The following is a 55,401-nucleotide window of genomic DNA, read 5'->3' as shown; positions in this document are numbered from 1 at the left end:
TATAATACCCCCAGAAAGGAGTGTCCAACATGGCACAGTACAAACATTACAGTAAAGATTTCAAGTTACAGGCGGCAAAACTCGTCACAGAACAAGGCTATTCTCTAACCGAAGCAGGAAGAAAACTCGGCGTATCCGCATGGTCAGTCAGATACTGGATCAATAAATTCAGGCTCTCAAATGATCTGCCGCCGGAAAATCAGACCCAGCCTACAGCAGATGAACTTCAGCAGCTTCGCAAAGAAAACGCCAGGTTGAGGATGGAGAACGACATTTTAAAAAAAGCGGCGGCGTACTTTGCAAAGGAGTCGCAATGAAATTCCAATGGATAAAACAGCACGACAGCGAATTTCCAACTGCCATAATGTGCAAAGTACTGGATGTAAGCGACAGCGGTTATTACGGTCATTTAAAACATAAGCCTTCGACAGCACAGCAAAGGCGAGAAGCAATTTCGCAGGCCGCGGCGAAATCGTATTTTGAAAGTGAAAGGATTTACGGCTATCGAAAAGTATATAGTGATTTGCCGACAAAGATAAAATGCTGTCAAGAGACGCTTCGTCGTATAATGCGTCGGATTGGCCTGTTTTCATGTGTAAAACGCAGGTTCGTACATACTACAGATTCGAATCATACCATGGCGATAGCAGATAATCTTCTTGAACGAAACTTTAAAGCTGCTGCGATAAATACCAAATGGGCGGCTGATATAACGTATATTCCTACAGAACAAGGCTGGCTGTATTTTGCTGCGGTGATGGATTTATACTCACGCAGAATAATAGGTTGGTCGATGAGTGAGCGGATAGATTCAAAGCTTGTAATGGATGCATTAAGGATGGCGGTTGGGCAGCGAAGACCGGCATCAGGATTGATTCATCACAGTGATCGCGGCGTTCAATATGCCAGTGAAGATTTTCAGGATATGTTGCGAGGTAACGGAATAGTTTGCAGTATGAGTCGCAAAGGCGATTGCTGGGATAATGCGTGTATGGAAAGTTTTTTCGGGAGTTTGAAAACCGAGTGGATCAGAGATAAGAAATATATTAATTTTGCGGAAGCGAAAAAAGATATTTTCAAATACGTGGAGATATTTTATAATCGTCGGCGTCGTCATGCTTCGCTTGGGTATGTCAGCCCAGCGGAATATGAGGAAATAAGCGAAAAAGAACGGAAACAGGTAGCATAAATTCAATCACCGAGTGTCCGTCATTCGTTTAGCACCTCATTCTTGCCCCCTCCGATTTTTCTTTTGAGGTAGAAAAATCCTAAAAAATCGGGGGTCTTCGCTACGCTACGACGCATTATTACACGCAAAAAACCATTGAATTGCGCATATTTACACGCAAATTTCGCGTATTTTCACTCAAAAATACTCAACTTGCGTGAATTTAAACGAAAAAACTTAAGAAATCCGCGTTTTAAGTAATTTTAGTCAACTAAATGCAGGCAAATAATAGTAAATCGCAGCAAAACAACAGAAATTCACAGAAAAAAACAAAAAATGATAGCATTTAGTACGGAGCGCTGCACGAGAATGAAATTGGGCAGACACCCAGGTCCGCCCCTACAATTTAACCTTTAACCAATAATTTCATTCGCTATAATTCCTCTATGCCAAGATATATTCTTCATATCGATATGGATGCATTTTATGCCTCTGTTGAGCAGATGGACAATCCATCTCTAAAGGGCAAACCTCTAATCGTCGGCGGGACAGTTCAGCAGCGAGGCGTTGTCGCGGCGGCATCCTACGAGGCACGGAAATTCGGCGTTCACTCCGCCTTGCCAACATCGCAAGCCCTTAAACTTTGCCCAAATATTATTCTGCTGCCGGTTAGAATGGAACGGTACAGCGAAATATCAAAACAAATAATCAAAATCTTCAACGACTTCACGCCAGATGTCGAACAACTTTCACTCGATGAAGCATTTCTCGATGTTACCGGCTCTATCACACTTTTCGGCTCGGCTGAAAAAATCGGGCACACCATAAAAGACAGAATCAAAACCGAAATCGGCCTTACAGCGTCCGTCGGCATCGCGCCGAATAAATTCCTCGCAAAGCTCGCCAGCGATTTGCAAAAGCCGGACGGCTTTGTGATTATCACCGAAGAAAACAAGCAGCAGATTCTCGACCCGCTGAACATCTCGAAAATCTGGGGCGTTGGGAAAGTTACCGCCGCGGCTCTTAACAATATCGGAATCAATACCATTCAGCAACTTCGACAGACGTCTTTGAAAACATTGCAATCAATACTTGGCAATCAGGCCGAGGATTTGCTTCTGCTTACGCAGGGAATTGACGACAGGCCTGTTGAACCTGATAGAGACACAAAAGGAATGTCGGCTGAAGAGACGTTTCCAAAAGATGTTTCAGATAAAGCCGCCCTGCTCGAAGTTTTATTCAATCAGGTCGAGGAAGTTGCCGGCAGATTGCGTGAAGAAAACATCGAGGGCAAAACCATTACGCTCAAACTGCGTTATGGAAATTTCAAAACCGTAACGAGAAGTCATACGTTCGCCAATTCCACCAATGTCAGCAAAGTGCTATGGGATGAAGCAAAAAAAGTATTCGAAGAATGGCACGGTAAATCGGCCGGCGCACTGCGGCTTTTAGGCTTCGGCGTTTCCGGATTAACAGCAGAAGGCAGCGGACAAAAATTATTATTCTCGGAGCCAACCGACAACAAGCAGAAAAAAGTCGATCAAGTCTTCGACAAAATCAAGAAGAAATACGGAGGCGACAGTGTACAACGAAAGATTTAAGATTGAATATTGAAGAATGAAGATTTCATTTGGGAATTTTCTGTTTTAAATGATTTCTCCACTTCCATCCGTTTTCGCGGATGTCCGGTAGAAATAACGCGTTGCCGTCCCCTACGAGGATTAAAATACCGGCCACGGCTAAACAACTTTAACCGGTGCAGTGGAACCGCGAATAACCAGTTCACAATTCATCACAATGTTTTGAATAGCGTTTTGTGTATATTTTCCCATGATACGGTCGGTTAAAAGTTTGGCCGCTTTACGACCAATTTCATACCCATTTTGTTTTACAGATGTCAGTGCCGGCATCATATACGCCGCGAAATCCAAATCGGCAAACCCAACAACAGACAAATGTTCCGGAATTCTCAATTTAAGTTCCGCCGCGGCAAGATATACATATCGGGCAAGCGTATCGCTGGCGGCATAAACGGCTGTCGGACGCGGATTAGCTGTCAATATTTTCTTCGCGATTTCAATGCCGTCAGCGTTCTTCGGTTTCTCGACAGCAAAACACGAAGCCCCCTGTACCGTATCAATTCGCTTTTCAAAAAATCTTCTGCGTCGTTGCGCCCAACTGTACGTATCAATACCAATATCGCCAAAGTGCGCTATGTTACGATGCCCCAAATCCAATAAATGTTTCGCCACAAGTTCAGCGCCATGCTCTTCATTTGTCGTAACTGAATCCGCACCATATTTTACCGGAAGCTCATGGTCGATTGTAACAACAGGAACATTTCTTGACGCCAGCTCTTCATTGTGTTCGTAAAAATCCGGCGTTATCGGCGGCCACATTATCACGCCGTCAATACGCCTGTCTATAAGCCTGTGAATCTGTTCCAAATCATCCACCGGCCCGCTGCTGGCAAAATTATCGCCGTGGCGAACCCAAAGATTAATCGGAACGAAATCAACTGAAATCAACGTGTCGTGAATACCGTATAAAACCGACGACCAGTAAGAATCAAAAGGAGGAACCATTGCACCTATCGTATGCGTCAGGCCTGTTTGAAGCCCTTTGACCAGCATATTTGGACGATAACGGAGTTTTTCCGCAGCTGCCCATACCCTGCTGCACGTATCTTCAGAAAATCTCGCAATATCTACCCTGCGAAGAATACGCGAAGCCGTTGGAACGGACACGTTTGCCGCCTGCGCGACATCCCTCAAACTTGCTGCACCAGATGCCATTTTTTTCCCACCTTTAATGTAATATCAACTGCTATATTCTGTTTAGTTAGTATGGACTATCAGTAACATCAGCGATGCAGCAGCCGGAATTTTGAATTGCAAAAAAAACAACGCAAACGAAAGCTAATACTTTAGACATTGCATAAACTCCCAAACACAACTTAGCGTAACTTAAAAACCACGAATCTACCCATTCGCTCCGACACGAATAAACACTATATATTAAAATCCGAAATCCGAATTTCTAAACCCTAAACAATATCAAATTACCAAAATCACAATGCTCAAAACTTCCGCGTGGGCTAAAGCCCACCCTACAAATCTACGGATTTACGAACGCCTTTGCTTTATGCTATTTTATAAACCAAAAACACCTGTTTGGCAAATGCCATTTTGAATTTACGCCCCTACTTTGTATATCCGGAATTTACGAAAATTTAACTTGAAAATGTCCTCCTTTTGTGATAGTTAAGTAACAGGTGTGAGGAAAATGTCTATTTTCGAACCACAATCTGGTTTGACGTGCAGTGTGCTTGTGCTGAACAAACACTATATGCCGCTGCGCATCATAAACGTCAAAAGAGCCTTGTGCATGCTGTGCCGAGACCTCGCTGAAGTTATCTCCTATGAACAAGGTCAATATTACAACTACGATTTTGAGAGCTGGCGCGATATCAGCCAGATGAAACTCACCTTTGAACCCACACAACACGACTGGATAACCTCTGTCAATTTCCATATCGCGGTGCCGAGAATCGTCCGGCTGCTGTTTTATGACAGATTACCGAGAAATGATGTAAAGTTTAATCGACGCAACATCTTTGCCCGCGACAACAACCACTGTCAATACTGCGGTAAAAAATTCCCAACCTCTGAATTGTCTCTCGACCATGTTGTACCTAAAAGCTGCGGCGGAGCTGCAAACTGGGAGAATCTCGTTTGCGCCTGCACCAAATGCAACGCTAAAAAAGGCGGCAGAACACCAAAAGAAGCCAATATGAAGCTTACAAAACTGCCGGTAAAACCAAAACGCAATCCGACTGTGCATCTGCACCTTTCGCACGAAAGATACCATAGCTGGAAACAATTCCTCGACCACGCATACTGGTCTGTTGAGTTGACGTAAATCAAATATCAAATATCAAAAATCAAAATATATGAAAAATCTTCTTTACATAAAAGCGTCGCCAAGAGAACAACGAAGTCATTCGCACAGTATCGCAAGGGAATTTTTGACTGCATATCAGCAGACAAACCCAGAAGATAAAATCATAGTCAACGATCTGTTCGATATCCCGCTGCCTGAATTTGACAATTTCGCAGCGGAATCTAAATACGCAATCATACACGGCAAGGAAAAAACTCCTGAACAGGTGAAAAAATGGTCGCAGATTGAAAAAATCATTGCGCAATTCAAATCCGCTGACAAATATCTAATCTCAACGCCGATGTGGAACTTCAGCATCCCTTATAAACTCAAGCACTACCTCGATATCATACTCCAGCCGGGCTATACATTCAGCGCAGCGAACGGCGTTTATAAAGGACTTGCAGGCGGTAAGCCTATGTGCGTTATTTATGCCCGCGGAGGCAGTTTCGATGAAAGTTCGCCAATCGACTTTCAGAAAAAATATCTCGATTTCATTCTTGGCTTCATTGGTTTTACGGACATAAAATCAATTATCTGCCAGCCGACACTTCAGGATGAACAAACCGTCAACAAGGCACAAGATAAAGCCATAGCTGACGCGCAATCCATCGCAAAAACATTCTAAAATAAAAAACTTAACTATTTATTGATAATGACGAAAATAAAAAGTGGCCTTAGGAGCTGCAACTCGCTAAGACCACCGTTACCGCTTAGATTACCACTAAGCAGCTAAACTAAGCAAGGAATCGTCAGATTCGAGGATGTTTGTAGCTGATGCATACGTGTTCAACGCTAAATCTGTGAGACTGCTAATTTTATTTTCAGTCTCCATCTGCTGCTGCATCTTTGTGATGTCCTCGACGAGTTCATCCTCGGTCACCTGACCATCCCCGTTAGAGTCAGCATCGAGAATTTTCTCGGCTTTCTCTCCGCCGGCCATAATCTCATCAAGGCTCAAAACACCGTCTTTATTGGTGTCTAATTCATCGATGATATTGGTTGCCATATCTTCGGCGTCGTCTTCTGACGGCGGTGGCGGCGGCATGTTAGGCCTCATGCCTCCCTCAAACTTCGTGATGTCCGCGATTAGCTCTTCCAATGAAACACTGCCGTCTTCGTCTGAATCTGCGCCTGTGATTTTCTCGGCGAGATCACCTTCTGCATTGCTGATTTCATCGGCATTCAGAGAGCCATCGCTGTTGGTATCAAGTTTTTCCATGAGGGAATTTGCCATGCTTGTCGCATCAGGCTTCTTGCTATTGTTAGCCTGGTACATACTTGATAGCACACTCTGTCCAATTGCACTAATGTCCATAATCGTTCACCCCCTTTCGGTGCGTAAAAAAATAAATGTAGTGAACTAATGAGCAAAAAAAGTGCCAAACATACAATTCATATCTTTTTCTGATATTTATTTGTTTTTGCGGCAATAATGAGGGTTTGGAGAAATTGACGTGCTTTAGTTATCGGACGTAAACAGACTTTCTTTCCGATAATAACAGAAGTTTTTTCCTAAAATGCAGGATTCCTATGCGTCGCGGTCGATAGCTTTGGCGATTGCCTTAATCTGCGTCATCAACTGCGCGAGAACTTCCGGCGTAATCGACTGCGCACCATCGCTTAATGCGTGTTCAGGGTCGTGATGACATTCAATCAGCAGGCCATCTGCCCCTGCGGCGATCGCTGCACGACTCATCGCCGGAATCATGTGCGCATGGCCTGTTCCGTGCGATGGGTCAACAACCACAGGCAAATGCGTTCTGGCTTTCAGCTCCGGCACTATCGCCAGCGCAAGAGTGTTGCGGACATAATCCTCGAATGTTCTAATTCCTCTTTCGCAAAGTATGACCTGCGAATTGCCTGCGTTAATAATATATTCGGCGGCAAGTAAAAATTCATCGAGCTGCGCGCTCATTCCGCGTTTGAGCAGTACCGGCTTATTAACTTTGCCGAGTGCCTCGAGCAGCGGATAATGCTGCATATTTCTCGCTCCAACCTGCAACACATCAACATATTCAGCGACAACTTCAATCTGCTCAACAGCGACAACTTCGGTAACAATCGCAAGACCGGTGTTCTTTTTCGCCTTTGCCAAAAGTTTCAAACCTTCAACGCCAAGCCCCTGAAAGGCATAAGGACTCGTTCTGGGTTTGAACGCCCCTGCCCGCAGACCTATGCAGCCGGCAGCGGCGACCTTTTCAGCAGTGTATAATAATTGCTTTTCATTTTCAACCGAACATGGGCCGGCAATTACACCGACCTTTTTCCCACCCAGCGGAAAACCTTTTTCGCCGATTTTTATCTGCGTGTTTTCTTTTTTAACTTCGCGCGACGCGATTTTATACGGCGCAAGTATCGGAACTATGCGTTCGACGTTCGATGCGTTTTCAATCGCGCCTTTATCGACATTTCGTTTATCACCCAGACACGCAATTACCGTTCGGTTCGTGCCGACGATAACGTGTTCTTTCAAACCATATTCTTTGACAAGTTTAACTACGTGGCGAACATCTTTTTCAGATGCGCCTTCTTTCATAATTACAATCATTGCTTAACTCCGGATGCCGCGCAAAAAGCCGCGGGTAAATAGTCAATAATATCAGTCGCGATTAAGCTGACAAAGCCCTTATCCTTCGCAGCCAAATCGCCCGCAAGTCCGTGAATGTAAACGCCAAATACCGCAGCGTCAAAATCATTCATCTGCTGTCCGCAAAGCGAAGTGATAATTCCCGTCAGCACATCGCCGCTGCCGGCGGTTGCCATTCCCGAATTGCCCGTTGTGTTTACATATTTTTTTTCATTATCAGCGACAACTGTTTCGTGTCCTTTCAAAACGACTGTCGTATTGGTTTCTTTCGCAAATTCAGTTGCGATTTTTTGCCTGTCGTCAGGCATAGCCGCCCTAAACAAACCATCCCAAAGCCTTTTCATCTCGCCCGGATGCGGCGTAAGAATCAGGTTTGCTTTATTAATTTTCTGCCAGCCTTTTAGCGTCGCAATATTATTCAAACCGTCTGCATCTATCACAAGACGAAGGTTTTCAATGCGAAGAAGATTTTCGAGAATGCTTTTGATTCCGCCTGAAACACCGATACCCGGCCCGAAAGCGACAACGTCGTTTTCTTCGATTGCGTTTAGAATTACGTCGGCTGCCTTTGCGGAAATTTTGCCGGATGAATCTTCCGCCAGCGAAATCGTTGTATAACAAGGGTCGAATGAAGCTACTATCGGCAGAACGCTTTTTGGCACAGCGATTCTGACAAGGCCGGAGCCGCTGCGAAGTGCGCTTTTGCCCGCAAGTGCCGCTGCACCGCCAAAACCAGTGCTGCCGGCGATTATGCAGACTTTGCCGAAATCGCCTTTGTGGGCGTCGGTTAAACGTTTTTCCAATCGCGGTATTGCCTTTATTTCTTTCATATATACCTTATACTAACAAATACCACCGTATAAGGTCAATAAAAGAATTGACAGGCAAAACAGATACATTTATAATGGTTTCTCGTTCTGTTCGGAGATAAAGTAGCAAATGACAAGTGAAAAAACATCTGCAATTACACAGCAGTTCAAAAAAGTCATTGAACAAAAATACAATTTAATCGAGATGAAATTGTTCGGCTCCTGCGCTCGCGGCGATTCTTCGAAAACATCCGATATAGACTTGATGGTAAGACTGCCCGATGTGAACAGAACAATTGAAGAAGATTTATTCAATATCGCTTATGATTTGGAACTGGAGCACGACTGCGTAATCGACGTTATCGTTCTGCCGCAAAACTTCAACAATAACATTCCGATTTATCAGAACATCCTGCGAGAAGGTATAATAGTTTGACCAAAGAAGAAAAACAAACTTTAATAAAATATCGACTGGAACGTGCAAATGAATCCATAAAAGCGGCAGAATTATTGTTTGCAAATAAATTACTCATTCCCGCGATGAATAGAATTTATTATTCTATGTTCTATGCTGTTCAGGCGATACTGGTTCTTAATGAAAAAGCCTTTTCCAAACACGGACAAGTTAAGGCATATTTTAATATGGAATTCATAAAGACCGGCGTTTTCCCAAAAGAATTCGGCAAAATTTTCAACACAGTTTTCGAGTATCGGCAAAAATTTGATTATGTTGATATGCTCGTACCAGAAGAAAATCTGATTTCAGATTATATCGCCAAAGCACAAAATTTCATTGAGCAGTTATCTTCCTATCTTGGCAGCAAACTTGCAGATATGCAAGCTTGAGTTACGCAGAAGAAAGCTGTAATAATGAGGTGCAATATGGAAATTGCCAAACAATATTTATTACGTTATCATCACCGAATGGGATTTGTAGGAATTTCACTTCTGATGCTTCCTATTCTGATTTTGGTTTGGCTGGTTGCAAAAGAACCTTTTATTTCCGTGTTCAACGGCACTGTGCCGGGCTATATATTCAGCGGACGTATTTTTTCGGAGAGATTCAATATAATCCACGCAGGGACTGCACTTGACCAGCCCACAACAGGCAAATGGCTGTTTTGGTTTTCAGTTATGACATTATCATCACTATCATATATAAAGACCATCAAGTGGTTTAGTAATACAAAAAATTCAGCCGGATATATCACGATGTGTATTTTCAGCGGCATAATCTGTTTATTACTCTTATGTATATTGAGTTGGCCACTGATATGGCTGATTCAGTATATCCACTCAATGGGATTCACTTATAGACGTGTTTTCGGCCTGATTTGCGCAATTACCGGCGGAGTAATCGCAATCAGGTTTATGTATAAAACCATCAAAACAACGTAACGTCCGGCTATAAAAGAGTTGACAACGAAACAGCAAAGTTTATAATGGATAAAACTTTGAGCAGAGATTGATACTTATGAAAACTTCTAAAAACAAGAAAAATAAAATTGTCATTTCCGACGGATGCAGCGGCGCAACAGCAAAAGCAAAGAAAAAAACATCCTCTGCTTCCACTGAATTTTCCCGAAATGCCGCTATGAAAGAATTTATATTCGTAATCGAAAATTCCGATGAGGGCGGGTATGTCGCAAAAGCGCTCGGAACATCAATTTATACAGAAGGCGAAACATTAGACGAGTTAAAGAAAAATATCAAAGATGCGATAAAATGCCATTTTGAAAAATCAGAAATTCCTCAAATTATACGCTTGCACTTTGTAAAAGACGAAGTAATGGCAATATGAAACTTCCGCGGGAAATCAGTAGGCTGGAATTTGCAAAGCTTCTCAAGAAATATGGGTATGAAATAACCAGACAAACCGGCAGCCATATACGACTCACCACCGAATTTAACGGGCAGCATCACATTACAATCCCCGCACATAAGAATCTTAAAATCGGCACGCTGAACAGCATTCTAAACGACATTGCAAGTCATTTCAAAATCAATAAAAACGACTTAAGCAAAAAACTATTTTAGTACCCTTAGTCGTCACAGCCGGCTTTTGCTTCCAGCGACATATCCGCGAAAAGATTGGCTTTATATTTGTGGTAAGCAAGTGATGCAATCATAACGCCATTGTCGGTACAATATTTTTTCGGAGCAACCAATAATTTTCTGCCGGTTCGATTTGCCATATTCTCAAGCTCCGTTCGCAGCAGAGTATTAGCCGCCACGCCGCCACCGAGCAGAATCGACTTTGCGGAAAATTTATCGGCCGCCATTTCCGCTTTCCGCACAAGAACGTCTATAACAGCCGTCTGAAACGAAGCGGCAATATCGGCGATTTCCTGTTGGCTCATTTGCGGTACCCTGCTTTGGCCTTTCATATCCTGTCCGCAGCAATGATACAGCACGGCAGTTTTTAATCCGCTGAAAGAAAAATCGAGCGAATCTTTAGCAAGCATTGTTCTCGGAAAACGAATCGCCTTTGGATTTCCGTCTTTGGCAGCCTTTTCAATACTCGGCCCACCGGGATAAGACAAATTCAAAATCGACGCGACTTTATCAAACGCCTCACCTGCCGCATCGTCAATCGTAGAGCCGAGGAGGTGAAGGTCGAGAATATTTTCACATTCGTACAAACTCGAGTGTCCGCCGGAAACTACCATCGCAACAGCCGGAAGCTGCAAATCCTTCACGTCCATCATCGAAGACTGCAAATGCGCGTGAACGTGATTTATCGCAATCAGCGGTTTTCCCAGGGTCATCGCAAGTGTTTTAGCCGCGGTCAGCCCGACAATCAGCGCAACGGTAAGCCCCGGCTGATTTGCAACAGCGACAGCATTAATTTCGTTTTTACTAATGCCAGACTGCTCAATCGCCTGTTCGACAATGGGATAAATTTTTTCGATGTGAGCGCGAGACGCGATTTCTGGCACAACTCCGCCGTATTTCTGGTGCAGTGCGATTTGAGAAGATATAACGCTCGAAAGAACCTGTGAACCGTTGCGGACTACAGCCGCGGCTGTTTCATCGCAGCTTGTCTCTATGCCAAGTATATTGATTTGCTCCTGCATTATGGTTTGGTATGTAACTTTGAAGAAATTATTCAGTCGGCGGCTTAAACAAAAACGTCTTCTGACAGAAATCCGGAAAATGTTTTATAAGATACGCCTGTTCTTTGTTTACAAATTGCGGAGACAGTTCTTTGACAAATAAGCATACAAATGTCCTTTTGCCGAACTGGTCTTCAAGTTGCCTTACTATCACACCGGCGATGTCCTTTTGTTCGCCATTGTGGAATTTCAATTGCATATCAACTGTTTTGCCGACCGCCAGATTTGCCTTTTCCGCATCAGTGATGTTAAGTTCAAACCTTACAGCCTTGATTGATATATCAATCACCTTTGCGTTAAGATTTGTGATTTCCGGCGAAGCATCGATAGGATATATAACTCTGAAGTATTCACGCCGTTGAGATTTTCTCCGGTCTTGCGTCACACCCGGAGGCAATGAAACAGGTTCACCTTCTTTGGCCGGTTTTCTTCTGTCTTGCTGCTTGTCGTTAAACCAACTCATATCCATATCCTTTGTCGTGATTCTATAAAATTATTTGGATTTTACAAGTATAAAAATCTGTCGAATAATACTCTTAATTATTCTCAAAGGCGTAAACCTCAAAGGCACTAATTTAGCCTCTATCAGCTTCCTGCGCTCGTTATCGGACGGTATTTGCCCAACAACCTCAATGTTTGCCCTTTGAAAACAGCCAAAACGCAGGTTTTTCGCTGTTTCTATTATCGGCAATTTACCGGCGTCAATTCCGATTAAATCACTACAAATTATTTCCGCCGCGATAGGGTCTTTCGATGCCGCAATCCATCCCAAGCTCACAGGATTGCCGCTTATCGGCCCCGGCCCTTCCATCGCAATAACCGCGTCAATTATATTTATCACCGGATTCAATAATTTATAAATGCCAATCAGCATCGTACAGAAATCCTCGAAAGTCGCTCCTTTTTTATAGTGCCAAACGGCTTTGGCCTTTCCGCTGACGCAGCCGAACATATTTTTCACAGCTATCGTCGCGACAAGCTGCTGATGGGTTTTCAGCTTGGGAAGATTGATAATTTTGTCCGCTTCAAGAGCATACCTGCTGATACCAACTCGCGTTTGGCAAAATTCCAGTCTGCGTTTTACGGGCTCGTCAAGCTGGCGGACTTCGACTCCAAGCTTTGCCAAAGGCTCAATCAGTCCAAGTGCCTTTGCGCAGGTACGGGCATCCGCCCACGCCGGCGAATCGCCGACAAACGGTTTTGCGCCACAATCGACAAGCAATTTAGCCAATTCATAAATCACCGCAGGGTCGGTTTGCGTGCCGCATTCTTTGGGTTTTGGCGCGATTAAATTGGGTTTTATTAGGACATTGTCGCCTTTGCCTATCAGAGATTCCAGTCCGCCGTGCAGCTCAAAATGCTTCAACAGTGTCGTCCTCACGGACTGGCTTTCATAATCGGGGCATTTAATTATTGATACTTTTGCTTGATTCATAGCTAATACTTTATACAATCTTCAAAGTTTGTTCAATATGAAAGAATTACTAAAAAATCTGATTCGTGCCAAATCCACACAGGATGTTGGCGAAATAAAAACCGCGAAAGTTTTGGCTGACTATTTCAAAAAGGCAGGCTTGAAACCCCAAGTCGATGTCTGGGACAAAAATCGCGCTAATGTAACCGTCCGCCTGAAGTCAACAGGCGAAAGACCGGGACTGCTCTTTGTCGGTCATCTCGACGTTGTGCCCGCTGAAAACGCGGCAATGTTCAACCCTATCGAACGCGGCGGGAAAATTTTCGGCAGAGGAAGCTGCGATATGAAAGGCGGCCTGGCCTGCGCAGCGGCGGCAATCGTCGAAACCTGCAAATCCAATATCAAATTGAAAGGCGACATAATTTTCTCCGCGACCGCCGGTGAAGAAACGGACAGCGCCGGAATTGTCAAATTCATAAAAACATTCAAAGACAGAAATCTGTGCGGGATAATCGTGCCCGAACCGACAGACTTCGAACTCGTCGTGGCGCATCGCGGTTTATTATGGCTGCAAATTATTACAAAAGGCAAACCCGCGCACAGCTCAATGCCGCAGTTGGGAATCAACGCGATTGACGCTATGAGAAAATTCCTTAACAAACTGGAAAAATTTAAAATCCCCGGCATTAATAAACAGCTCGGCAAAGCGTCGTTAAGCGTAAACAAAATCGCAGGCGGAACAGCGTCGAATATCGTTCCAGATTTATGCTCGACGCAAATCGATATACGCACAGTACCCGGCCAGCAGATTAAAAACATAATCGCCGATTTAAACAAAATTATCACAAAACTGGCGGAAAAGAATCCGAACTTCAACGCGGAGATTAAAATTATCCGACAGGCCGGTTCGCTGCAAACCGATGAGAAAAGCCCGTTCGTAAAGGCAATAAAACACACATTAAACATTGAAGCAAAAGCTGTGGCGTTCACCACCGATGCGCCTTATTTGACAATATACAATAAACCAATCGTTGTTTTCGGCCCCGGTTTGCCCGGCCTTTGCCACAAGCCAAACGAACACATAAAAATTAAGGATATGGAAAACGGAATCAAATATTATAAAAATATTTTTGCGAATCTGCTGCAATAATTTGTTGGGCTTATTCGTCTGTATCGTTTTGAGGTAATATATGAAAAAAATCGCGATTTTATTAATATGCGTTATGTTTTTTGCAGGTTGCAGTACTTGGCGCGGGATTCCCAGCCACGGCGGCGGCAAACGTTTTGATGAAGAACAGCGGGTAGTCGCATCATCCATTCGGCAAGCGATAGCGGATATGAACGTCAGCGAACTGACCGGAATGAAAATTAACGTGGTTATCGACGCAATGGCACAAAACGGCGGCGGTCAGTTAAGTCTGCCGGGGCTTGATAATATTTCAGCCGGCTACAGTAATACCGAGACTGACGGCACAACCAATAATATATATAGCCGCAAAGGATGGGACGCAAGAGGGTCGATTTCAACACAAACAGACTTTAGGCCGACAGTTTTTGCCACTGACGGCGATTTAAAATATCTCGAGTCAGCGTTGAATATGAAACTGCTCCACTCCGGCATTATGTTCGCCGCAAAAAATCCGGATGCTGTTTTATATGTACTCGTCGATGTTCTCGGCACAAACCGCAGCAGAAACGATAGTTTTATTTGCTGGAAAGATAATCTTCGCGCAACGTGCGAACTTACATACTATGCTATTGAACCGAAGAGCAGCGGTATGTATTTTGCCGCAAGACGCGCCAGCGCAGAATCGACATACTTTGAAAAGAGTATTCTACTGTTTAATAATTACGCCAGCGGACGCTCCCTAAACACCATCACACCTACCTATATGCCTGTGGACGGCAATTATGTGAAGACACCTGTAAAAATCGTTTCGACCGCAGAACCCGGCCCTGTGGTTGAACCAAACAAACCGGAAAAAACGAAAGATACCGCAAGTCAGTTCGTAAAAATGAGAAAACGTCTTGAGCAAAAACTCGTCGAAGCAAACAGCTATATACAGGCTGGAAATCTCACCGCAGCGGAAAAAACAGTAAACGATATTCGCTCGGTTGACCCTGAATATCCGGGCTTGAACTCGGTTTATTCGAGATTAGAAGCGGCTAAAAACCAAGACCCAAACAGTAAATAAGACTTTATTGATCTTGTAATTGGTGCAATTTTAAAGTTGGACTTGAAATTTGCACGGTTATTATTATACTATATTGTATGATTACAAGAGCTATCACAAAAGAACTGTTGGTTTGCGCAAAAGAGTATCCAGCAGTAACAATTCTGGGACCAAGGCAGTCCGGCAAGACTACATTAGCCAGAATGACTTTCCCCGACTATAGTTACTGTTCTTTGGAAGACCCTGATACCCGTCAGCAGGCACAAGATGACCCGAGAGGATTGCTGGCAAATTTTAACAAAGGTGTGATTCTTGACGAAATCCAGAAAGTCCCACAGTTATTAAGCTATCTTCAGGGCATTATAGATGAAAAGCGAAAGCCGGGGCGTTTCATTTTAACAGGAAGCCATCAGCCGCAGGTACACAATATAATCAGTCAGTCTCTGGCGGGCAGAACGGCAATCCTTGAACTGTATCCACTTTCTTTTGACGAATTAAAACAATATAAAACAAAAATTGCCTCACCTTATGACTGGATAATCAAAGGCTGTTATCCCGGCCTGCACGAGAACAATTTACGACCGGGCAGATTTTTCAGCTCTTATGTTTCAACTTATGTGGAACGCGATATTCGCAGTTTAATCAACTTAACAGACCTTACACGTTTTGAAGAATTTTTGCGATTATTGGCCGGCCGAATCGGACAGCTTGTAAATTACAGCGCATTAGCCGCTGATGTCGGAGTGTCCTCAACAACGATAAAGAACTGGATATCCGTTCTTAAAGCATCATACATTCTTTTTGAATTACCGCCCTATTATGCAAATATCCGCAAACGAGTAACAAAATCATCTAAGATTTATTTCGTTGATGCCGGATTGGCCGCATGGCTGCTCGGTTTGAAAGAGGCAAATCAGGTGGAGCGAGACCCTCTCCGCGGCTCACTATATGAAAACCTGCTCATACTTGAAGTTGTCAAAAAGATACTTAATCAGGGACAGCAGCCAAATCTGCACTTTTTTAGAGATTCCAAAGGCAATGAGGTTGACCTTTTAATACAGGATACAAGGAGTTTTACCACCATCGAAATAAAATCAGGACAAACTTTTCAATCGGAATACATATCGGGCATTGAAAATTTCAAAAATACTATCTCGTCCAGTTTTAAGGTAAAATCACAGGTCTGGTACAATGGTCAAAAACAAACGATGTATAAAGACACCAAAATATGCAATCCCATACTCAACGGATTTAACTGGTAACTTTGAGGCTGCCATAAATAAAAAAAAATGGTTAGCCCGCAATCAAACGAGCTAACCATTTTTATCATAAATTTATTTTGCAAACCAATTTTTACGGCTTCAATTCCGGAAAAACGCTGTGCGGTTCAGTCTGATACCAGAACGCAACCGACGACAATTTATCTTCCAACGCCTGGTATAATCCTTTTTGTTTCCAGCCCAATGCCTGAATCGTAACTTTCAATTCTTTTTCAAATCTAATCGGGTCTGTGATGTGCCAGCGATACATACCAAATTTTACACCGGCGATTTCGCCATCGGCAAGAGATTTACCTTCCGGATAAATAATCTGATTCACACCGGCATAAGGCGTATTGAAAACTTTGTATTCTTTTTTCGTTGGGTCATCGACTCGCGGCCCTTCAAAATTATATGAGCCGCAGAAATAATCCTCTGTTCCTGTTCCGCAGATTGTCGGGAAATCCTTATCGCCGTCGAAATAAAATTTTATTTCGCCCTCGCCCCACCATCCGTTTCTCTTGGTTTCCCACGTCATATATGTTCCGACATACTGGCCTTTGCCTTTTACTCCGTCAACAATCGTGTAAACTTCCTTGAATGGCACAGCGTCCATTTTGCGGTACTGTGCGTGCAGATATGCTGCATCTTTAGATACTTTGCCCAATGCGTAATCAATCTGATAATACAGAGTCATTCTTTTTGGGCCGGTGTTTGTCATCGTAATTTTCGCGCTTTTGCGAAACAGCATCGACCAGTAACAATTAAAACCGCTGCCGGGATTTACGCAAACCGGTAATGATGAAAACGTCATATACTGCCCCAAACCAGTCGCAAAGAAATCGCCGACCGGACATTCGATAGAAGGTTTTTCTTCGCCGTCCCAGTAAAAGCGGATTATATTAAGATGATTGTCCCCTGTCGGCGTCATCCATATATGCTGAATCGCGCCAGAACCTTTAATATCTGCCATAACAAAAGTATTATTCGGCTCAATCCCGACATACGGATTAACTTTCCAGCCGGTGCCAAGTTCGCTTGAAGCATGAGCGGCAGTTCCTTTTTCCTGTGGAATAGCTGCACCGCTGCCTTTTTCGCCGGTGAAGTTTTCAGGACTGATAGAACGGCTTTGAGCATCTGATAGAAATGAAAGATTGCCAAGATTTGTATATAGACCGTTAAATTCTTCACCCATCGCAACGGCTCCGAAAACAAACATTATAAGGACTGTTAGACAATTTATGCGCAATAAACTCATCGGTATTCTCCCAAAAATATTTTATGCTATTGTTTCGCCCAGCTGCGCCATTATATCGTGCGCCTTGACAAGTCTGTTGCCGGCAACACTCTGCCAGTTGACCTGTGAGTTATTTTTTATCATATCCTCTACTTTTCGGCAAGCCAAAATTACCGTTGCGTGATTCTTGTTGCCCATCAGTCTGCCGATTTCCGGAAAAGACATATCGGTGTGTTTGCGTGCCAGATACATACTGAACGAACGCGCGGTACTGACGGTTCTGTCCTTCTTCGACGAATGAATGTCTGCGGGTGTGATACCAAAAAATGACGTTACCGCCGATTCGATATCGGAAAGATGAACAATCGGGTCTGTCCGTGAAATATGCTCGGCAAGAACCTGCCTTGCGTTTTCAAGCGTAATCTTTTCATTGCAAAGCGAAGAATACGCGATGAGTTTAAGAATCGCGCCTTCAATCTCTCTGATATTAACCCGAACATTCTCGGCAATGTACGCAACGACTTTTTCGTCGAGCTGCCTGTTCATCGAGGCGGCTTTCTGTGTGATGATTTTGCAGCGGGTTTTAAAATCCGGCGGCTCAATCTTGACGACCATACCGGATACGAACCTGTTGACTAAACTTTCGCAAAGCTGGCCAATCATTTTCGGATGGGCATCAGAAGCGAGCACAACTTTTTTGCCCGCCATATTAATCGTATTAAATGTATGCAGAAATTCTTCCTGCGTAGAAGGCTTGCTGGCCAGGAAGTGAATATCGTCTATTGCCAACAATTCCGTTTGCCGGTAGCGTCTCCTGAAAGCTTCCAGCTTTCGAGTCTTCAAGGCCAGCACAAACTGATTGGTAAAATCCTCCGCCGAAACATAAAGCCAGTTGGCAGTCGGCCTGGTTCGGCTCATCATATTGCATATCCCTTGCATCAGGTGAGTCTTGCCAAGTCCATATCCTCCGTGAATAAACAGCGGATTAAACGGACTTACGTCTTCAGATACTAAACTCATTGCCGCATTGTAGGCCAGTTGATTCGACGGTCCGACAACAAACGAATCCAACGTCATCTTCAACGGCCGCTCTGTCTGCTGCGGGCTGATTCTGCTTCGAGTAGTTTTGTTCTGTGCCTGCTGAACAAGCTCGGCCTGACTGTCGAGCTGCGTTGTTCGCTGATTGCCGCTCAATTCAGGCTCTATATTAAACGTTATCTTCTTGGCAGAACCGCACACTGCTTCAACCGCTGCGGTAATATCAGATAAAAAATGGCTCTCAATCCAGCTGCCAACGAACGGATTGGGCACACCAACCTTCAAATAATCGTCGGCAATCGTGAATCTGGTCGCATTCTTAAACCAGATGCGATGTTTCTGCTGACCTATCCTTTCAGCAAGAAACTGATTGATTGCACTTATCTCATCCGTGATTATGTTCTGCATTTTTTATTTTTTTCTTATTAAGTTTTAATAAAATCAAACGAGTAAATTCAAATTGTATGTAGAAATATAAGCCCCCCTATCAGCTAAATCAATGCCGTTCTTGTGAAAATCTTTTCCACTTTCAGCGAGTACTTAATTAATAAGGTGTTGCGCGAAATAATTTTTTATTGTGAACAGGTTATGCACATATCGAATTTAATTTTGTGGAAAAAATGTGGAAGAAAAACAGGCGAAAAACTTATTTTTCAGTATTAATAAACTATTTTTTACAAATGATTGCACAATATCCGCCATCGCAGCCAAAATTACCCACATTCGGCAGCACCAGGTTTTCCTTTTCAATTACAAACTCTTTATTTTCACTTACAAACACATTAACAATGCCGCTGTTTTCCTCTTTTAAAATACTGCACGTACTGTAACAGACTTTCCCGCCTTTGTTTACAAGCGATGCCGCAAACTTTAGAAGTTCCATCTGTGTTTTTGTTATTTCAGCAATATGTTTTTTGTTTAGTCTGTATCTTACTTCAGGTCTTTTAGCTAAAACACCTGTATTCGAACACGGAACATCGAGCAAAATCGCATCAGCGCCGCTTTTTTCATTCGCTTGTTTCAAAAATTCTTCATAACTCAATATTTTTACAGATGTTATTCCAAGTCTGCGAATATTTTCATCAATTTTTGTCAAACGCGAACTGTCTTTGTCCGTAGCGACTATAACGCCTTTATCGCCCATCAGTTCGGCGATATGTGTTGTCTTCGTTCCAGGCGCTGCGCAAATATCCAAAACTTTCCAGTCCGCCTGCGGATTCAAAACTGTTGCGACATAAGATGCTGTCAAATCCTGAATTGTGAAAAGACCGGCCTTGAAACTTTCAAGCTGTGCGATATTGCCGGACTTGTTCAATTTAATCATTTTATTCTGTTCGACCAATTCGCAATCAACTTCCTGCGATTTTAAAATATTTACCAATTCCTCCGCTGATGTTTTGAGAATGTTTGGTCGTGCGTAAACTGTCGGCCTGCGGTTTGAAGCAAAACAAATATTTTTTGCCTGTGAATAGCCGTATTGTGCGATAATCTCCTCAATAAACCATTTCGGCAGCGAAAAAGCCCCGCTTAAATATTCTGCCTGTTCTTTTTTCTCATCCGCAAGTATATCAATATTAAATTCACAGCCGATTTTCTCGCTAATAGGCAAAGTTTTTTTCGAATCGCACTTTTCCAGTTCCGCGTTTTTATTTTTTATAGATGAAACAATTTTCCGCAGAATCGCGTTTGTAAAGCCTGAAGATTTTTTCGATATCGCTTTTTTCGTAAGCTCAACCGCCTCATTCACGATTGCGTATTGTGCCTGTTCGGTAAAAATAAGTTCATAAGCCGCGATGCGCAGACAGTTTAAAATCTTCGGCTGAATATTTTTTAATGCTCTGCCGGAGCAGACTGCGATTAATTTATCTATAAATGTTAAATTTCTTATCGCACCCAGCGCAATATCCATCAAAGCCGCTCTGTTATCGGTTTTCCTGGAAATTTCGTCGATAAGCAGACTTGCGTTTTGCTGTTTGACATCGAATTTATTTAAAACTTCCCACGCCGCTCTGCGGGCAGAAATTTGAGAATCGCCCATTATTTATTTTCCTCTACTTGCGCGAAATAATCGCCTGCTTGGCCTGCTCTGCCGTTGAGAAATGATTTGAAGTCCATCAGTTTCCCGCCGTGTGGTTTCAGCTCGATAATTTTCAAACTCCCCTGTCCGCAATCAATATTAAACTGCGGATTAATTACGCCAACCTGCTCGTGCGTGGTTGTTTCATCGACAACCGCCGTTTTGGCAAATGTAACGGTAAATCTTTTGCCGTTCTTTGCGGAAACAAAATCAGCACTCGCACCCGGCCACGGCCATAATCCCCTGATTTTATTATGTATCGTTTTTGCCGGCAGATTGAAATCAATAATGCCGTCCGTTTTTTTCAGTTTCGGTGCCGCCGTTGCTTTTGTGTTGTCCTGCTTTGTATAAACCGCCGTGCCCGCTTCGATTTTATCTATGGTCTCAATCAATATCGGCGCTGCGATTGCCGCGAGTCTATCATGAATTACACCCGCTGAATCGTCATCATTGATTTTCAGCTTTGCCTGCGCGAGCATTTCGCCGGCGTCCATTTTCTGTGCAAGCGTGATAACCGTTACGCCTGTTTCTGTTTCGCCGTTGATTATCGCCCAGTTTATCGGCGCTGCGCCTCTGAATTTTGGCAGCAGTGAACCATGGACATTGATTGCGCCTTTGGCAGGTATCGAAATAACATCCGGACAAATCTTCTGGCCGAACGCGATGACGACAAGCAAATCAGGATTAAGTTTTTTCAGAAGTTCAACGCCCTGCTCGCAGTTAGCATCTTCAATCGCGGTGAAAGGAATATTATTTTGAGCAGCCCATTGTTCAACATCGTTTGCGCGGAGTTTTTTGCCTCTGCCGGCCTGTTTTTCCGGATGCGTTATGACGTGCAAAAGCTGATGATTCGACGCCTTAATGGCATTCAACGAATCAATTCCAAATCTTCCGCAACCGCAATAAACAATTTTCATTTGTTACCAAAAAAATTAAAACCACGAATAAACACTAATTAACACTAATAACTACTTTTTCTGCTCTATTGTTTGCATTTATAAGTATATGTACATTCATTTCTATTTTAGTATATTAAAAAATTAATTTTTGTGTTTATTCGTGTCAATTCGTGGTTAATTACGTTTCGTTCTGCTGTTCATAATCTTCACGAAGATGTTTGAGTTTTCGTTTCGCCGCGATTTTGGCAACTGTCGAGAACCTGTCGGCGATAACCGTGCCGTCGAGATGGTCGCACTCGTGCTGAAAAATTCTGGCAAGCTGACCTTGGGCTTCGATTGAAAATTCTTTGCCGTTCTCGTCAAGAGCTTTAAGAGAACATTGCGTATACCGTTTGACATTCCCCCAGACATCCGGCAGCGACAGACAGCCTTCTTCTTTGGCAACCAGCGAACCGGACAGTTCGATAACAGGATTGATATACACTTTGGCATTTTCCATTTTGCCGTCTTCGGAGGCGACAAAAATTCTTAAATTCACACCCGCCTGCGGCCCGGCAAGTCCAACGCCTTTGAATTCTACCATTATATCTTTCATCTTTTCGGCAAGCGCACGGATATTATCATCGACTTTTTCGATTAGTTGTGTCTTTTCCAAAAGCACCGGCGTCGGCCACCGTGTTATTTTACATTTATCAATGTCAACCATTATTAACCGCTCCTGTCGCCTGTATCATCAAATTCATCGCCCTTGAACGTATGACCAAGATAGCTTTTACGAACAAGTTCATTCTTTACAATGTCAGCCGGACAGCCCTCGGCAATCACTTTGCCATGGTCGATAATATACGCCTTGTCGGAAACTTCGAGAGTTCGTTCGACATTATGGTCTGTAATAAGGATGCTAACGCCTGACGCGACGAGTCGTTTAATTTCGCTCTGCAATTCTTCAACCGCAATCGGGTCAACGCCGCTGAAAGGTTCATCGAGCAGAATCAGCGATGGATTTGTTACCATCGCGCGTGCGATTTCAAGTTTTCTGCGTTCGCCGCCGGAGAGGAATCTTGCGTGGCTATTGGCGACTTCATCAAGCGAAAATCTGTGAATAAGTTCTTCCGCCCTGCGTTTTCGCTCGGTGGCTGTCAGCGTCATAGTCTCAAGAATCGCAAGCAGATTATCGCGAACGCTCAACCGCTGAAAAACGCTCGGCTCCTGTGAAAGATAACCCATCCCAAGCCGGGCGCGTTTGTACATCGGCATATTCGTTACATCAGTGCCCTCGAAAACAACCGAACCTTCGTTAGGTATAATCATACCCATACACATTCGGAACGTAGTTGTCTTGCCGGCTCCGTTTCTGCCGAGCAATCCGATTATGCTCCGCTGCTCAACCGTTATCGAAACCTGATTGACAACGGTTCTGCCGGAATATTTCTTTATCAAACTATTCGTTTCAAGAAGAATCATTTCTGCTCCATATCACAACCCAATTCATATATAAAGGGTTGACTATTTATAATTTAACGTTTTAATATACCCTTTTGACGTCTAATAGTCCAGTTTAAAGGTTTTTGATTTTAAAGGATGGAAAAAAATGAAAAAAACGCTAATTGTATCACTTCTGTTGTCCGCAATTCTTTTAGCAGCCCAAACTGCCCTTTGCGTAGTGCCTGCTGCCGCTCCTGAAGCAAATCAGCCTGCAAAACCAGAGCTTCCAAAGGATGCCAACTATGTCGTAGCGACTTTCAACGACCAAAATCTGACTTTAAAACAGGTTCGCTTCTTCGCTCCAGAGGCCGATTTCGATACCGTTAAAAACATCGCTGATTTCTGGATCAATACACAGATTATTTATGAAGACGCGGTGAAAAAAGCCGTCGATAAAGACGCAAAAACAAAACTTATGGCCGACATCGCTTTCAAAAAAGCAATCGCGTCCGCTTATATCGAGCAGGTTCAAAAAGATGTTAATGTCAGCGATGAAAAGATAAAAAAATATTACGAAGAGAACAAGGAAACCGACCCGCGTCTGAAAGAGCCGGCTTATTTGAGTTTTTCGCACATAACAACCGAAACACAGGAACAGGCACAGGCCGTTCGTGATAGAATTGATAAAGGCGAAGAGATTAACGAACTGGCAAAGACTTTATCAATTGCAAGCGACGCGAAAAAAGGCGGCAAAGCGGCCAAATTCAGAGAAGAAACCGTTCGTCAGCGTTACGGACAGGAAGTTTTAGATGCGTTTGGCACCAGCACTGAAGGCCAAATCATCGGCCCAATTAAAAATAAGGATGGAAAATATGAAGTTATTCGTCACGAAGGCAAACGAGCCGCGAAAGTAATTGAATTCGACAAGGTAAAAGACCAGATTAAATCGACTCTTGAAGGTCAGGAAAAGAAAAACGCAGTTGAAAATATGATAAAAAAACTTCGCCAAGACGCCAAAGACAAAATCAAACTGAACGGCGTATTCGGCGAAACTAAAACAGATGAAAAATAAAAAAATTCTGAAAAATAATGGCATTTAGCTGTTGACAGAATTTTTTAACGGCGTTAGCATATAGTTGTGCAATTTAAAAGGTTGCTTTAACGAACCCCAAAAGGGCTCATCCACAAGGCAGCCTTTTTTTATTTCCCAATTTTTTAAGCCACCGTTTCAAATACGCCTTTGCTTTCAGCAGATTCATTTCTTTCGATGTATTTTCACCGACGCTAAGCGCCTCGATAGTATCGAGTACGATTTGCGGTTTGCCGACATTTAAATAAACCTGCAATACGTCTTTAACAAGCTTATAATTCGTCGGCTCAAGCTCAAGTGCGTAATCGAGGAATTGCTGTGCATCTTCCATTTCTCCGCGAGCAGCCAGTACTTTGCCGAGATTATAATAATTCTTCGCGTTTACAGGTTCTATTTCTGAAACTCTTAAAAAGCAATGTGTAGCGTAATCGCCCTGACCGAGTTCGTCCATCATTACGCCCATAGCGTGCAAAACTTCAGGTCTGTGAACGTCAAGTTCAAGCTCGGCTGACAAAAGTGCAAATGCCTTCTCCTTGTCGCCTGTTTGGTGCGCGACTTGAGCGAGCCGGAATTTCGGCCCGGCCATATTTGTATCGTATTTCATAGCCTGCTGATAATATTCCACCGCTTCTTTTTGTCTGCCTGCGTTCAATTCTATTTCGCCGAGATAAAACAACGCCGGCGCATTCTGCGGATATATCTCAAGTATTCTGCGGAATTTTTCCGCTGCCGATGCCGTATCGCCGCAGCTTAAAAGAAACAAACCAAAATCGAAAATCACATCTCTATCGCCGGGGCTTTTTCGCAGCTCAAGAAGAAAATATTCTTTCGCCTGTTCTTTTTGTCCCAGATTCCATAATCCCTGCGCGATATGATAATTTATCTGCGGATGATTCGGCTCAATCGCAACCGTTCTCTGCCAGCACCAGACGGCTTTTTTGAAATTCCCCTGAATGAAAAATGAATTGCCGATATTGTAAAAACAAAGCGGACAGGAATCGTTTATCTGCTGGGCGAGATAGAACATCTGCTCTGCCATTTCATAATTGCCCATCTCGGTGTAAGTGATTATGCGATTGCAGTAGCCCGGCTCAAATTCAGGGTCTGTTTTTTCAATCTGATTAAAAACGTCCAGAGCCATATCGTATTGGCCGGTTCGCGTGAAATCAACAGCAAGGCAATTAAGAATTTCGATATCGCCGGAATTCAACGCCAGCGCGGATTTGTATTCATCGATTGCTTCCTCGAATCTTTCCATCGCGTCGAGCGTGAGCGCTTTATTGAAATGCCATCTGTCATTAGTGGGATTTATATCCAGAGCCTCATCCATAGCGGTAAGAGCTTCGTTCATCTTGCCGTCTTCATAAAGCTCGAAGGCCTGCATTGCCTTTTGTTCTGCCTGATCCCAGGAGTTGCCTTCTTCGTTTTGTTCAAATCCGCTGTCAAAATTCATAATCACACCAGGCTCAATTTAACATTTCCGATAATCCGCGGGTAACATTCTTTAACATAGGACATTACGGTTTTTATCGCGGAAGTTTCTTACCCTTAAGGGTATCTATCCCTGAAAATAAATTATCCAGATTGAAATCGGCATAAAAATAAAGATGGTTAATATATAATTATGCTCCTTTTAATGCTAAAAAACACTACTAACAAAACCACTACAACTACCTGCAAGATAAACACTTATAAAAATTTTAAATCTTAAATCTTAAATTTTAAATCTTCTAACCGTGCTTTTTCTGGAAAAAATAGCATTTAGGTCTTATAATGCTTTGCTTTAGGGAATAGATTCTGTATCCTAACCCCTATATATTATAAGGAGTTGAATATGATAAAACAGATACAAGGCCAGCTTGCTGCCGGCACAGCAAAGTATGCGATAGTTGTCAGCCGATTCAACGAGTTTATAACATCCAAACTTTTGGGCGGTGCAATTGATTCGCTTCAAAGACACGGCGCACAGGACGAACAGATTACAGTCGTCTGGGTTCCGGGCGCGATTGAGATAACACCAGTCGCAAAGAAACTCGCTGCCGGCGGAAAGTACAACGCAGTAATTTGCCTTGGCGCAGTAATTCGCGGCCAGACAGGCCATTATGATTATGTCTGCCAGCAGGTAAGCCGCGGCGTCGGCCAGATAAATTACGAAACCGGTATTCCGACAATCTTCGGCGTACTGACCTGCGACACCATCGAGCAGGCAATTGAACGGGCCGGCACTAAATCCGGCAACGCGGGAGCAAGTGCTGCCGCCAGTGCGATGGAAATGGTTAGCGTGCTCTGTCAAATATGATAGCGTAAAAATTTAATAAAGATTAAGCATAACGGACTTATATGGCATCAACTGATAGAAGAACGATGGCAAGAGAGCTTGCGATGCAGGCAATCTGCCAAATGGATGTACAGGGCGAATCAGCCATGGGAATACTCGGCAGATTTTTCGCTGAAAACGCCGAAGACCCTGAAGTCCGCAAACTCGCTGAAAAATGGTCGACCGGCGTTTGGCAATCGATGGCCGAATGCGATGCCCTTATCTCGGTTGCGGCCGTCAAATGGGAGCTTTCGAGACTGAATCAGGTTGACAGAAGCATCCTGCGTCTCGGAGCGTACCAGTTAAAATATTGCCCGGATATTCCGGAAAAAGTGGTTATTAACGAAGCGATAGAATTAGCGAAAAAATACAGCGCCGAATCCTCACCTGCATTTGTCAATGGTGTTATGGACGCGATTTTCAAAAAGATTAAAACGGAATCACAAAACAAATGCGAAAAATAGCAATGCTCAATCAAAAAGGCGGGGTAGGCAAAACCACATCGGTGGTCAATGTTGCCGCCGCGCTGGCGCAAAGCGGCGCAAAAGTCGTCGTCGCCGATTTCGACCCGCAGGCACATTTAACTATCCATCTTGGCGTCGAGCCGGACAGCGTCCAATCGGGCGTATATGAAGTATTGACAAATTCAGCGGATTTCGACCAGTCTCTAATCGAAGTCAGGCCGAATCTTTTCTTGCTCGGAGCTAATATTAATCTTGTCGGCGCGGAAAGCGAATTAATCAGCGTCGTAGGCCGTGAGATTATTTTCCGTGAGGCTGTTTCAAAATCGCAGCACAATTTCGATTTTATGATTATCGATTGCCCGCCGTCGCTAAGTTTGCTAACGCTCAATGCGCTTGCCGCCTGCGATGAAGTCATTATCCCCTTGCAGCCGCATTTCCTCGCATTACAGGGACTTGGCAAACTTCTGCAAACCGTTTCGCTTGTCAGCAAACGAATCAATCCGCAACTGAAAGTCAGCGGCGTTTTATTCTGTATGTTCGACCAAAGAGTCTCGCTCTCTGAAGAAGTAAAAAACGATATCGACAAATTTTTCGAAAACGCCAGAGGCACCGATTGCCCCTGGAGCAAAGCGGAAGTCATTCCCGTTTTTGTGCGGAGAAATATCAAACTTGCCGAAGCGCCGAGCTATGGCAAAACGGTTTTCGAATACGAACCGGAATGTAACGGCTCGAAAGATTATCAGCAAATCGCTGAATTTATGTTAAGAGGTTCATTGCCCAAACAGCAGGCAGTTCAGCCGCATAGTTACCAGCCGACACCGTTGCAGCAGATTCAGCCGCCGATACAAATCCAGCCTATACCGCCATCGCCTGTTCAGCAGCAGCAGCAGTTCCAGCCGGACGAGATAACTGGCGCATAGGTGCAGAATGAGTCGAACGCTTAGATTTTTCTGTCCGGAAATAAACAAAAACACTGTCTTAACAGACTCGCAGTTTCATCATCTGACAAAAGTTTTAAGACTTCAAAACGGTGCCGCCGTTGAATTATTTAACGGCAAAGGCACACTTGCCAAAGCTCTTATCAATAAAATCGAAAAACATCAGGCCGGCGTTATTCTTTTAGACACACAGACTTTTCCAAAACCAGACAATCGCAGAATCATCATCGCGCCGAGCATAGCCAAAGGCGAACGCTTTGATTTACTTGTCGCCAAATGCACAGAATTAGGCGTTGATGCGATTATACCGACTTTATACGATAGAACGGTGAAGCAGACAATTCAGCCAAAACGGCTCAATATGATAGCGATAGAATCGTCCAAGCAGTGCCGCAGATTATTTCTGCCGACGATTGATGAGCCGGCAATTCTTCCGCAGACAATTGAAAAACTGAAAAAGGATTATCCGAACGCAAAGTTTATTTTTGGTTCTCTATCGCAAGGCTCGATATCGATTATGAATTTTGATGCGGGTGAAAATGATTGCGTTGCGTTCATCGGCCCTGAAGGCGGCCTGACGGATGACGAAGAAAAAATGCTGAAAAGTTTTAACGCTCAACCGGTAAGTCTAACAAATACGGTTTTACGAATCGAAACCGCCGCGATTGCCGCCGCTTCTATATTAGCAATCAAAAGAAGCAAATAAACATCTCTACTGCCTATTGGCTATTGATTTCAAAAACGCCAGTTCTTTTTCGTCCAGCGGTTCTTTTTGAAGTTTTTCGACTTTATTTATTGTCTCTTCAAGGCTAAAGTTTCCGGATTTGAGCATCCAGACAGCCGCGAAGTATGAAACCCTGTTTCTTCCCGTGCTGTCGTGTAAAAGTACCGGCCTGTTGGTCTTGTCGCTCATTATATCCAGAAATTCGCGACAGGCTTCATTATCAGGGATTTCGTCAACGGATATTTTTTTATAAACAGGCATCTCGAAATATTTCACCCCGTTGCTTTTCATCCATTCCACTTCTTCGCTATGCCAATTATCTTCACGGTGTTCGCCAACAATCCGCAAATTGACAAACGTCGCAATATGATACTTATACAGAAGTCTGGTATAATCCATCCCTCGCGGCTGACCGCTGGTATAGAGAATACCATTGTCAATAACATTGAAATTCTTTATATGAAAATGTTTTACTAAACCTGTAATCGCAAAAACAATTACTGCTATCCATAACCAGAAAAATATCGGGTTTTTCTTTTTCATTTTTTATAATCCTTTTTTGCCGTAAACTTCTCTTACAGCGTAAATTTTTCTGCTCGTCGCCTCGAAATAAACTCTGCTTATCATTTCGCCGAGCAATCCTGTTGAAACAAAAATCATACCGACCAGCATCAGCATAATTCCCGCCGCCGCTATCGGTTCGTGCGCAACTTTTATCGGCACGCCATAATAAAATTTATCGAACAGAACATAAGCAAAAATCAAAAACGCCGTCGTAACACAATAAAACGCGCCTTTACCGAAAAAGTGCAGCGGCTTGGTTATATATCCGAGGATAAACCGCAGCGTAATCAGGTCGAACGCGACACGAAACGTTCGTGATATGCCGTAGTTGCTTTTACCCGCCGGCCGTTCAACATTTTTAATCGGTATTTCAATTATTCTCGCACCGCTCGATGAAACCAGAGCAGGTATAAATCTGTGCATTTCGCCGTAGAGTTTCAAATCCTGCACAATCTGTCGCCGATAGGCTTTAAACGTTGTGCCGAAATCGTGAATATTAACGCCGCTGATTTTCGCCGCCAGCCAGTTCGCCGCCTTACTGGGAATCTTCCGCATCACAAGATTATCGATTCTTTTCTCGCGCCATCCGCTGACGACATCATAGCCTGCGTTTATTTGCTCGATAAAATTCGGTATCTCTTCCGGCAGATGCTGCAGGTCGCCGTCCATACTGATAATGACCTCGCCGCGTGCGAAATCGAACCCCGCCGCAAGCGCAGGCGTTTGCCCAAAATTGCGCCGCAACTCGACAACGACAACATTTCCATCTTTGCCCGCGATTTCTTTTAGTTTCGCAAGAGTACCGTCACTGCTGCCGTCATCGACAAGCACAAGCTCGTAACTTTCCCGCGTCTGATGCATTACCTTCGTCAGCCGCGCGTGAAGTTCTTCGACAACCGCCTGTTCGTTGAACAGCGGCACTACAATCGAATATATAATTTTCATTCCAGACATTTTATTTTCCGTCTATATTTCCAAAATTTACAAGTTCAATATTCGCGTCTTTCAGCAGTTGCCTTGTCGCTCCGCAGAGCCATCGCAGCTCAACCTGACGCTCTTTAACTAACCGCGTATTTACCAGCCCTTCCGGATAACCCGGATGAGTCATTACTTCCGCTGTGCCTGCATATTCTACTGCCGCAAGTTCAGACCAGAAATTATTATCGATTCTGCCCGTATGAGCAAGCCCAAAAAAAATATCCGTTTTGATAAATCTTGAATCGACATTCCGGCAATGATTCGCCATATTGCGAACCAGAAACGCGCGAAACTTGTCTTTCGACGTCGTCTGCGGCCAATAATGACTGCAAACCGTCGCAGGCTCCCACGGCCAGCGAATCGCGATAATGTTATATTTTTCCGCCAGTCGGCAGACAATTTTATACACCTGCGCAAAGCAGTGAAAATGTTTGTGCGAATCTAAATGTGTTGGTTTGATTCCGCTTTTGATTACTTTTTCGATTTGCGCGGACAGTTCAACTTCAATCGCTTCAAGAATCTTTTTTTCGAAAAACGCTTTCACCACCAGTTTACTGGGGCTGTATTTAAATTTCCCGTCATCGCCTGTCAGAATCTTAACCCTTGCATCCTGCGATACCGGCGTTCCCTCTACTACATTCAAATGCACGCCAACGCCAAGCCCCGGCAGCATTTTAGACATTTCGACCGCCTCATCAAAGCCCGGCATACCAGCCATAATAGTCGTACTTGTGAGCACACCATAACTATGAGCCTCGAAGATTGCCTTATTAACACCTTCGCAAAGCCCGAAATCATCTGCATTTATAATCATTTTCCTGGTCATTGCGGAAAGTTTACGCACAAAATCACCGCTGGTCAATCAAAAAGAAAGGCTTTGGTTGCCATCAATCCTTTAAGTGTCTGTTTTTATCTAAATTGAAATTTATGTTTTTTGTTGCAAAAGTAGCCAGTTTGGCGAAAATGTACCGGAAGTAATATGGTTTTTATCCTTCATAGATATATTTTTCGTGAATTATTTAAGATTTTCATTCTTACATCACTCGCTCTTGGTGTAATGATGAGTCTGGGCAGTATTCTGCGCCCGATTCAGGAATATGGCGTCGGCCCAAGGCAAGTCTTTGATTTGCTTTGTTATTTTTTGCCTGTAACGATGACGTTCGTTTTGCCGGTTGCCGCCCTGTTTGCGACAACTCTTGTTTACGGCAGATTCGCAGCCGACAATGAATTTGACGCTTGCAGGTCAAGCGGTATCAGTCCTTCAATGCTTTTTTATCCTGCGATTATTCTGGCGATTATAATTTCCATCGCGAATCTGTTATTAAGTTTTCACGTTGTGCCTGCATATGTCCAGCGTGCTGAAGCCGCGGTTAAGGCCGACATAAAACAAATTCTTTTCCGAAATATTCAACGTCAGGGGTATTACAGTATGCCCGGCGGAAGATTCCGAATTTACGCTGACGCAGCCGATTTAAAAAATTCCGCACTGCTGGGCGTAATCATCGTTGATGACAACCCTAAAAGAGAGAAGAAACTCATCACCGCTGAAGCCGCAACGGTTAATTTTGAAAGCACTCCGAAAAAGAACGAAGTAAAAATATTTGCTAAGAATGCTTATCAGGTCGATTCGCTCGGTGGAGTTTTTTTTAAGGCGGTCTCGATACTCGGAGAATTCGGCAATCTTTTATCAGATGACGTCAAGTTCAGAAAAATCGAGCAGATAAACGCTATTAAGCTTTCGCCGATTACATATCCGCCAATCGCAGAATGCGCATATAATGCTTATGAGCAGTTGACTATCGAACTGCTGAACAATGAAATAAACTCCGCTCTGGAAGCAGGCCAGACATACCAGTTGAGCAGCGACAATGTCGTTATCCGTTTCAAAGCGGAACAAAGCGTATTGAACCAGAAGAACGGAACAATAGAACTGCTCGGCAAAGCGGAGCTTTACGAATACAACAAAAGCACCGACGAGCTGGAAAAGAATTTCCACGGCGAAAAAATTGTGCTTCAGCTTTCCAGCGAAACTGAAACGCGACCCAGCAAAAAAATACTTCTCATTTTCCCGAATGCCGTATGGATTGATCGCGGCGTGGAATTTATCAAGCCGCGTTATTCTGCAAAAAACCTTTCTCTGCCGGATGCAATTGCCGCAAAACTCGGCGAAGATGTAATGGCAACGGCAAACGAACATAAATTTCTTGATAAGCCTTCGCCGAAACTTGATGCCTTAATCAAGGAAATGAACCGCAAGACCAGTGTAACCTTTCTTGAAATAAAGGCCGAAATTCATTCGCGTCTTGTCTTCGGCATCGGCTGCATAACGCTGATTCTCATCGGCACAGAGCTTGGCATTCGTTTCCGCGGCGGCCATTTGCTCACCGCTTTCGGCATCAGTTCGATTCCCGCGGCCGCGCTGCTTATCTTTATTATGATGGGCAAAAACATTACAAAAAATCAGCACTCGACCGCCGGCGCCGATATGGGTATTATACTTATGTGGTCAGGCCTGGCGCTGCTGACAATTATATCCCTTATGCTTTACAGGAAATTACTAAAGAGCTAAATATAAAATAGTCAGGCCGACAGGCCTTGCCTTAATTTTGATTTTTACATTTTGATATTTGATTTTAGTTAATGAAGATACTTGATAAATATGTCGCGAAGAACTTTCTCACAGGATATTTAATTTCCTTTTGTGTGCTGATGGGGCTCCGCATAATGATAGACCTTTTTGTCAACGTTGACGAGTTCACAGAAAACGCGGAAATTTCAACTGCGCAGGTTTTGGGTAATATCGCGGTATATTACGGCAGGAACAGCTTTTTGTATTTTCGTGATTTCGCAGGAATGATTACGGTCGTGGCCTCGGTATTTTCGCTGGGCAAAATGACAAAGCACAACGAGCTTACCGCGATTATGGCCTCCGGCGTAAGTCTCAAGCGAGTCATCGCTCCTATTCTGCTGTTATCTCTGTGCTTTACAGGATTGCACATTATTGACGAGGAATTTTTGATTCCTCCAATGGCCGACAAACTCGTCCGTTCGCACGACTCATCCACCAAAGAGTTGTATTATGATATGTGGTTCCTTAACGACAGTCATGGCAATTTATTCTGTTCACCGCAGTATAATGTCACCGAAGAAACAATCCTTAATCCCACAATTATTACGCGAAAGCAAAAAGAAAAGGGCACGCTGCTCTGGGATGTTACGGGAATTATAAAAGCTGATTCGGCGAGTTATAACGAGAAAGCGAAAGAATGGATTCTGAAAAACGGAATGCTGCTGACAATATCGGACAAACCGTCGGACAAATCTAATCAGCCGATACAATCCTGCCCCAGCGATTTGGTTCCAAAAGACATTCCAGTCCGCCGGCAATCGACGCACATGGATTTATTAAGCTCGTATGATTTGATGCGGCTTGCCAAACAGAATCCCAAGGATATGCCAAGACTTTACGCGCAGAAAAATTTCCGGTTGACAGACCCGATAATAAACTTCATTATGCTTATGATTTCACTGCCTCTGTTGGTATGCAGAGACCCCAAGGGACTCAAGTCCGCGGTATTTGTAAGTTTTGGATTGACATCGCTTTGTTACATACTTACTTTTATAAGTAAAGTTTTCGCTGCGGACATTACCATCGCAGGCAGGGTTATGCCTGAATTATGGGCTTGGCTGCCCATCTTTATTTTCGTTCCGATAGCATTCATTGAACTCGATTCGATGAAAACATAATAAGCCGCAGAAGACACAGTTCACAGAGAAAAAATATATACAAAAATAAATCTCTGTGTTCTCTGTGAGTTCTGTGGCTAAAGTAATAGTTAATACTCTGTGGCATTAGGACAATAATATAATGACAAACTTCAAGATTGAACCGGCAGAAAGAATTAAAAGACTGCCGCCTTATTTATTCGGCAGACTTAACGCGCTCAAGCTGGCAAAGAGACAGCAGCAGATAGATGTTATAGATTTGGGAATGGGCAATCCGTCCGACCCTACGCCGAAGGTTATCGTTGATAAACTTTGCGAAGCCGCACAGGACCCGCGTAACCATCGATACTCTGTCAGTCGCGGCATTTATAATTTAAGAAAAGAAGTCGCGGTCAAGTACGCCAAAAATTACGGCGTCGAACTCGACCCGAACAAGGAAGTGCTCGCCTGCATCGGCAGCAAGGAAGGCTTCAGTCATTTGTGCCTTGCGATGCTCGGCCCCGGCGACACCGCCATTGTCTGCGACCCTGCATTCCCGATTCACATTTACGCCGTCGCGCTTGCCGGCGCAAACGTTGTTACCGTTCCGCTTGGCAATACGACTGATTCTCTGAAAAACATCAAAGACGTTTGTGAAAAACTTTATCCGCGTCCGAAGATGATGATTCTGAATTTCCCGCACAATCCGACAGCTATGACTGTCGATGATTTGAGCTATTTCGAAAATGTTGTGGACATCGCCAAAAAATTGCACATCGCCGTCATTCACGATTTCGCTTACGGCGATACTTGCTTTGATGGTTATAAGGCACCGAGTTTCCTTTCCGTCAAGGGCTCAAAAGACGTCGGCGTGGAATTTTCTACGATGAGCAAGGCGTTCAATATGGCCGGCTGGCGTATGGGTTTTGCCGTTGGCAATCCGACAATGATTGAAGCATTGGCAACGATAAAGGGATATTACGATTACGGCATTTTCCAGGCTGCACAAATCGCCGGAATTATCGCGATGCGAAACTGTGAAAACGATGTCGTCGAGCAAAATAAAAAATATGCGTTCCGAAGAGATGTTGTTTGCGATTGCCTGAATCGGCTCGGCTGGCAGGTTGAAAAACCGAGAGCCTCGATGTTCGTATGGGCAAAAATTGCTGAAGAACATTTAAAAGGCAAAGGCTCTATTGATTTCGCGAATGACCTTCTTGAAAACGCTAATGTCGTAATGTCGCCCGGCCGTGCTTTCGGTGAACATGGCGAAGGTTACGTAAGAATTGCGCTTGTCGAGAACGAAAACCGTCTCCGTCAGGCGTTTAGAAACATAAAAAAATACGTTTCAAAATAATAAAAATGTTTATTCCTAACTTCAACATTTCGCTTCCGTCCTGGCTTATGAATTATTTCGCCGGTGAAAAAATCATCCTGCCGAATATGAAAGACAGAATGAAACTTGTAATTGAACTATCCGAGCGGAACATAAAAGAGAAAACCGGCGGCCCGTTTGCCGCTGCCGTTTTCGATGACAAAGGCACACTCATCGCCCCCGGCGTTAATCTTGTTGAATCGGCGAATTGTTCGATTTTACACGCTGAAATGGTCGCACTGGTACTGGCTCAAAAAATATTAAATCGTTTCGATTTAAGCAACGGCGGAAAATTAAAATATGAACTCGTCGCGTCAACCGAACCGTGCGCTATGTGTTATGGTGCGATACCATGGTCAGGAATTAGTTCTCTAATTTGCGGCGCGAGCGACCATGACGCCAGAAGTATTGGTTTCGATGAAGGGCCAAAATTAAAGAACTGGATTGAGGAGCTTCAAAAGCGAAGCATCGCCGTCCAATGTGATGTCCTGCGCAACCAGGCCGCCGCAGTTCTGAAAACGTATTCCACACTCGGCGGTAAAATTTACAATCCAGGAAAATAACTGCAAACATTATTTCATTAAATTTCCTCGGCCATTAGGCCGAATCAGCAATTTTGATTTTTACTTGCCGCCCTCGTATTCTTCTATCATTTTTTTAACATCCATACTATTAACGTCTGTCAACGGCTTGATATCGGATTTTTCTAAAATGCCGTCAGCCATTAAATTTGCGATACTCGGCTCTTCGCCGCTCATCGTTACCCACAGTATATGATGATAAACGCCGGGCAGCGATTTTGGCGGCCGGCCTGCACCTGAAGTACTCATCACAATGTAGTCCGAGTTGTTCCGCCGATAATACGAGTTGATATGCTCGTGTCCCGCGATAACAGTATGCTGTCTTTTCTTCAGGATGCCTTCGAGCTTGACCCAGTTCGCCGGCGGCTGGGTCTGCTTCCACACAGGCTTGTGCATTGCCACAAACGTCCAGCGGACATTGTTATTGTCGGCCAATACTTTGTTAAAGAAATCGAATTGAGCGTCTGATATTTTCGCACCGCTCAAGTTGCGATGCTTGTCTTTATACTGCTGCAGTTTCATCAGACCCTGCGGCGTAATCCCCTGCGTCTTGCCCATTTCTTTTAACTGCTGTTTTTCTTCGTTCAGTTCTTTTGAAATCTGCGGGTCCATTTTCGCAGACGGGTCATCGGTATTAAGGAACAGGAACAGAACATTTTTATAAATTGAGTAATAGTATGCGCGGCCGAAACGTTTCTGATAAATTTCAGCAGCCATATCGTTTGTTATATCGTGATTGCCGGCAACTTTTAAGAAAGGCACGTTGAGCTTTTTGATAAGCGAATCGTATTCATCCCACATTTTATATATTTTATTGGGGTCCTCGTTGTAACCCTGAATATTATCGCCGACGCTGACAACAAAGGCCGGACACATTAGATTTACTTTATTTATTACCTGTGCGAACACACTTTTTTCTTCTCCGCCATTCCTGTCGCCCATTATTGCAAAGTGAAAATCGTTGGGACTATCGACTGCCTGAATTTTTATTTCGCCTGGTTCTGCGGCAGAATATGTGGAAACATTGATTGACAGGATTGCGAACAGAATTGAGATGCAAAATAACGATTTGGCTTTCATCATTTTTCCCTTAAAAAATAAATAACCGTTACCTTTTAAGTCAAAAAACAACGCAAGTCAATGCTTTATATTTGGAAATGACATAATAAAAAAGGGCGATTTTTTAAGTCGCCCCTTTCACAAGGTCGTATAGAAATATTTTATTACAGATTTGCTTTTAAGTAGCTCATCGAGAAGTTTTTGCCCGGACACTCTGTTTTTGTGCTATGGCCCGGCGTAGTATTATGGCCATAAATTCGGCTTGCCGGCACATCATATCGTTTTGCGAGGAATCGCACGAGTTTTAAAAGTGAAGACATTTGACTGCTTGACGGTCTTGTTTTATTGAAGTTGCCAATCAGACAAATTCCGATAGCTTTTTCGTTTGCCCAGTTGGATGAATCTGTTTTGCAGTGAGCGCCGGTCTTCTGCCCTGTCCAGCGGAAAGTCGAATCAACTTCACCGTTGCCGCAGCCCGAGCCGTTACCGATAATGAAATCATATCCAATTCCATCCCAGCCGTTGTTATTGCGATGATAGTCATCTATTGACGCGACATTACCTGTGTCTGTCGCCGAGTGATGAATGACTATTGCTTTCCAGCTTCTCTCTACATTGGAAGGTGGTGCCCAGGGCGAAGACGCTGTTGATTTATCGCTCTTGCCGCTTTCCACCTTGTAAGGACTGCTGTAAGTTTTTGTCGTGGTTGAAGGTTTGTATGTGCTGTAAGACCTTCTATAACTTGAATAATCGTGTCTCAATGTAGGAACAGAACCGGTGATTTGCGGGGTATAGGAATCTTCTTCCGCACAGCCTGCAAACATTACCGTTATCGTCGGCACATAGGCCGCCACTATGAATATCAATATTTTTTTAAACACTAAAGTGCTCCACCTGAAAAAAATTGTTATAAGCTGACATCGGCACAACCCACAAATCGCTTTACCTTATTTCCCCTTGTTTTGGAAGTTTGCCGTTTATTTTCGTCATAGTGATGGAATTGCCGCTTTGGTTGTATTCAATCGAATCCATATAGGACTTTATCAGTAATACACCCCTTCCCCCTGTCTTGTATATATTTTCGCCGGCTCTTGGGTCGGCGACATCGCCGGGTTCAAAGCCCCCGCCCTCGTCCGTAACGGTAATACGGATTTTTTCAGGCGTAATGTCATACTCTATTGTAACGTTCTTACTGCAATCGGCTCTGTTGCCGTGTTTAACGGCATTAACGACCGCTTCTTCCAGCGACAGATGAACAGCGAAAGTATCATCGTCCGAATAACCAAGCTGTTTGGCACTGCAGAGGATTTGGGAGCATGTCCGGCGAAGCTCTGACATTATGCCTTTTAGAACGATTTTTTCATGACTACTGGTTTTTAATGACATAGATATATGGTTATCGACAAAAACAAAAGATGTCATTATCAGCCGTTGAGGCTGGACGATTATTTCAGACTGCTCATCGCTTTTTTCGCGTCTTCGTAGATATCGAATATTTCATCGAGTCTGGTTATTTTGAAGATTTCAAAAATGCGTGCGCCGATGCCGCAGAGTCGCAATTTGCCTTTTTGCTCTGTCGCTTTTTTGCTTACTCGGATTAAAAGACCGAGCACTGCACTGGAAAGGAAGCGAACATTGCTGAAGTCGATTATAAGCGTTACAGGCCCATCGACCAGCGGTATTATTGATTCCTCAAGCGCCTTGACGTCTTCATCTTCGAGGATTTTCTCATCGGTGATGGTAATAACAGTCGCGTCCTGTGCGTAGTAAATACTTATGCGAGGTTTTACATCTTCCATAACACTTGTTACTCCAAAAAAATGTCAGTTAACTAATCGTAGGCAAAAAACATTCAAAAGTCAAGCAAAGACAGCCGGTTTCCCAAATTTTGAGGTTATACAAACGGCCTTAAATAACTGCGGTCTTGATTCGCGGCTTAGCGAAGCTGGCATAATGATTTGCAAACCGTTCAAAGCGATATTAAAAAATGCCTGTGGTATCAGAATATTTATATTTCTTCAAAAAAAACTCTTGAAAGGATTAAACTTTTTTGGTACAAGAAAGCCGGTTTATTTACCGTTTTTATTGGTTTCCTTGTTTTATTGGGTTTTCAGCAGTCTTATACGGCTTTTTCATATATTCGCAACTACTTGTCAAATAAGGACTTAAAAAATATCCAGGGAAACTTTGAACTTTCACTCTATAATTATAGTATTATAGTAAAGATACCTAAATATGTCTTTTTAGGTCTCATAAAGTTAATAAATATACAAATCTCTTTTTTTGGAGGCAAAAAAAATGAAGATTAGCAGGTCAACAGGTTACGCATTGGTAGCAGTAGGTTATATTGCACAATATTACAAGGAAGGCGCTGTATTGGCATCAAGGATTTCGAAGCAGTATAACATACCGCTGGAATATCTTTTGAAAATTCTTCAGCAGCTGGTTAGGGCAAACGTCCTTCGCAGCAAGAGAGGTCCTCGCGGCGGTTTCTTCCTCGCAAGACCGGCTGAAAACATCACTTTGCTGGAAATCATCGAAGCTGTCGATGGACCGTTGTTCAGTCATCTGCAATTAGCAGAGCAGACAAACAATGAGCCGTTCAGCCTTAAGATGGAAAAGGTTTGCAGAAACGCTACTGAAAAAGTCAGAGAGATCTTCAGCGCTGCAAAACTTGGCGAAGTATTGGCCGAGTAAGTTTGCCTGTTAGCAACGAATGGATATCAGGGCTTTTCAACAGCTAATAGCTGACAGATACCAGCAGCGAGATAGTGAACGTGGTACTCCTAAGACCTTTATGTGGTTTGTCGAAGAGGTTGGCGAGTTGGCTACTGCCCTTGCCGACGAAAAGACAACGCTTAAAGAAAGGGAAGAAGAGTTCGCCGACATTGTTGCATGGCTTTGTACGCTGGCGAATATCAACGGCGTTGACCTTGAAAAGGCCTGCCTTGAGAAGTATAAGATAAATCAGCCGAAAGGCTTTAAATAGTTGTTAGTTATTGGTTGATAGTTGATAGTAACGACAAAACCGGCGGAATCTTTCGCCGGTTTTTTTATGCGCCCTTGTTTTTATCCCGCAGAATTTTTGTCAGCGTAAACGCAAACAAGCCGATAATAATCAGCCAGCTTGCAATCATAAATATCCAGCCATCAATTCGCATCGTTCACCATCCCATTCTTCTGTCGTTTGCTCCACGAGTGGAACACCAGATAAACAAGCACCATGAAGAAAACCAGCAGTCCTATTCGCGTCGCCAGAATATAAGGCTTATTTTCCGCCGGAACATTTTTCATTAAGATAATGCCTCGCCAATCCTGCCAGAACCAGAACCCCAGCATTCCCAGCAGAAACATCGGCGTAACATATTTAATAATGAAACGGTAGATTCGCGGAATTCTTATATCCGACCCGACGTGCAGTTCCGTCCACGCCTTTTCCATTCCGAACACCCACGCGAAAAGAATCGCCTCGACCGTCGCGAACACAATCAGACAAACGCTCACGCTCCAGAAATCAAGTTCGTCGAGCACACCCCTGCCCAAAAAGAAAATCACCGGCTGACACAAAACAAAAGTTACGATTGCGAAAACACCGCTGGCCTTTTTCTTTGTAAAATTAAATTCGTCTTCGAGAAACGCAACCGCCGGCTGCGCAAGCGAAATCGAAGAAGTGATACCCGCGATAAACAAAAGCATAAACCACATAAAGCCGAAGATATTTCCGAACGCTACTTTCTGCAACACAAGCGGCATCGTTATAAAGCCAAGATTGAACGCTCCGCTGGCTGCGATTTCTTTCGCACCCGATGCGCCGAAGAAAACGAACGCCGCGGTAATTACGATACTGCCGCCGAAAATAACTTCCGCAAATTCGTTTGTCGCCGCAGCGCCTAAACCCGACAGCGCGACATCGTCCTGCTTTTTAAGATAACTGGCGTAAGTTATAATCACGCCGATGCCGACGCTTAGCGTATAAAAAATTTGTCCCGTCGCCGCGACCCAGACCTTCGCGCTTTTGAGCGCAGACCAGTCCGGATTCCACATAAACCCAAGCCCGTTAATTACATTATTTTCAGGCTTTGAAGCGTCAGGCGTACCGAGCGTCAAAACTCTTACAAGAAGAATAATCGCGAAAACAAACAGCACCGGCAGCGCAAATTCACAAACTTTTTCGATGCCCTTACTGATGCCAAGACATATAATGCCAACGTTAAGTGCGAAAGTTACAATGAAAAATAAATATGCCGGGGCAATACTCGAAAAATGTTCGTTCTTTACAAGCCCCTGATAAGCCTGCAAAAACAAAGCCATTGCCTCCGAATTTGTGCAGGAGTTATATTTACCGATAATAGCAAAAACGCTGTATCCGAGCAGCCAGGACTCAATATAAATATAGTAAACAAAAATTATAATTGGTCCAAAGATGCCGATGACGCCGAAATATTTGATGAATTTATTTTTGTTCCAGAGTGTGTGAAAAATTCCCGGCGCAGTGCTGTGTCCGAAACCGCCGCCGAACCTGCCGATAGTCCACTCAATCCACATCAAAGGCAGTCCAACCAGCAGCAACGCGACGAAATATGGAATCATAAACGCCCCGCCGCCGTTGTTCGCGGCCTGAACTGGAAAGCGGAGAAAATTGCCAAGGCCGATTGCACTGCCGGCCACCGCAAGAATTATTCCGAGTTTGCTCGACCAGCGTTCCTTGCCCATTCGAAGAGTCCTATTTGCTGCCGAAGCCGAAAAGTGCAAGAACATCGCGTTCGATTATTTCGCGAATCTTTTCACGCGGCACCGTCGGAAGATTTGTATCGGCAAGAAGTTTATTAAATCCAAGCAGCGTTTCAATGCAGCTTTGCGGCTTACCAAACGGCAGTCCGCTGCCGAAGATTAATTTCCCCAAAACATCCGCTTCATTGGCAGCAAGAACCAGATTATAAACTCCCCAGACTTTCTGCGGATTGATTGTCAAATCGCCGAAAACATTTTCGTGTTTGCCGAGCATACACATCGTTTCACTCGTAAACGGCTGCCCCATTGAGCCGATTATAATATTAAGGTCTTTAAAATTGCGTGCGATTTCATCGAGCTGCGAAGGCCGAGCGTATTCAAGCACCGCATCTTCGTGATATGGCGGAGCATTATGAAAGAACACCGGCAATTTCAATTCCTCTGCGACTTCATAAAACTGCATCGCCAAACTATGTGCCGGATGAAATCCCTGCCCGCTGCAATAAAGCACCGTGCCTTTGAATCCCATTTCGCTCTTCATGGCCGACCAGTATTTTTTGCTGATGTCGTCGGTTACAGGATTAACGACTGCGAAACCATACATTTTATCTGTATGCCGCAGAATATAATCGCTGACGACTTTATTAGCGCCCTTGTTTGATTCTTCAGGACTGGCAAGCACAAAACACCCGTCAGCCTGCCCGGAACTGGCAAAATGGTCTTCAGGGCTTATCTGCCCGCTTATACAACTTAAATGTGTATGGCAATCTATTATCATAGTTTGAGTAATACTATTTCGGCAAAACCGACCTGTCAAGAACAATAAACTTGTATTCAGGGTATGCCTTTTGGTATATGTTATCTAAATTATGACTCCGGAACTTAAAACTCTACTCGAAGGCCTGTACGAAAAGTACAATCACAGGCAATTTATCCCGCCCGACCCCCTGCAGTTCATCTATCGATACAAAAGCAAATCGGATATGGAGATTGCGGGCTTTTTGGCAGCGATGTTCGCGTATGGTGCGGTCGAGCAGATTGCAAAATTCCTGACAAATCTGTTGGGGAAAATGGGCAATAGTCCTGCTGAATTTATCAAAAATTTTTCCGCAAAAGACAAAAAACTGTTCGCTCCGCTCAAATATCGGTTTAATACCAGCAACGATATTGTAATACTTCTTGAAAACCTGAAAAGGGTCATAAATCGCTTCGGCAGCCTCGAAGGCTTGTTTTTAGACGGATACCGCCAATCGGATGTTAATATCGTCCCAGCCGCGGCCAAATTCATCAGCACATTGAACTGCACAGACAAGAGCCGGGGGTTAAAATTCCTGCTTTCCGACCCTGCCAATGGCGGAACGTGCAAAAGATTATTCCTTTTCCTCCGCTGGATGGTCAGAAGTGATGAAGTTGACGTAGGCCTGTGGAAAAAAATCGATAAATCCAAATTAGTCGTACCCGTCGATGTCCACATGGGTCGTTTGAGCAAAATCGTTGGTCTGCACAATAAAAAGACGTACAATCTCAAGACCGCGATTGAAATAACCGGAAAATTCGCTGAAATCTCACCTGACGACCCCGTAAAATACGATTTTGCACTGTGCAGAATCGGAATCCTTGAAAATTGCACGGGCAAACAGAACAATTACTGTCCAAAATGCGAATTGGCCGGATTTTGTCATAGAAAAGCATTGAAAAAATAGGCTATTTAGGCTAAAATAGAGTTTTGTTGATTATCTAAAGGCAATAAAATGAAACATAAATTATTTTTCAGCATAGCGGCAATCATACTTTTCACATCATTAACCGGCTTTTGCGCACCTGCACCGGCAATCGTACCCGGCGCAAACCAGTGGACGCTGAACGTCGTTTACAATCAGCCGCAGCAGATTACCGTAAAAATCCCCGGCGAAAGAAAACCGCAAAGGTTCTGGTATGTGATTCTAACGATGACAAACAATACGAACATCGATGTGCCGTTCTATCCGACCAATGAGCTTGTTACCGACACGTTCCAGATAATTCCGGCATACAGAGATACAAGAAACGTTGTGTTTGACAAAATTAAAGCAAGACACAAAAAGAAATTCCCGTTCCTTGCATCGCTTGAGACTGCCGAAAACAGAATCCTTCAGGGCGAAGACAACACAAAAGACCTCGTGATTATCTGGCCTGATTTCGATGTGAAGGCAAAAAACATTTCGCTGTACATCGCAGGCTTGAGCAATGAAACGGTCGTGATAGAGCATCCGACACAAAAAGACCCGAACGGCAATCCTGAAAAGATTTATTTAAGAAAGACTTTGCAGTTGGATTATTCAATCAGCGGCGACCCGAATTTCCGCAGCAACACATCGCTGGTTTATAAAGCAATGAATTGGGTTATGAGGTAATACAATTTAATATTTGCAATAATTCGACTTCGCTATGGCGTAATTACAGCCGTTTTCCAGAATTGTGGACACGTTTTTCATCTCAAAAAACGCTATCAAAAAGTCTGAATTGCGCGAAATTAAACCAAAAATCTTAAAAAAGCTCCGATTTGTAATTTGTGCGCAAGAATTTGGTGCATATTCCGCGCAAGTTCAGATTGTTTCGCGCAAGTTCGTGAAAAAACTATTTTTATTTCAGCCTGTTATCAACAAAATAAAAGTCAATCGCATATAAAATTGACTAAAAACAAATAAAAACACCAAAATAACGGAAAGCTGAAAATGCCGCTTGCGCATTTTTTAAACACAATCACTAACACATTTTACGGAAAGACGTTACAATTCAAGACCTCATTTGATCGCTGATTTCGCAGATAATGCAGATTTTTTACGTTCACCGCCAAGCCACAGAGATTTTTGTTTTAAAAATTGAAACCACGAATCGACACGAATTTTTACCACAAAGAAAAGAAGTATCACGAAGATTTATTTGTTAGCCACAGGGTAAATGCCTGGCGGAAACTCGGATAGAAGGTTGAAGACTTGTCCGCCAGGGGCGGACAAAAAATGTACCGGACACCTTAAATTTTCTAATAAATTTTGAGGAGCAAGAAACTGATTATTTACGTTTTGGTAAAAAAATATTAAGTAGATTAAAATATAAATACTATCAGACAAACGGATTTTGTTTTATTTCTTCTTTTAGTTCATCAATCTCGTTCTTTATATGAGTACACAGCACTGGCATATATTCAGAAAATCTGCCCGCAAGTCCAGCTTGTTGTATCCGTATTTGTTCAAAAGTTTCTTCTTTCTGTAGATATTTCAAAAAGTCTTGGACACATATAAGCCTTTGATGTAATGAAGGTTTTACGCCTTCTAAATATAACCCGGTTATTCTTGTTAAGATTTCCATGTTTTTTATTGGGGTATCTAGCATGATTGCCTCAAGATACGAGAATCTATGGGTCATGTTTTTAATTACATATAGACCAAAGGCTGTGATTTTTAAATATTTCCAACTCTCAAAATCTGAAGATAATTTCGCATCCGGCTCGACTAAACTTTTGTCAAAAAGATTAGTAATTAATTTCTTACTATTATCTTGAGTTAATCCTAATTTATCAAGGATATAATCTATTTGGGTCATAGGCACATACCCGCGCCCCTGTGGGGAATCGGTCGTAGATTCTTGAGCAAGACAATTTAATAGATAAATTTTTACAAAATAAGACAACTGCAAACCATCAACACCATCTATTGGGCTGAAAACATTTGGAATGATACTACGATTAGAAGAATAATAAAAGTATCTTTCTCTGCTAATAGATTTAAATACTTGATGAAATTTTAAAACGTATGTACCATCAGATACTATAGCTTTCAAATATTCATCGACATGTGTATGCCCTGAACGTAAGAAATTCAAAAAGGCATCTAATCCTCGCCTAACATTCCCATTGCTCAAACATTCATAAAAAATAGTTATGTCATCGTTATTTATAAAAGCACTTTTAAATATTCTGAGATATTTAATAAGGTGTTTGGCTTCTAACTCTAAATTTTCACCTAAAATAGCATAAGCTTTGGGTATGTGATATTTCCCTAACAATTCTAATGCATAATCAATCCTTTTTTCTAAAACATTTCTGACTCGTGGGGCGGGAATATGGTAGACTGTGTCATGATATGCCGATAGAGGGCCACCAACTTGTCCAAAATGCCAATACCACTCCTCTCTTAATGCAACAATAATCAAACACTTTAAATAGGACTCTAACGTCCTAGAATAAAGGTAAATTGCTTTTTGATAATCAGCATTGCATTGGTCTGCGTTGTCTAAGATAACACAAGTATATTGATGGTACTTCTCTCTTAAAACCCTGAACGCGCCTTTTACGAATAATTTTTTATTATCCCTGAGAGATGACAGAAAATTTATCTTTGCTTTTTCATATTCCTTGTGGTCAATATCTTTCAATTGGCCTTCGGGGCCTCCTAAAAACCATTTCATCTGTGGCCAGAATACCTGTTGGAGTCCATTATAAGAAGAAAAATCAAATTTAATATTTTCGTCTGATACTGGTTTTTGATCTAGTTCGATAATGGCATCAAATAATTTTTCATAGATAAAATTTTCTATTTTTTGAGGATCAAGCCCAGGTTTCCTAAAATCGATATAGAACGCTATTGTTTTTGAAGAAACATTGTCTTTGTTAATGTGTGAATCAAAAAATCTCCTTAAAAACATTGTTTTACCAACCCCAACTCCGCCGATTACAAATATCGTTCGTTCCCAGTCTTTTCTGGAAAAATAATCTTTTAAACATTCATGAAATTTTTCATAATTGTTTTTAGAACAAAGCGATAACACCGTATCGGGAAATTTAGGCGGTCTATCTATAAGCAGTGCTTCGAATTCCTCTTTATAAAGATGTGTTTCACCTGGTAACACGTAGCAATTTTGTAAAACATCTGGTGAATCTTCTTTTGTTACATCAGAAAACACCTGAAGCAATAGAGGTTCTAACGCCAAGCCCAATTGATTTCTTGGGATTGTCATGTTTGGGTCATTATATGTGCTTAAAACACTTTTGGGACGTATTGCAATTTCATCTACAAGCAAACGTGATAATAACCCACCGGTTAGAATAATTTCTTTTGATAACAAATTGTATAAATCCGCAAAATCAGTGCTTTCATCAAAAATATTGGGAATAATTATCAGTTTACCTTCGTTCCATGGAACTCCGTCGCCTCTAACTGCCACAAAAAATATATAAGTTTTACCATTAGTAAGAACCGCAATTGGAGCAGATCTGTCCCAACAATACTGTGCCACTTGTTTTATATGTTCTTTTAGAGATGGATTTGTTTTTTGATATGAATCTAATTTAACAGTTTGTATTTTTTTATTTTGGAATATAGGAAACTCAATTCCCGCCTTTTTTGCCTCAACGACAATTACAGGTCGAGTTGTAGAAAGAAGATAATCTAATCTCAATCCATTTGATGAAACTTCTCTTCGAATACTATCTTCTGACCACCCTAAACAATTTATCAGAAGAGTATCTATAAATTTCGATCTAGTATCTGCCTCAGTCCAATTTTCGGAATGAAAAGGCTTTTTTGATTTTTGCAATTCTAAAAAAGATTCTATTTTTTTTTGGATTTCACACATCTAAATACATCGCACAAAATTGTATTGAAAAGGCAAGTACAGTATATTAATAAATTGTATAAATACAAGTATAAAAAACTTTTTTTATGGTGAAGTGATATTGGAAGCATAGTGTTGAGATTACCGCGTTGTCCTAAATGATGTACTTATCAATGACGCAACGACTACTACCCAATCGCTCCCCCCACTTCGCTTATGGATCCCCCCCCTACGAGGGCTTACGCTTCGCTTCAACGCTCATGGCTCTGATTTACGAATTATTAGAGGTATCCTTAAATTTTAAATCGTATGTGTCGTTCCGCATCTTGGACACTGCACAGTGTCAGCTTTGAAATTCGGCGGAATTTTCATTCTTAATCCGCAGTTGCAATTTACGAACTTAAATCCAGAAGTCTTGAACATTATATCGCCAATATTCCTGTGCTGCCCTTTGGCCGATACCGGCCCCTGCTCTGATGCCGGCCGAATCTCAACAGTTTCCTGCTTCAAAGACGACGACGGTATAGGAGTCGAATGTCTCGTTGTTTTTTTAAATGCGTCTGAATAATCCGCAAAAGATGCGCCCGACATTCCCCGCAAAATTTTTACACGCTCTGAAATCGGCGGATGCGTACTGGTCAAATCTGAAAGTTTCATACCCGCCTGCTGCAAAGGATTTACGATATACATCGGAGCGGTTACTTTATTGGCAGAAGCAAGCGGAACGGTATTTTGCGAAATTTTCTCAAGAGCACTTGCAAGCCCTTCCGGATAGCGTGTCAATCTTGCCGCACTCGCATCTGCCAAATATTCACGTCTTCGTGAAAGAGCAAAATATAAAAGCGTCGCCATAATCGGAGCAAGAATTGCTGCGACCAACGCGATAATCATCATTATCGCCTGCCCGCCGTCGCCTTTGCCTCTGCCGCGAGATGAGTATCTGCTGGAGCCCAGCGAACTGTAAAACATACTTCGCAGAAAAACTTCGGAAATTATCGTTATCGCACCGAGCATAACGCCCGCGACAGTCACGAAAAGAATATCGCGATTGAGAATATGACTCATTTCGTGCCCGACGACGCCCTGCAATTCGTCGCGATTGAGCCTGCCGAGTAAACCTGCCGTAACAGCCAGCGATGCGTTTTGCGGATTTCGGCCTGTTGCAAAGGCATTCGGAGCGGGGTCGTTAATGATGTAAACCTTCGGCATAGGAAGCTGTGCGGAGATTGCCATTTCTTCGACAACGTTGAATAGCTGCGGATGCACGTCTTTTGTTACCGGCACTGCTTTGCTGGCGGCCAGAAATATCGCGTCGCCGCTGGAGAAGCTGACCATCGCCAGAATCATCCAAACGCAAAGAGCGATGCCAAGCCCGAACGCGCCAGAATAAGGCGCAGGCGAAACCGACATACCAATTAGCCAGCCAAGACCGCCGAGCACAACTGCCATCAAAACTATCAGCAGCAGCGAATTTCTTTTATTTGCCTGTATCTGTTCCCACATAAAAGTTTAAAGTGATAAGTTAAAAGTAAAAAGTAATATTAAAACAATCTTTAACAATGTCATTGCGAGAAGTTCTGCATAGCTTTGGCGAAGCAGAACGACGAAGCAATCTCAATTTCCAGAATTATTAGGAGTTCCATTAAAGCATTAAGAATTAAAAATTAGAAACTGACTTTTGGTACTGCTTTTTCTTCCGGATTTTCAATTTGGAAAAATTCTTTTTGAGCAAAATTAAACATTCCCGCGATAATATTGGATGGGAACATCTGAATCTTATTATTATAGAACAGAACCTGGTCGTTATAAGCCTGCCGGGAGAAAGCGATTTTGTTTTCAGTGCTGGAAAGTTCTTCCTGCAAAGCGAGAAAATTCTGATTTGCCTTCAAATCCGGATACGCTTCGACCGTCAGCAGGAACTTGCTCAAAGCCTGTCCGAGCACACCTTCGGCTTTGGCCATATCGCCTACGCTTTTGGCTCCCATCGCCTGGCTGCGTGCGTTAGTTACAGCTTCGAGAGTTCCGCGTTCGTGCTGCATATAGCCTTTGGCGGTTTCGACAAGATTCGGAATCAGGTCGTGCCTGCGTTTGAGCTGAACATCGATTTGCGCCCAAGCGTTAGCAACTCTGTTGCGAAGCTGAACGAGACTGTTATACGCTCCGATGACAAAGAATATCACCACAACGACAACCGCAATTAATATTAAAACTCCAATTCCCATAAATACCCCTTTCGTTTATTGAACAGAAAATTTATGAACCGTTAAGTGTCTGTAAGTTTCGCCCGGCCGAAGAACAACCGATGGAAATTCCGGCTTGTTCGGCGAATCCGCATAATGCTGCGTCTCAAGACAGAACGCCGTTTGCTTATTATAAACAGCACCGCCTTTGCCTTTGATTCCATCAAGGAAATTTCCGGTATACAACTGAACACCAGGCTCTGTCGTATAAATTTCCATAACTCTGCCGCTGTTTGGCTCGACAGCTTTCGCCGTGAAAGAAAGTTCCGCAAGCGATTTTTTGATTAGAACATAATTAATATCGTAACCGTTATCTAATTTTTTGATATCAGCACCGAGAGCTTTTGGCTTTCTGAAGTCGTAAGCGGTATTTTCGACCTTCGCCAGTTTGCCGGTAGCGATTAAATCGCTGTCTGATTCGGTAATAGTATCGGAATTAATCTGCAATTGATGTGAAAGGATATCACGCCCGCTGTTATGCCCTGCCAGATTGAAATAGGAATGATTCGTAAGATTTACAACGGTCGTTTTATCTGTAACAGCAACGTATTCTATTTTTAGTTCGTTATCGTCAGTCAGCGTATAAGTTACTTTAACGTCGAGATTGCCCGGATACCCTTCTTCGCCGTCCGGACTTGAGTATTTGAACAAAACGCCCTGTCCGCCGTTACCTTCGGCGAACGGCTCGGCTTTCCATAAGACCCTGCCGAAGCCGACGATTCCGCCATGCAGTTGGTTTTTGCCGCTGTTTACCGTAAGTTTATATTCTCTGCCGTCAAGTTTGAATTTGGCGTCTTTAATTCTGTTGGCGATTCTGCCGACCGTACAACCGAAGTAGCAGGAATTATCCATATAGCTTGCCGCATCGTCATAGCCAAGAACGACATCCGCGAATTTACCGTTTTTATCCGCCGCCGTCAGCGAAACAAGCGTTGCGCCCAGCGTAATCACTTTCGCTTCCATTCCGGACTTATTTTTCAGAACAAAATATTCGACAGATTTGTTTTTATCGATATTGCCGAAAATTCCTTTTTCAACTGTCATTTATTATCCCTTTCTTTTTGAAAACATTCCTGAAAGTAATTGCATAACTTTGTTTTCCTGCCCGAAGAAGTTATTCGTCAGGATAGTTTTTAATTCATTATTGTCGAACCAAATCCCATGATGTTTGGTGCATCGGTCGATAATAATAGAACTCGACGCGGCGGCTTTTTCCATATTTTTGCCGCAAATCGGACAAGGCCGCAGATTTTCCTTAACGCCCTCTCTTGTCTTGAAGGAATTGATTAGCGATTCGGCCTGTTTTTCATCCTCAAACAACTGCTCAAGTTCCCCGCTGTCTAACCAGATGCCGCCGCATTGGACGCAGTGGTCGATTTCAACGCGGTCGAGTTCAAGCACAATCATCGGATTTTTACAGACAGGACAATCCATTTATTCTCCTACCATTTTTTCCGCCACCAAAACATAGCCAGCACCGCCGAGGACAGAAACGCCAGAAAAGCTATTATCCAAAATGCGTAATGATGTTCTGAAAGTGGTATCCGAACATTCATTGAAAACAAACTCACAACAAACGTCGGCAGCATAATCGCGATAGTCAGAATCGTCAGCGCTTTAATACGAATATTAAGGTTGTTACTGATAATAGAAGCCCTTGCGTCCATCATACTCGAAAGAACCTGCGAGAATATTTCCGTCTGCGCAAGACTTTGATTATTTTCAATTGAAATATCGTCGAGGAATTCCATATTATCCTGTGTGAATCCGATTTTAGGACTGTATGTTTTCAGTTTACTGATAAGAACGGAATTGGAGTGAATCGCGTTGAGATAGTAAACAAGACTTTTCTCCAGCGTAAACATATTCAGCAGATATTTGTTTTCCATTGATACGTTTACCTGCTGCTCAAGTTCGTTGGAAATTCTGTTGATGCCGCGAAGATGCTCGACGAAGTGCAGAATTGCCCTGAAGATTAACTTCAGCGAAATCTCCGGCAGCGAAGTTACTTTATTAAATACCTTGCCGTCAAACAGCGGAATATCGTCAGCAAGAACGATGATAATTTTATCGTTAAAAATAAACACACCGACAGAAAGTATCTTAAACAAAAACTCATCGTGCGGTGCATAGTGTTTGGGACGCTTGAAAATCATCGCTATATGTTCAGGCTCGAACTCCAATCGGCTTGGCTCGTCAGGGTCAAGAGATGAACTAAGCGTATGCTCGTCAATCTTCAGCGTTTCGACAAGATATTTCCGTTCCGCGTCATCCGGCGCCACATAGACACAAATCTGCGAATTACTGTCGCTGCTTTCGACCAGTTTGTTGTCAACTATCTGTAATGTTCTAAGCATACTCTGAACTCCGGTTTTTATTAACTTGGCAATTCTAACACTATCGCCTTTGTCGGCAAAGAGAAAAATATCACAATTTGCCATTTGATATTGTTTTGACAACAGGCGCTAAACACTTAAAATAGGGACAATTTGGTACTGAAAGGATATAATAATGGATATCAATGGAAATACATATCTGAACTCGCCGCCGTCTGTGCCCAAAAAATCGATAGGCTGGAAAATATTTTTCGGAATCATTCTTGCATTCTCGATTTTGGCCAACATTGTTTTGTTTGTCTCGCTCATCGTTGTCGGCTCAATTTCACTGGCAGGCACATCAAAAAAGGGAGTTTACAAGGAAAACGTAATCCAATCAGGCCCTGCTTGCTCAAAAATCGTCATTATCAACATTGAAGGCATAATCCAGAACGAAATGGCAAAGGAAATAGCAGAGCAGATTGACACCGCCAAAGAAGACAGCAAGGTCAAAGCAGTAATCTTCCACATCGTCAGCCCCGGCGGCGCGGTCAGCGCAAGCGACAGACTGTATTATCAGATTAACTGCTATAGGAAGGAAACCGGCAATCCGGTCGTCGCGTTTATGGACACCCTCGCCGCGTCAGGCGGGTACTATGCCTCCGCTGCGTGCGATAAAATCATCGCCGAGCCTACCGCTATTACAGGCTCAATCGGTGTCATAATGGGACATTTCGTTTTGCAGGAACTGCTGGAAATGAAACTGGGAATCAAGCCGGTCGTCGTCAAGTCCGGCCCGCACAAAGACTGGCCGACCAGTTTTGAGCCGGTAACGGATGAGCAGTTGGAGTATCTCAATTGCAAATTGATTATGCCGACTTATGAAAGGTTTGTAAGTATAGTCGCCGAATCGCGAAAGAATGAATTGACCGCCGAGCAGGTAAGAGCACTTGCCGATGGAAGTATCTACAACGCGACCGAAGCGCTGGACAATAAATTAATCGACCAGATAGGCTATCTGCCCGACGCCATAGAGCTTGCCAAATCGCTGGCAAATCTCGACAAGGCTAAAGTCGTAGAGTACGAAAAGCCCTTCTCGTTCGAGAGCATTTTCGGAGCGAATTCAATGCTGCACAAATTCAACCGCAGTACACTTTACGAACTTACTACGCCGCAGTTGATGTACCTTTGGCACCCCGGCGTTGGTTTCTAACGACAAGGAACATACTCATCGTGGCGAATATCACCAGCGATGTCGGTTCAGGTATGCTGAAAGCTGAATATGTAACAGTGCTGTCGCTGCCCAGATAGACGTTGCCGGTCGCGTAAACGCTGCCGATAAGGCCGACAGACGAACCGGTGGTCAATCCCCCGCCGTACACACTGACAATGCCCGTCAGCTTGGATTTGCTGTCGAACCACGCATCGGATTTAAAAACGTTAACTCGCAAAGTGCCCGAACCGGACGAAACAAACGTTACGCCGCTGCTGACGCTGAATTCGCCGGCAACATTAAGCACTACATCGCCCGCGGAGGTATCGACATTAACAACGCTGCCGGAGCCTACCCAAAAACTACTCAAATTATAGCTGCCTGCCGACAGATTAGTTGTCGTATTACTGCTCAAACTCCAGCTCGAGTAATCGCCCGGCTTGAGAATCGTACTGCCCTTCCACGGAACATAAACAGAAGTTGTTCCGATTGTGTTTTGTGTCAGATAATCTAATTTTGGAAGTTCAAAACCGGCATTGCCGTTTGAATATCCGGTTATGACGGCAGTTTTAGATTTATCAATGCCTTTGTTGGCAATTGCTTCGCCGCTGACGGTTACTTTGCTGCCGAGCCATATACTGCCGGCCGTGTAAACAGAGTTGACGCTTGAACTCGTGTTGAGATTAATGCCCTTCGCCGAAGCGATTGGCCCTGTGATTGCGACACCGCTGCCGGTGCCGATGCTTCCGCCAGACCATATTGCAAGCTCTTCCATCGTTACCGTACACGCATTGGCCGTCAACACGATGCCGCAGATTATAATACATACAGTTAGACTTTGTTTAATCCCAAACATTTTGAACTCCCAAATTTATTCCCTCGTCGCTGCGACGATATTTAGTTTCTTTTTCTTCCCACAAGAAACAGTAATCCCATAGACACTAACGCCACAGTTGCAGGTTCAGGTATGTTGAACGCGGTGATGAAATCTTGAGAACCGTTATAGGTCAACGCTCTTAGTTCAACTGCCGAGCCTGTTCCATTAAGAGAATGCAGCCAGCTATTTGCGAGCGTCGAATTAAGATTTGTCGCCTTAAAGCCTCCGTCTCCGAGGGTGCTGTCAACTGCTACATCCCAGTACACCGGCGAAGAAGGTAAATCTTCATATACTATTTCCCAAATAGCCGCCTGAAAAGCCTCTGCTGCGGCTTTTTGCCCAGTTGTATAACTGCCCGATGTCCAGGCCGTGTCATAATGTTTCGTCCACAACTCGGCTATATAAGCGGCTTTAACTTCACCCATTCCGCCGCTAAGATAAGAAGCCGATGTCACCGGCCCGTCTTCTGTCATTATAACGTTATATGCCAGCGAACCGCTTTTAACAGTTTCAAACAGGTCTATGCAGAAAACGCCGACCGTGCCGTTATCTATATATTGGCCATCGCCGGTGCCTGCTGTTTTGTTGAGAAGAATTGCGCCTGTCGGCGTGCTGTAATTGCTAAATCCGCCGCCCCAGATAGTCATAGTATCAGATGCGCCAAGACCTGTGTAGCCGGCCGTAACTGTACCGACAATTTCTGTTGCCGAACATTGTGCGCTCATAATGAGCAAAGCTGTTAAAATCACCGTTATCTTTGTTTTCATTTCCTAAGCCTCCGATTCCGCTCTGTGCACAGCGAACCTTCCCGCCGCCGGGATAGTCCCCAATTCGCCTACACTTACGAAACAGTGTTTGTACTATTAAAATATTACGAACTATTTTGACCCGTGATAAAGCAGGAGACGATAAAAACACCAAAGTCCGGTAAAGGCGTGAATGATGAAAAAAATCAGACGATTTTATATGATATATTTTTTATTTTTTTTTCGCGTCCGAAAATATGTATCATTAAATACGTCAAAGATTGCTCAAAAAAGGGACTGGCCCAAAGGCGAAATGTTCACGCACATCCACCGGCCGCCAACGTTGACACTGCGCAACTTTCGGCAGATATAAAACCTCTAAATAAAGAACTTACAGCAGGTTTTGTGTAAAATGAGAATGCGCACGTTTTAAGCAGTTTTTCTTCTAACTGTTTGCCAAATATCAGATTATCGTTTTTTGTCATTTTTCAGTTTTTTATTAAAAACACTGTTTAAAATGCGCACGTATTCGGCAAAACGCAAAAAAACACTCAAAATCCTTCTCAAAAATCAAAATTTTTGAAAATTCGCAAATTTCGCGCAGTGAGGTGCTAAACGAATGACGGACACTCGGTGATTGAATTTATGCTACCTGTTTCCGTTCTTTTTCGCTTATTTCCTCATATTCCGCTGGGCTGACATACCCAAGCGAAGCATGACGACGCCGACGATTATAAAATATCT

58 protein-coding genes are annotated in these 55,401 nt (G+C 43.3%); 27 read left to right on the top strand and 31 right to left on the bottom strand.

Going from position 1 to position 55,401, the window contains the following annotated elements; translation table 11 throughout:
• Positions 1–29: 29 nt before the first annotated feature.
• The 3 genes from LLF92_05200 to dinB all read left to right on the top strand — a co-directional run bounded on the left by LLF92_05200 (position 30) and on the right by dinB (position 2,769).
• Positions 30–317, top strand: a complete 288-nt coding sequence (locus LLF92_05200) for a transposase (protein MCE5340509.1) — start codon at positions 30–32, stop codon at positions 315–317.
• Positions 314–1,189 (top strand): IS3 family transposase, encoded by an 876-nt coding sequence (locus LLF92_05195; protein ID MCE5340508.1) that lies wholly within the window; start codon positions 314–316, stop codon positions 1,187–1,189. Before LLF92_05200 ends, LLF92_05195 begins: the two co-directional genes overlap by 4 nt.
• A gap of 425 nt (positions 1,190–1,614) precedes the next feature.
• Positions 1,615–2,769 carry a DNA polymerase IV gene (dinB, locus tag LLF92_05190; protein ID MCE5340507.1) on the top strand — a complete coding sequence of 385 codons (1,155 nt, stop codon included), beginning with the start codon at positions 1,615–1,617 and terminating at the stop codon, positions 2,767–2,769.
• A 138-nt stretch (positions 2,770–2,907) separates the two neighbouring features.
• Here dinB and LLF92_05185 read toward each other — a convergent pair whose 3' ends face one another.
• On the bottom strand, positions 2,908–3,963 hold the full coding sequence (locus LLF92_05185) for a LacI family transcriptional regulator (protein ID MCE5340506.1): 1,056 nt from the start codon (positions 3,961–3,963) through the stop codon (positions 2,908–2,910).
• Between the two features lie 490 nt (positions 3,964–4,453).
• On the opposite strand from LLF92_05185, the gene LLF92_05180 reads away from it, so the two are divergent.
• A complete protein-coding gene (locus tag LLF92_05180) occupies positions 4,454–5,089 on the top strand; it encodes an HNH endonuclease (GenBank protein ID MCE5340505.1) in 636 nt (211 codons plus the stop codon).
• A 31-nt stretch (positions 5,090–5,120) separates the two neighbouring features.
• Entirely contained in the window at positions 5,121–5,738 is a 618-nt protein-coding gene (locus tag LLF92_05175) for an NAD(P)H-dependent oxidoreductase (protein MCE5340504.1), read from the top strand.
• A gap of 96 nt (positions 5,739–5,834) precedes the next feature.
• Here the strand turns inward: LLF92_05175 and LLF92_05170 are convergent, their stop codons facing one another.
• The 3 genes from LLF92_05170 to LLF92_05160 all read right to left on the bottom strand — a co-directional run bounded on the left by LLF92_05170 (position 5,835) and on the right by LLF92_05160 (position 8,530).
• On the bottom strand, positions 5,835–6,347 hold the full coding sequence (locus LLF92_05170) for an EF-hand domain-containing protein (GenBank protein ID MCE5340503.1): 513 nt from the start codon (positions 6,345–6,347) through the stop codon (positions 5,835–5,837).
• 294 nt (positions 6,348–6,641) lie between these two features.
• On the bottom strand, positions 6,642–7,661 hold the full coding sequence (gene aroF, locus LLF92_05165) for a 3-deoxy-7-phosphoheptulonate synthase (GenBank protein MCE5340502.1): 1,020 nt from the start codon (positions 7,659–7,661) through the stop codon (positions 6,642–6,644).
• Positions 7,658–8,530 carry an NAD(P)H-hydrate dehydratase gene (locus tag LLF92_05160; protein ID MCE5340501.1) on the bottom strand — a complete coding sequence of 291 codons (873 nt, stop codon included), beginning with the start codon at positions 8,528–8,530 and terminating at the stop codon, positions 7,658–7,660. Before LLF92_05160 ends, aroF begins: the two co-directional genes overlap by 4 nt.
• A 109-nt stretch (positions 8,531–8,639) precedes the next feature.
• On the opposite strand from LLF92_05160, the gene LLF92_05155 reads away from it, so the two are divergent.
• The 5 genes from LLF92_05155 to LLF92_05135 all read left to right on the top strand — a co-directional run bounded on the left by LLF92_05155 (position 8,640) and on the right by LLF92_05135 (position 10,546).
• Positions 8,640–8,945: a nucleotidyltransferase domain-containing protein gene (locus LLF92_05155; protein MCE5340500.1), complete on the top strand. Its 306-nt coding sequence runs from the start codon at positions 8,640–8,642 to the stop codon at positions 8,943–8,945.
• Entirely contained in the window at positions 8,942–9,355 is a 414-nt protein-coding gene (locus LLF92_05150) for a HEPN domain-containing protein (GenBank protein MCE5340499.1), read from the top strand. Before LLF92_05155 ends, LLF92_05150 begins: the two co-directional genes overlap by 4 nt.
• 36 nt (positions 9,356–9,391) lie before the next feature.
• Positions 9,392–9,907, top strand: coding sequence for a hypothetical protein (locus LLF92_05145; GenBank protein MCE5340498.1), 516 nt, complete (start codon positions 9,392–9,394; stop codon positions 9,905–9,907).
• A gap of 76 nt (positions 9,908–9,983) precedes the next feature.
• On the top strand, positions 9,984–10,310 hold the full coding sequence (locus LLF92_05140) for a type II toxin-antitoxin system HicB family antitoxin (GenBank protein ID MCE5340497.1): 327 nt from the start codon (positions 9,984–9,986) through the stop codon (positions 10,308–10,310).
• Entirely contained in the window at positions 10,307–10,546 is a 240-nt protein-coding gene (locus LLF92_05135) for a type II toxin-antitoxin system HicA family toxin (protein MCE5340496.1), read from the top strand. The genes LLF92_05140 and LLF92_05135 overlap by 4 nt, the downstream gene beginning before the upstream one ends.
• Positions 10,547–10,551: 5 nt before the next feature.
• Here LLF92_05135 and tsaD read toward each other — a convergent pair whose 3' ends face one another.
• From tsaD to LLF92_05120, 3 genes are read right to left on the bottom strand one after another with little or no spacing between them, the layout of a single operon-like run.
• Positions 10,552–11,586, bottom strand: a complete 1,035-nt coding sequence (tsaD, locus tag LLF92_05130) for a tRNA (adenosine(37)-N6)-threonylcarbamoyltransferase complex transferase subunit TsaD (protein MCE5340495.1) — start codon at positions 11,584–11,586, stop codon at positions 10,552–10,554.
• A 28-nt stretch (positions 11,587–11,614) separates the two neighbouring features.
• Positions 11,615–12,088 (bottom strand): PilZ domain-containing protein, encoded by a 474-nt coding sequence (locus LLF92_05125; GenBank protein ID MCE5340494.1) that lies wholly within the window; start codon positions 12,086–12,088, stop codon positions 11,615–11,617.
• Between the two features lie 30 nt (positions 12,089–12,118).
• Positions 12,119–13,060: a DUF362 domain-containing protein gene (locus LLF92_05120; GenBank protein MCE5340493.1), complete on the bottom strand. Its 942-nt coding sequence runs from the start codon at positions 13,058–13,060 to the stop codon at positions 12,119–12,121.
• Positions 13,061–13,097: 37 nt separating this feature from the next.
• On the opposite strand from LLF92_05120, the gene LLF92_05115 reads away from it, so the two are divergent.
• From LLF92_05115 to LLF92_05105, 3 genes are all read left to right on the top strand, one after another.
• Complete coding sequence (locus tag LLF92_05115) at positions 13,098–14,189, top strand: M20 family metallopeptidase (protein ID MCE5340492.1); 1,092 nt, start codon at positions 13,098–13,100, stop codon at positions 14,187–14,189.
• Positions 14,190–14,229: 40 nt separating this feature from the next.
• Complete coding sequence (locus tag LLF92_05110; protein ID MCE5340491.1) at positions 14,230–15,234, top strand: hypothetical protein; 1,005 nt, start codon at positions 14,230–14,232, stop codon at positions 15,232–15,234.
• A 77-nt stretch (positions 15,235–15,311) separates the two neighbouring features.
• Complete coding sequence (locus LLF92_05105) at positions 15,312–16,475, top strand: ATP-binding protein (GenBank protein MCE5340490.1); 1,164 nt, start codon at positions 15,312–15,314, stop codon at positions 16,473–16,475.
• 91 nt (positions 16,476–16,566) lie between these two features.
• Here the strand turns inward: LLF92_05105 and LLF92_05100 are convergent, their stop codons facing one another.
• The 6 genes from LLF92_05100 to lptB form a co-directional block, all read right to left on the bottom strand.
• A complete protein-coding gene (locus LLF92_05100) occupies positions 16,567–17,730 on the bottom strand; it encodes a DUF2961 domain-containing protein (protein MCE5340489.1) in 1,164 nt (387 codons plus the stop codon).
• A gap of 21 nt (positions 17,731–17,751) precedes the next feature.
• The gene (dnaA, locus tag LLF92_05095; GenBank protein MCE5340488.1) at positions 17,752–19,155 is read right to left on the bottom strand and encodes a chromosomal replication initiator protein DnaA; all 1,404 of its coding nucleotides are present in this window, start codon (positions 19,153–19,155) and stop codon (positions 17,752–17,754) included.
• 259 nt (positions 19,156–19,414) lie between these two features.
• Positions 19,415–20,785: a hypothetical protein gene (locus LLF92_05090; GenBank protein MCE5340487.1), complete on the bottom strand. Its 1,371-nt coding sequence runs from the start codon at positions 20,783–20,785 to the stop codon at positions 19,415–19,417.
• Positions 20,785–21,741: a methionyl-tRNA formyltransferase gene (gene fmt, locus LLF92_05085; GenBank protein ID MCE5340486.1), complete on the bottom strand. Its 957-nt coding sequence runs from the start codon at positions 21,739–21,741 to the stop codon at positions 20,785–20,787. Before fmt ends, LLF92_05090 begins: the two co-directional genes overlap by 1 nt.
• A gap of 160 nt (positions 21,742–21,901) precedes the next feature.
• Positions 21,902–22,429, bottom strand: a complete 528-nt coding sequence (def, locus tag LLF92_05080) for a peptide deformylase (protein MCE5340485.1) — start codon at positions 22,427–22,429, stop codon at positions 21,902–21,904.
• 2 nt (positions 22,430–22,431) lie between these two features.
• Complete coding sequence (gene lptB / locus LLF92_05075; protein MCE5340484.1) at positions 22,432–23,187, bottom strand: LPS export ABC transporter ATP-binding protein; 756 nt, start codon at positions 23,185–23,187, stop codon at positions 22,432–22,434.
• Between the two features lie 127 nt (positions 23,188–23,314).
• On the opposite strand from lptB, the gene LLF92_05070 reads away from it, so the two are divergent.
• A complete protein-coding gene (locus LLF92_05070) occupies positions 23,315–24,220 on the top strand; it encodes a peptidyl-prolyl cis-trans isomerase (protein ID MCE5340483.1) in 906 nt (301 codons plus the stop codon).
• Positions 24,221–24,326: 106 nt separating this feature from the next.
• Here LLF92_05070 and LLF92_05065 read toward each other — a convergent pair whose 3' ends face one another.
• A complete protein-coding gene (locus LLF92_05065) occupies positions 24,327–25,691 on the bottom strand; it encodes a tetratricopeptide repeat protein (protein MCE5340482.1) in 1,365 nt (454 codons plus the stop codon).
• A 381-nt stretch (positions 25,692–26,072) separates the two neighbouring features.
• On the opposite strand from LLF92_05065, the gene ribE reads away from it, so the two are divergent.
• Genes ribE through LLF92_05045 form a run of 4 tightly spaced genes read left to right on the top strand, consistent with a single transcriptional unit; the run spans position 26,073 to position 28,663 of the window.
• Positions 26,073–26,537 carry a 6,7-dimethyl-8-ribityllumazine synthase gene (ribE, locus tag LLF92_05060; protein ID MCE5340481.1) on the top strand — a complete coding sequence of 155 codons (465 nt, stop codon included), beginning with the start codon at positions 26,073–26,075 and terminating at the stop codon, positions 26,535–26,537.
• A gap of 41 nt (positions 26,538–26,578) precedes the next feature.
• On the top strand, positions 26,579–27,019 hold the full coding sequence (gene nusB / locus LLF92_05055) for a transcription antitermination factor NusB (GenBank protein MCE5340480.1): 441 nt from the start codon (positions 26,579–26,581) through the stop codon (positions 27,017–27,019).
• On the top strand, positions 27,007–27,939 hold the full coding sequence (locus tag LLF92_05050) for an AAA family ATPase (GenBank protein MCE5340479.1): 933 nt from the start codon (positions 27,007–27,009) through the stop codon (positions 27,937–27,939). Before nusB ends, LLF92_05050 begins: the two co-directional genes overlap by 13 nt.
• 7 nt (positions 27,940–27,946) lie before the next feature.
• The gene (locus LLF92_05045) at positions 27,947–28,663 is read left to right on the top strand and encodes a 16S rRNA (uracil(1498)-N(3))-methyltransferase (GenBank protein ID MCE5340478.1); all 717 of its coding nucleotides are present in this window, start codon (positions 27,947–27,949) and stop codon (positions 28,661–28,663) included.
• Between the two features lie 6 nt (positions 28,664–28,669).
• Here the strand turns inward: LLF92_05045 and LLF92_05040 are convergent, their stop codons facing one another.
• From LLF92_05040 to LLF92_05030, 3 genes are read right to left on the bottom strand one after another with little or no spacing between them, the layout of a single operon-like run.
• Entirely contained in the window at positions 28,670–29,224 is a 555-nt protein-coding gene (locus LLF92_05040; GenBank protein MCE5340477.1) for a hypothetical protein, read from the bottom strand.
• A 3-nt stretch (positions 29,225–29,227) separates the two neighbouring features.
• Positions 29,228–30,199: a glycosyltransferase family 2 protein gene (locus LLF92_05035; GenBank protein ID MCE5340476.1), complete on the bottom strand. Its 972-nt coding sequence runs from the start codon at positions 30,197–30,199 to the stop codon at positions 29,228–29,230.
• A 1-nt stretch (position 30,200) separates the two neighbouring features.
• Positions 30,201–31,037 (bottom strand): ChbG/HpnK family deacetylase, encoded by an 837-nt coding sequence (locus LLF92_05030; protein MCE5340475.1) that lies wholly within the window; start codon positions 31,035–31,037, stop codon positions 30,201–30,203.
• Between the two features lie 165 nt (positions 31,038–31,202).
• Here LLF92_05030 and LLF92_05025 point away from each other — a divergent pair, with 165 nt between their 5' ends.
• From LLF92_05025 to LLF92_05010, 4 genes are all read left to right on the top strand, one after another.
• Positions 31,203–32,792: an LptF/LptG family permease gene (locus LLF92_05025; GenBank protein ID MCE5340474.1), complete on the top strand. Its 1,590-nt coding sequence runs from the start codon at positions 31,203–31,205 to the stop codon at positions 32,790–32,792.
• 71 nt (positions 32,793–32,863) lie between these two features.
• Entirely contained in the window at positions 32,864–33,970 is a 1,107-nt protein-coding gene (locus tag LLF92_05020) for an LptF/LptG family permease (GenBank protein MCE5340473.1), read from the top strand.
• 121 nt (positions 33,971–34,091) lie between these two features.
• Complete coding sequence (locus LLF92_05015; GenBank protein ID MCE5340472.1) at positions 34,092–35,285, top strand: aminotransferase class I/II-fold pyridoxal phosphate-dependent enzyme; 1,194 nt, start codon at positions 34,092–34,094, stop codon at positions 35,283–35,285.
• A gap of 5 nt (positions 35,286–35,290) precedes the next feature.
• The gene (locus LLF92_05010) at positions 35,291–35,866 is read left to right on the top strand and encodes a nucleoside deaminase (GenBank protein ID MCE5340471.1); all 576 of its coding nucleotides are present in this window, start codon (positions 35,291–35,293) and stop codon (positions 35,864–35,866) included.
• A gap of 60 nt (positions 35,867–35,926) precedes the next feature.
• Here the strand turns inward: LLF92_05010 and LLF92_05005 are convergent, their stop codons facing one another.
• From LLF92_05005 to LLF92_04990, 4 genes are all read right to left on the bottom strand, one after another.
• Positions 35,927–36,967: a metallophosphoesterase gene (locus LLF92_05005; GenBank protein ID MCE5340470.1), complete on the bottom strand. Its 1,041-nt coding sequence runs from the start codon at positions 36,965–36,967 to the stop codon at positions 35,927–35,929.
• Positions 36,968–37,107: 140 nt separating this feature from the next.
• Complete coding sequence (locus LLF92_05000) at positions 37,108–37,824, bottom strand: peptidoglycan recognition protein family protein (GenBank protein MCE5340469.1); 717 nt, start codon at positions 37,822–37,824, stop codon at positions 37,108–37,110.
• Between the two features lie 61 nt (positions 37,825–37,885).
• Positions 37,886–38,365: an ATP-binding protein gene (locus LLF92_04995; GenBank protein ID MCE5340468.1), complete on the bottom strand. Its 480-nt coding sequence runs from the start codon at positions 38,363–38,365 to the stop codon at positions 37,886–37,888.
• Between the two features lie 23 nt (positions 38,366–38,388).
• Positions 38,389–38,742, bottom strand: coding sequence for an STAS domain-containing protein (locus LLF92_04990; protein MCE5340467.1), 354 nt, complete (start codon positions 38,740–38,742; stop codon positions 38,389–38,391).
• Between the two features lie 499 nt (positions 38,743–39,241).
• Between LLF92_04990 and LLF92_04985 the strand changes: the two genes are divergently transcribed.
• Positions 39,242–39,640, top strand: coding sequence for an Rrf2 family transcriptional regulator (locus LLF92_04985; GenBank protein MCE5340466.1), 399 nt, complete (start codon positions 39,242–39,244; stop codon positions 39,638–39,640).
• Between the two features lie 19 nt (positions 39,641–39,659).
• A complete protein-coding gene (locus LLF92_04980) occupies positions 39,660–39,932 on the top strand; it encodes a nucleotide pyrophosphohydrolase (GenBank protein ID MCE5340465.1) in 273 nt (90 codons plus the stop codon).
• Positions 39,933–40,093: 161 nt separating this feature from the next.
• Here the strand turns inward: LLF92_04980 and LLF92_04975 are convergent, their stop codons facing one another.
• Together LLF92_04975 and LLF92_04970 are read right to left on the bottom strand one after the other, a co-directional pair.
• Entirely contained in the window at positions 40,094–41,656 is a 1,563-nt protein-coding gene (locus LLF92_04975; protein ID MCE5340464.1) for a sodium-dependent transporter, read from the bottom strand.
• 10 nt (positions 41,657–41,666) lie between these two features.
• Positions 41,667–42,452, bottom strand: coding sequence for an amidohydrolase family protein (locus tag LLF92_04970; GenBank protein MCE5340463.1), 786 nt, complete (start codon positions 42,450–42,452; stop codon positions 41,667–41,669).
• Positions 42,453–42,543: 91 nt separating this feature from the next.
• Here LLF92_04970 and LLF92_04965 point away from each other — a divergent pair, with 91 nt between their 5' ends.
• On the top strand, positions 42,544–43,377 hold the full coding sequence (locus tag LLF92_04965) for a TIGR02757 family protein (GenBank protein ID MCE5340462.1): 834 nt from the start codon (positions 42,544–42,546) through the stop codon (positions 43,375–43,377).
• A 48-nt stretch (positions 43,378–43,425) separates the two neighbouring features.
• Positions 43,426–44,067 carry a hypothetical protein gene (locus LLF92_04960; GenBank protein MCE5340461.1) on the top strand — a complete coding sequence of 214 codons (642 nt, stop codon included), beginning with the start codon at positions 43,426–43,428 and terminating at the stop codon, positions 44,065–44,067.
• A 709-nt stretch (positions 44,068–44,776) separates the two neighbouring features.
• Here the strand turns inward: LLF92_04960 and LLF92_04955 are convergent.
• From LLF92_04955 to LLF92_04930, 6 genes are all read right to left on the bottom strand, one after another.
• Positions 44,777–47,287: a hypothetical protein gene (locus LLF92_04955; GenBank protein ID MCE5340460.1), complete on the bottom strand. Its 2,511-nt coding sequence runs from the start codon at positions 47,285–47,287 to the stop codon at positions 44,777–44,779.
• 279 nt (positions 47,288–47,566) lie between these two features.
• The gene (locus LLF92_04950) at positions 47,567–48,769 is read right to left on the bottom strand and encodes a M48 family metallopeptidase (GenBank protein MCE5340459.1); all 1,203 of its coding nucleotides are present in this window, start codon (positions 48,767–48,769) and stop codon (positions 47,567–47,569) included.
• A gap of 161 nt (positions 48,770–48,930) precedes the next feature.
• Positions 48,931–49,488, bottom strand: coding sequence for a LemA family protein (locus LLF92_04945; protein MCE5340458.1), 558 nt, complete (start codon positions 49,486–49,488; stop codon positions 48,931–48,933).
• A gap of 15 nt (positions 49,489–49,503) precedes the next feature.
• The gene (locus tag LLF92_04940; protein ID MCE5340457.1) at positions 49,504–50,550 is read right to left on the bottom strand and encodes a galactose mutarotase; all 1,047 of its coding nucleotides are present in this window, start codon (positions 50,548–50,550) and stop codon (positions 49,504–49,506) included.
• Positions 50,551–50,553: 3 nt separating this feature from the next.
• Complete coding sequence (locus tag LLF92_04935) at positions 50,554–50,940, bottom strand: zf-TFIIB domain-containing protein (GenBank protein ID MCE5340456.1); 387 nt, start codon at positions 50,938–50,940, stop codon at positions 50,554–50,556.
• Between the two features lie 8 nt (positions 50,941–50,948).
• Positions 50,949–51,863 carry a magnesium transporter CorA family protein gene (locus LLF92_04930; protein ID MCE5340455.1) on the bottom strand — a complete coding sequence of 305 codons (915 nt, stop codon included), beginning with the start codon at positions 51,861–51,863 and terminating at the stop codon, positions 50,949–50,951.
• A gap of 154 nt (positions 51,864–52,017) precedes the next feature.
• Here LLF92_04930 and sppA point away from each other — a divergent pair, with 154 nt between their 5' ends.
• Entirely contained in the window at positions 52,018–53,034 is a 1,017-nt protein-coding gene (gene sppA / locus LLF92_04925; GenBank protein ID MCE5340454.1) for a signal peptide peptidase SppA, read from the top strand.
• On the opposite strand, the gene LLF92_04920 is transcribed toward sppA, so the two are convergent.
• Together LLF92_04920 and LLF92_04915 are read right to left on the bottom strand one after the other, a co-directional pair.
• The gene (locus tag LLF92_04920) at positions 52,988–53,890 is read right to left on the bottom strand and encodes a hypothetical protein (protein MCE5340453.1); all 903 of its coding nucleotides are present in this window, start codon (positions 53,888–53,890) and stop codon (positions 52,988–52,990) included. The two genes, sppA and LLF92_04920, sit on opposite strands and share 47 nt — an antisense overlap.
• 41 nt (positions 53,891–53,931) lie before the next feature.
• Complete coding sequence (locus LLF92_04915) at positions 53,932–54,678, bottom strand: PEP-CTERM sorting domain-containing protein (GenBank protein MCE5340452.1); 747 nt, start codon at positions 54,676–54,678, stop codon at positions 53,932–53,934.
• Positions 54,679–55,401: the final 723 nt, after the last annotated feature.

The sequence above is a fragment of the Planctomycetaceae bacterium genome, assembly GCA_021371795.1.
In the GTDB taxonomy this organism is placed as follows: domain Bacteria; phylum Planctomycetota; class Phycisphaerae; order Sedimentisphaerales; family UBA12454; genus UBA12454.
This window is presented reverse-complemented; position numbering and strand designations above follow the sequence as displayed.

Excerpts from the sequence above, each read along its gene's own strand:
- LLF92_05200 (MCE5340509.1), top strand. The coding sequence starts at position 30 with ATGGCACAGTACAAACATTACAGTAAAGATTTCAAGTTACAGGCGGCA.
- LLF92_05195 (MCE5340508.1), top strand. The coding sequence starts at position 314 with ATGAAATTCCAATGGATAAAACAGCACGACAGCGAATTTCCAACTGCC.
- dinB (MCE5340507.1), top strand. The coding sequence starts at position 1,615 with ATGCCAAGATATATTCTTCATATCGATATGGATGCATTTTATGCCTCT.
- LLF92_05185 (MCE5340506.1), bottom strand. The coding sequence starts at position 3,963 with ATGGCATCTGGTGCAGCAAGTTTGAGGGATGTCGCGCAGGCGGCAAAC.
- LLF92_05180 (MCE5340505.1), top strand. The coding sequence starts at position 4,454 with ATGTCTATTTTCGAACCACAATCTGGTTTGACGTGCAGTGTGCTTGTG.
- LLF92_05175 (MCE5340504.1), top strand. The coding sequence starts at position 5,121 with ATGAAAAATCTTCTTTACATAAAAGCGTCGCCAAGAGAACAACGAAGT.
- LLF92_05170 (MCE5340503.1), bottom strand. The coding sequence starts at position 6,347 with ATGGCAAATTCCCTCATGGAAAAACTTGATACCAACAGCGATGGCTCT.
- aroF (MCE5340502.1), bottom strand. The coding sequence starts at position 7,661 with ATGATTGTAATTATGAAAGAAGGCGCATCTGAAAAAGATGTTCGCCAC.
- LLF92_05160 (MCE5340501.1), bottom strand. The coding sequence starts at position 8,530 with ATGAAAGAAATAAAGGCAATACCGCGATTGGAAAAACGTTTAACCGAC.
- LLF92_05155 (MCE5340500.1), top strand. The coding sequence starts at position 8,640 with ATGACAAGTGAAAAAACATCTGCAATTACACAGCAGTTCAAAAAAGTC.
- LLF92_05145 (MCE5340498.1), top strand. The coding sequence starts at position 9,392 with ATGGAAATTGCCAAACAATATTTATTACGTTATCATCACCGAATGGGA.
- LLF92_05140 (MCE5340497.1), top strand. The coding sequence starts at position 9,984 with ATGAAAACTTCTAAAAACAAGAAAAATAAAATTGTCATTTCCGACGGA.
- LLF92_05135 (MCE5340496.1), top strand. The coding sequence starts at position 10,307 with ATGAAACTTCCGCGGGAAATCAGTAGGCTGGAATTTGCAAAGCTTCTC.
- tsaD (MCE5340495.1), bottom strand. The coding sequence starts at position 11,586 with ATGCAGGAGCAAATCAATATACTTGGCATAGAGACAAGCTGCGATGAA.
- LLF92_05125 (MCE5340494.1), bottom strand. The coding sequence starts at position 12,088 with ATGAGTTGGTTTAACGACAAGCAGCAAGACAGAAGAAAACCGGCCAAA.
- LLF92_05120 (MCE5340493.1), bottom strand. The coding sequence starts at position 13,060 with ATGAATCAAGCAAAAGTATCAATAATTAAATGCCCCGATTATGAAAGC.
- LLF92_05115 (MCE5340492.1), top strand. The coding sequence starts at position 13,098 with ATGAAAGAATTACTAAAAAATCTGATTCGTGCCAAATCCACACAGGAT.
- LLF92_05110 (MCE5340491.1), top strand. The coding sequence starts at position 14,230 with ATGAAAAAAATCGCGATTTTATTAATATGCGTTATGTTTTTTGCAGGT.
- LLF92_05105 (MCE5340490.1), top strand. The coding sequence starts at position 15,312 with ATGATTACAAGAGCTATCACAAAAGAACTGTTGGTTTGCGCAAAAGAG.
- LLF92_05100 (MCE5340489.1), bottom strand. The coding sequence starts at position 17,730 with ATGAGTTTATTGCGCATAAATTGTCTAACAGTCCTTATAATGTTTGTT.
- dnaA (MCE5340488.1), bottom strand. The coding sequence starts at position 19,155 with ATGCAGAACATAATCACGGATGAGATAAGTGCAATCAATCAGTTTCTT.
- LLF92_05090 (MCE5340487.1), bottom strand. The coding sequence starts at position 20,785 with ATGGGCGATTCTCAAATTTCTGCCCGCAGAGCGGCGTGGGAAGTTTTA.
- fmt (MCE5340486.1), bottom strand. The coding sequence starts at position 21,741 with ATGAAAATTGTTTATTGCGGTTGCGGAAGATTTGGAATTGATTCGTTG.
- def (MCE5340485.1), bottom strand. The coding sequence starts at position 22,429 with ATGGTTGACATTGATAAATGTAAAATAACACGGTGGCCGACGCCGGTG.
- lptB (MCE5340484.1), bottom strand. The coding sequence starts at position 23,187 with ATGATTCTTCTTGAAACGAATAGTTTGATAAAGAAATATTCCGGCAGA.
- LLF92_05070 (MCE5340483.1), top strand. The coding sequence starts at position 23,315 with ATGAAAAAAACGCTAATTGTATCACTTCTGTTGTCCGCAATTCTTTTA.
- LLF92_05065 (MCE5340482.1), bottom strand. The coding sequence starts at position 25,691 with ATGAATTTTGACAGCGGATTTGAACAAAACGAAGAAGGCAACTCCTGG.
- ribE (MCE5340481.1), top strand. The coding sequence starts at position 26,073 with ATGATAAAACAGATACAAGGCCAGCTTGCTGCCGGCACAGCAAAGTAT.
- nusB (MCE5340480.1), top strand. The coding sequence starts at position 26,579 with ATGGCATCAACTGATAGAAGAACGATGGCAAGAGAGCTTGCGATGCAG.
- LLF92_05050 (MCE5340479.1), top strand. The coding sequence starts at position 27,007 with ATGCGAAAAATAGCAATGCTCAATCAAAAAGGCGGGGTAGGCAAAACC.
- LLF92_05045 (MCE5340478.1), top strand. The coding sequence starts at position 27,947 with ATGAGTCGAACGCTTAGATTTTTCTGTCCGGAAATAAACAAAAACACT.
- LLF92_05040 (MCE5340477.1), bottom strand. The coding sequence starts at position 29,224 with ATGAAAAAGAAAAACCCGATATTTTTCTGGTTATGGATAGCAGTAATT.
- LLF92_05035 (MCE5340476.1), bottom strand. The coding sequence starts at position 30,199 with ATGTCTGGAATGAAAATTATATATTCGATTGTAGTGCCGCTGTTCAAC.
- LLF92_05030 (MCE5340475.1), bottom strand. The coding sequence starts at position 31,037 with ATGATTATAAATGCAGATGATTTCGGGCTTTGCGAAGGTGTTAATAAG.
- LLF92_05025 (MCE5340474.1), top strand. The coding sequence starts at position 31,203 with ATGGTTTTTATCCTTCATAGATATATTTTTCGTGAATTATTTAAGATT.
- LLF92_05020 (MCE5340473.1), top strand. The coding sequence starts at position 32,864 with ATGAAGATACTTGATAAATATGTCGCGAAGAACTTTCTCACAGGATAT.
- LLF92_05015 (MCE5340472.1), top strand. The coding sequence starts at position 34,092 with ATGACAAACTTCAAGATTGAACCGGCAGAAAGAATTAAAAGACTGCCG.
- LLF92_05010 (MCE5340471.1), top strand. The coding sequence starts at position 35,291 with ATGTTTATTCCTAACTTCAACATTTCGCTTCCGTCCTGGCTTATGAAT.
- LLF92_05005 (MCE5340470.1), bottom strand. The coding sequence starts at position 36,967 with ATGATGAAAGCCAAATCGTTATTTTGCATCTCAATTCTGTTCGCAATC.
- LLF92_04995 (MCE5340468.1), bottom strand. The coding sequence starts at position 38,365 with ATGACATCTTTTGTTTTTGTCGATAACCATATATCTATGTCATTAAAA.
- LLF92_04990 (MCE5340467.1), bottom strand. The coding sequence starts at position 38,742 with ATGGAAGATGTAAAACCTCGCATAAGTATTTACTACGCACAGGACGCG.
- LLF92_04985 (MCE5340466.1), top strand. The coding sequence starts at position 39,242 with ATGAAGATTAGCAGGTCAACAGGTTACGCATTGGTAGCAGTAGGTTAT.
- LLF92_04980 (MCE5340465.1), top strand. The coding sequence starts at position 39,660 with ATGGATATCAGGGCTTTTCAACAGCTAATAGCTGACAGATACCAGCAG.
- LLF92_04975 (MCE5340464.1), bottom strand. The coding sequence starts at position 41,656 with ATGGGCAAGGAACGCTGGTCGAGCAAACTCGGAATAATTCTTGCGGTG.
- LLF92_04970 (MCE5340463.1), bottom strand. The coding sequence starts at position 42,452 with ATGATAATAGATTGCCATACACATTTAAGTTGTATAAGCGGGCAGATA.
- LLF92_04965 (MCE5340462.1), top strand. The coding sequence starts at position 42,544 with ATGACTCCGGAACTTAAAACTCTACTCGAAGGCCTGTACGAAAAGTAC.
- LLF92_04960 (MCE5340461.1), top strand. The coding sequence starts at position 43,426 with ATGAAACATAAATTATTTTTCAGCATAGCGGCAATCATACTTTTCACA.
- LLF92_04955 (MCE5340460.1), bottom strand. The coding sequence starts at position 47,287 with ATGTGTGAAATCCAAAAAAAAATAGAATCTTTTTTAGAATTGCAAAAA.
- LLF92_04950 (MCE5340459.1), bottom strand. The coding sequence starts at position 48,769 with ATGTGGGAACAGATACAGGCAAATAAAAGAAATTCGCTGCTGCTGATA.
- LLF92_04945 (MCE5340458.1), bottom strand. The coding sequence starts at position 49,488 with ATGGGAATTGGAGTTTTAATATTAATTGCGGTTGTCGTTGTGGTGATA.
- LLF92_04940 (MCE5340457.1), bottom strand. The coding sequence starts at position 50,550 with ATGACAGTTGAAAAAGGAATTTTCGGCAATATCGATAAAAACAAATCT.
- LLF92_04935 (MCE5340456.1), bottom strand. The coding sequence starts at position 50,940 with ATGGATTGTCCTGTCTGTAAAAATCCGATGATTGTGCTTGAACTCGAC.
- LLF92_04930 (MCE5340455.1), bottom strand. The coding sequence starts at position 51,863 with ATGCTTAGAACATTACAGATAGTTGACAACAAACTGGTCGAAAGCAGC.
- sppA (MCE5340454.1), top strand. The coding sequence starts at position 52,018 with ATGGATATCAATGGAAATACATATCTGAACTCGCCGCCGTCTGTGCCC.
- LLF92_04920 (MCE5340453.1), bottom strand. The coding sequence starts at position 53,890 with ATGTTTGGGATTAAACAAAGTCTAACTGTATGTATTATAATCTGCGGC.
- LLF92_04915 (MCE5340452.1), bottom strand. The coding sequence starts at position 54,678 with ATGAAAACAAAGATAACGGTGATTTTAACAGCTTTGCTCATTATGAGC.